This window comes from Elusimicrobiaceae bacterium (assembly GCA_017520185.1).
In the GTDB taxonomy this organism is placed as follows: domain Bacteria; phylum Elusimicrobiota; class Elusimicrobia; order Elusimicrobiales; family Elusimicrobiaceae; genus Avelusimicrobium.
In genome coordinates this window covers 1-46,000 of sequence record JAFXGO010000023.1, presented here as the reverse complement: position 1 = coordinate 46,000, position 46,000 = coordinate 1, and the positions used below count along the sequence as shown (strand labels likewise).

At 42.4% G+C, this 46,000-nt stretch carries 41 protein-coding genes and 4 pseudogenes; 27 read left to right on the top strand and 18 right to left on the bottom strand.

Going from position 1 to position 46,000, the window contains the following annotated elements:
• Both IKL48_03325 and IKL48_03320 read right to left on the bottom strand, forming a co-directional pair.
• Positions 1-680, bottom strand: a 680-nt coding sequence (locus tag IKL48_03325) for a hypothetical protein (protein ID MBR3603701.1), incomplete at its 3' end; no start/stop codon positions are given.
• Between the two features lie 67 nt (positions 681-747).
• A complete protein-coding gene (locus tag IKL48_03320; GenBank protein MBR3603700.1) occupies positions 748-1,320 on the bottom strand; it encodes a sugar O-acetyltransferase in 573 nt (190 codons plus the stop codon).
• Positions 1,321-1,478: 158 nt separating this feature from the next.
• Here IKL48_03320 and IKL48_03315 point away from each other — a divergent pair, with 158 nt between their 5' ends.
• The 7 genes from IKL48_03315 to IKL48_03285 all read left to right on the top strand — a co-directional run bounded on the left by IKL48_03315 (position 1,479) and on the right by IKL48_03285 (position 11,204).
• Positions 1,479-2,768 (top strand): efflux RND transporter periplasmic adaptor subunit, encoded by a 1,290-nt coding sequence (locus IKL48_03315; protein MBR3603699.1) that lies wholly within the window; start codon positions 1,479-1,481, stop codon positions 2,766-2,768.
• Between the two features lie 15 nt (positions 2,769-2,783).
• Positions 2,784-5,933 (top strand): multidrug efflux RND transporter permease subunit, encoded by a 3,150-nt coding sequence (locus IKL48_03310; protein MBR3603698.1) that lies wholly within the window; start codon positions 2,784-2,786, stop codon positions 5,931-5,933.
• Positions 5,923-7,404 carry an efflux transporter outer membrane subunit gene (locus IKL48_03305; GenBank protein MBR3603697.1) on the top strand — a complete coding sequence of 494 codons (1,482 nt, stop codon included), beginning with the start codon at positions 5,923-5,925 and terminating at the stop codon, positions 7,402-7,404. Before IKL48_03310 ends, IKL48_03305 begins: the two co-directional genes overlap by 11 nt.
• 138 nt (positions 7,405-7,542) lie before the next feature.
• Complete coding sequence (locus tag IKL48_03300) at positions 7,543-7,977, top strand: pilin (protein ID MBR3603696.1); 435 nt, start codon at positions 7,543-7,545, stop codon at positions 7,975-7,977.
• Between the two features lie 98 nt (positions 7,978-8,075).
• A complete protein-coding gene (gene purB / locus IKL48_03295) occupies positions 8,076-9,467 on the top strand; it encodes an adenylosuccinate lyase (GenBank protein ID MBR3603695.1) in 1,392 nt (463 codons plus the stop codon).
• Positions 9,464-10,480, top strand: coding sequence for an adenylosuccinate synthetase (locus IKL48_03290; protein ID MBR3603694.1), 1,017 nt, complete (start codon positions 9,464-9,466; stop codon positions 10,478-10,480). Before purB ends, IKL48_03290 begins: the two co-directional genes overlap by 4 nt.
• 124 nt (positions 10,481-10,604) lie before the next feature.
• On the top strand, positions 10,605-11,204 hold the full coding sequence (locus tag IKL48_03285; protein ID MBR3603693.1) for an HAD family phosphatase: 600 nt from the start codon (positions 10,605-10,607) through the stop codon (positions 11,202-11,204).
• A gap of 44 nt (positions 11,205-11,248) precedes the next feature.
• Here the strand turns inward: IKL48_03285 and IKL48_03280 are convergent, their stop codons facing one another.
• Together IKL48_03280 and IKL48_03275 are read right to left on the bottom strand one after the other, a co-directional pair.
• Positions 11,249-12,544 carry an HlyC/CorC family transporter gene (locus IKL48_03280; GenBank protein ID MBR3603692.1) on the bottom strand — a complete coding sequence of 432 codons (1,296 nt, stop codon included), beginning with the start codon at positions 12,542-12,544 and terminating at the stop codon, positions 11,249-11,251.
• Positions 12,545-12,607: 63 nt separating this feature from the next.
• On the bottom strand, positions 12,608-13,327 hold the full coding sequence (locus tag IKL48_03275) for a hypothetical protein (protein ID MBR3603691.1): 720 nt from the start codon (positions 13,325-13,327) through the stop codon (positions 12,608-12,610).
• Positions 13,328-13,453: 126 nt separating this feature from the next.
• Here IKL48_03275 and IKL48_03270 point away from each other — a divergent pair.
• Positions 13,454-13,579 (top strand): annotated as a pseudogene (locus tag IKL48_03270) (prepilin-type N-terminal cleavage/methylation domain-containing protein).
• A gap of 406 nt (positions 13,580-13,985) precedes the next feature.
• Here the strand turns inward: IKL48_03270 and IKL48_03265 are convergent.
• Positions 13,986-15,194: a phosphopentomutase gene (locus tag IKL48_03265; protein MBR3603690.1), complete on the bottom strand. Its 1,209-nt coding sequence runs from the start codon at positions 15,192-15,194 to the stop codon at positions 13,986-13,988.
• A gap of 227 nt (positions 15,195-15,421) precedes the next feature.
• Here IKL48_03265 and IKL48_03260 point away from each other — a divergent pair, with 227 nt between their 5' ends.
• Positions 15,422-15,976 (top strand): hypothetical protein, encoded by a 555-nt coding sequence (locus IKL48_03260; GenBank protein MBR3603689.1) that lies wholly within the window; start codon positions 15,422-15,424, stop codon positions 15,974-15,976.
• 27 nt (positions 15,977-16,003) lie between these two features.
• Positions 16,004-18,241 (top strand): EAL domain-containing protein, encoded by a 2,238-nt coding sequence (locus IKL48_03255; protein MBR3603688.1) that lies wholly within the window; start codon positions 16,004-16,006, stop codon positions 18,239-18,241.
• A 25-nt stretch (positions 18,242-18,266) separates the two neighbouring features.
• Here the strand turns inward: IKL48_03255 and IKL48_03250 are convergent, their stop codons facing one another.
• Positions 18,267-18,776, bottom strand: a complete 510-nt coding sequence (locus IKL48_03250) for a nitroreductase family protein (GenBank protein ID MBR3603687.1) — start codon at positions 18,774-18,776, stop codon at positions 18,267-18,269.
• Between the two features lies 1 nt (position 18,777).
• Positions 18,778-19,998, bottom strand: coding sequence for an L-serine ammonia-lyase (locus IKL48_03245; protein MBR3603686.1), 1,221 nt, complete (start codon positions 19,996-19,998; stop codon positions 18,778-18,780).
• A 39-nt stretch (positions 19,999-20,037) separates the two neighbouring features.
• Here IKL48_03245 and IKL48_03240 point away from each other — a divergent pair, with 39 nt between their 5' ends.
• The 3 genes and pseudogenes from IKL48_03240 (at position 20,038) to IKL48_03230 (ending at position 21,534) form a co-directional block, all read left to right on the top strand.
• Positions 20,038-20,604, top strand: a complete 567-nt coding sequence (locus IKL48_03240; GenBank protein ID MBR3603685.1) for a manganese efflux pump MntP family protein — start codon at positions 20,038-20,040, stop codon at positions 20,602-20,604.
• Positions 20,605-20,637: 33 nt separating this feature from the next.
• Positions 20,638-21,195 (top strand): manganese efflux pump, encoded by a 558-nt coding sequence (locus tag IKL48_03235; protein ID MBR3603684.1) that lies wholly within the window; start codon positions 20,638-20,640, stop codon positions 21,193-21,195.
• A gap of 231 nt (positions 21,196-21,426) precedes the next feature.
• Positions 21,427-21,534, top strand: a pseudogene (locus IKL48_03230) (prepilin-type N-terminal cleavage/methylation domain-containing protein).
• Positions 21,535-21,951: 417 nt separating this feature from the next.
• Here the strand turns inward: IKL48_03230 and IKL48_03225 are convergent.
• Positions 21,952-22,434, bottom strand: coding sequence for a hypothetical protein (locus tag IKL48_03225; protein MBR3603683.1), 483 nt, complete (start codon positions 22,432-22,434; stop codon positions 21,952-21,954).
• 90 nt (positions 22,435-22,524) lie between these two features.
• The gene (locus tag IKL48_03220; GenBank protein ID MBR3603682.1) at positions 22,525-23,187 is read right to left on the bottom strand and encodes a hypothetical protein; all 663 of its coding nucleotides are present in this window, start codon (positions 23,185-23,187) and stop codon (positions 22,525-22,527) included.
• 104 nt (positions 23,188-23,291) lie between these two features.
• On the opposite strand from IKL48_03220, the gene IKL48_03215 reads away from it, so the two are divergent.
• The 11 genes and pseudogenes from IKL48_03215 (at position 23,292) to IKL48_03165 (ending at position 33,705) form a co-directional block, all read left to right on the top strand.
• Positions 23,292-24,341: a DUF1646 family protein gene (locus tag IKL48_03215; protein MBR3603681.1), complete on the top strand. Its 1,050-nt coding sequence runs from the start codon at positions 23,292-23,294 to the stop codon at positions 24,339-24,341.
• Between the two features lie 183 nt (positions 24,342-24,524).
• Complete coding sequence (gene nuoE / locus IKL48_03210) at positions 24,525-25,007, top strand: NADH-quinone oxidoreductase subunit NuoE (protein ID MBR3603680.1); 483 nt, start codon at positions 24,525-24,527, stop codon at positions 25,005-25,007.
• Positions 25,000-26,883, top strand: coding sequence for an NADH-quinone oxidoreductase subunit NuoF (locus tag IKL48_03205; protein MBR3603679.1), 1,884 nt, complete (start codon positions 25,000-25,002; stop codon positions 26,881-26,883). Before nuoE ends, IKL48_03205 begins: the two co-directional genes overlap by 8 nt.
• 2 nt (positions 26,884-26,885) lie before the next feature.
• Positions 26,886-28,625 carry a [FeFe] hydrogenase, group A gene (locus IKL48_03200; GenBank protein ID MBR3603678.1) on the top strand — a complete coding sequence of 580 codons (1,740 nt, stop codon included), beginning with the start codon at positions 26,886-26,888 and terminating at the stop codon, positions 28,623-28,625.
• Between the two features lie 119 nt (positions 28,626-28,744).
• Positions 28,745-29,335 carry a penicillin-binding protein activator LpoB gene (lpoB, locus tag IKL48_03195; GenBank protein ID MBR3603677.1) on the top strand — a complete coding sequence of 197 codons (591 nt, stop codon included), beginning with the start codon at positions 28,745-28,747 and terminating at the stop codon, positions 29,333-29,335.
• 5 nt (positions 29,336-29,340) lie between these two features.
• Positions 29,341-30,648: a hypothetical protein gene (locus IKL48_03190; GenBank protein MBR3603676.1), complete on the top strand. Its 1,308-nt coding sequence runs from the start codon at positions 29,341-29,343 to the stop codon at positions 30,646-30,648.
• 9 nt (positions 30,649-30,657) lie between these two features.
• Positions 30,658-31,596, top strand: coding sequence for a hypothetical protein (locus tag IKL48_03185; protein MBR3603675.1), 939 nt, complete (start codon positions 30,658-30,660; stop codon positions 31,594-31,596).
• Between the two features lie 11 nt (positions 31,597-31,607).
• On the top strand, positions 31,608-32,339 hold the full coding sequence (locus IKL48_03180) for an FKBP-type peptidyl-prolyl cis-trans isomerase (protein ID MBR3603674.1): 732 nt from the start codon (positions 31,608-31,610) through the stop codon (positions 32,337-32,339).
• Between the two features lie 4 nt (positions 32,340-32,343).
• Positions 32,344-32,886: a hypothetical protein gene (locus IKL48_03175; GenBank protein ID MBR3603673.1), complete on the top strand. Its 543-nt coding sequence runs from the start codon at positions 32,344-32,346 to the stop codon at positions 32,884-32,886.
• A 57-nt stretch (positions 32,887-32,943) separates the two neighbouring features.
• Positions 32,944-33,474 carry a hypothetical protein gene (locus IKL48_03170; protein ID MBR3603672.1) on the top strand — a complete coding sequence of 177 codons (531 nt, stop codon included), beginning with the start codon at positions 32,944-32,946 and terminating at the stop codon, positions 33,472-33,474.
• Between the two features lie 171 nt (positions 33,475-33,645).
• A pseudogene (locus IKL48_03165) lies at positions 33,646-33,705 on the top strand (prepilin-type N-terminal cleavage/methylation domain-containing protein).
• A gap of 163 nt (positions 33,706-33,868) precedes the next feature.
• On the opposite strand, the gene IKL48_03160 reads toward IKL48_03165, so the two are convergent.
• From IKL48_03160 to IKL48_03145, 4 genes are read right to left on the bottom strand one after another with little or no spacing between them, the layout of a single operon-like run.
• Entirely contained in the window at positions 33,869-34,897 is a 1,029-nt protein-coding gene (locus IKL48_03160) for an AI-2E family transporter (protein MBR3603671.1), read from the bottom strand.
• The gene (locus IKL48_03155; protein MBR3603670.1) at positions 34,894-35,397 is read right to left on the bottom strand and encodes a hypothetical protein; all 504 of its coding nucleotides are present in this window, start codon (positions 35,395-35,397) and stop codon (positions 34,894-34,896) included. Before IKL48_03155 ends, IKL48_03160 begins: the two co-directional genes overlap by 4 nt.
• On the bottom strand, positions 35,394-36,167 hold the full coding sequence (locus tag IKL48_03150; GenBank protein MBR3603669.1) for a HAMP domain-containing histidine kinase: 774 nt from the start codon (positions 36,165-36,167) through the stop codon (positions 35,394-35,396). The genes IKL48_03155 and IKL48_03150 overlap by 4 nt, the downstream gene beginning before the upstream one ends.
• Before the next feature lie 11 nt (positions 36,168-36,178).
• Positions 36,179-37,060 (bottom strand): hypothetical protein, encoded by an 882-nt coding sequence (locus IKL48_03145; protein MBR3603668.1) that lies wholly within the window; start codon positions 37,058-37,060, stop codon positions 36,179-36,181.
• A gap of 81 nt (positions 37,061-37,141) precedes the next feature.
• Here IKL48_03145 and IKL48_03140 point away from each other — a divergent pair, with 81 nt between their 5' ends.
• Both IKL48_03140 and IKL48_03135 read left to right on the top strand, forming a co-directional pair.
• The gene (locus IKL48_03140) at positions 37,142-38,311 is read left to right on the top strand and encodes a metallophosphoesterase (protein MBR3603667.1); all 1,170 of its coding nucleotides are present in this window, start codon (positions 37,142-37,144) and stop codon (positions 38,309-38,311) included.
• Between the two features lie 133 nt (positions 38,312-38,444).
• A pseudogene (locus tag IKL48_03135) lies at positions 38,445-38,570 on the top strand (prepilin-type N-terminal cleavage/methylation domain-containing protein).
• 419 nt (positions 38,571-38,989) lie between these two features.
• Here IKL48_03135 and rlmB read toward each other — a convergent pair.
• The 3 genes from rlmB to ispH are packed head-to-tail and all read right to left on the bottom strand — an operon-like array spanning position 38,990 to position 42,556.
• Positions 38,990-39,739, bottom strand: coding sequence for a 23S rRNA (guanosine(2251)-2'-O)-methyltransferase RlmB (gene rlmB / locus IKL48_03130; GenBank protein MBR3603666.1), 750 nt, complete (start codon positions 39,737-39,739; stop codon positions 38,990-38,992).
• A 12-nt stretch (positions 39,740-39,751) separates the two neighbouring features.
• Positions 39,752-40,852, bottom strand: coding sequence for an ATP-dependent 6-phosphofructokinase (locus IKL48_03125; protein ID MBR3603665.1), 1,101 nt, complete (start codon positions 40,850-40,852; stop codon positions 39,752-39,754).
• A gap of 15 nt (positions 40,853-40,867) precedes the next feature.
• Complete coding sequence (gene ispH / locus IKL48_03120; protein MBR3603664.1) at positions 40,868-42,556, bottom strand: 4-hydroxy-3-methylbut-2-enyl diphosphate reductase; 1,689 nt, start codon at positions 42,554-42,556, stop codon at positions 40,868-40,870.
• A gap of 59 nt (positions 42,557-42,615) precedes the next feature.
• Here ispH and IKL48_03115 point away from each other — a divergent pair, with 59 nt between their 5' ends.
• Positions 42,616-42,825 (top strand): hypothetical protein, encoded by a 210-nt coding sequence (locus IKL48_03115; protein MBR3603663.1) that lies wholly within the window; start codon positions 42,616-42,618, stop codon positions 42,823-42,825.
• 71 nt (positions 42,826-42,896) lie between these two features.
• Here IKL48_03115 and IKL48_03110 read toward each other — a convergent pair whose 3' ends face one another.
• Together IKL48_03110 and IKL48_03105 are read right to left on the bottom strand one after the other, a co-directional pair.
• Entirely contained in the window at positions 42,897-43,412 is a 516-nt protein-coding gene (locus IKL48_03110) for a ferritin (GenBank protein MBR3603662.1), read from the bottom strand.
• A gap of 110 nt (positions 43,413-43,522) precedes the next feature.
• The gene (locus tag IKL48_03105; protein MBR3603661.1) at positions 43,523-44,815 is read right to left on the bottom strand and encodes a hypothetical protein; all 1,293 of its coding nucleotides are present in this window, start codon (positions 44,813-44,815) and stop codon (positions 43,523-43,525) included.
• Positions 44,816-46,000: the final 1,185 nt, after the last annotated feature.

The following is a 46,000-nucleotide window of genomic DNA, read 5'->3' as shown; positions in this document are numbered from 1 at the left end:
TTCATCTTTTGAAAAGCAGTGTCGTTTAACATATGATAATTTTCTTTGGTAGCCGGCGCATGTAAAGAGATGATATCCGCTTTTTCGTATAACTTGTCCAGAGAAACATATTTTAAACCAAAGATACGGCGTATTTCATCGTTAGGATATGGGTCATAGGCCAAAATTTCCATCCCAAACCCTTTGGCTAGTTTGGCCATATGCCGTCCGATAGATCCTGTGCCAATGATACCTATGGTGTGTCCGTATAAATCAAAGCCAATATATTCATTCATGCGTACGAAGTTGTTTTTCATATCCGTACGGGCTTGCAGAATATGCCGGTTTAATGCCAGTAATGCTCCAAAAGCAAATTCTGCTACGGTAGATTCGCCATATTTAGGTACATGAACTACGGCTATTCCTCGTTTTTGACAATAATCCAAATCTATATGGTCATATCCCGTAGAACGGGTGGCAATAAGTTTTAAATGCGGATATCGATCCAAAGAAAGGTTATTCATGCGTAATGCTGTATGCACAAAAACAGAAATAACCTCAGCATCTTTGATTTGTTCATATTGCTCGGGAGAAATGTTTTCCATGCTTTCTTCCAAGAGAACCACATTCCCGTTGCAAATCTGATTTTGGCTTAAATAGTGTCTTGTGATACGGTCAACATCAAAAAATACAATTTTCATATTCTGCCCCCTTTTGTGTTTTTATAGTATAAGAAGGGCAGAATTAAAGAGCAACCGTTAAAAGAGGTTAGTTCTTTTTGGAGAAATCATAAAACTGACGTTTAACTTTGGCCGGATTCCCCACCGCTACAGAAAAGGCCGGTATGTCTCTGGTCACTACGGCTCCGGCACCGATAACAGCCCCGTCTCCGATGGTAATGCCCGGCAAAATAATGGCCCCGCCTCCGATCCAAACATTTTTGCCGATTTTAATTGGTGCGGCAAACTCTTTTCTTTCTCGTCTGGCATTGGGTTCTAAAGGATGTGTGGCAGTGTAAATCTGTACGCCGGGTCCTAATATGCTTTTTTCACCTATTTCTACGCAAGCGCAATCTAAAATCGTACAGTTAAAATTAATAAATACATCATCTCCAAAATAAATTTGCGTTCCGTAATCACAAAAGAAAGGCGGTTCTACAGATAAATTTTTGCCCACTTTACCAAAAAGTTTTTGGCATAATTCTTGGCGTTTTGCTTGATCAGAAGGGTCCGTAGCATTGTATTGCCACAACAAGCGTCTGGCCGTATAACGGGCTTGTGTCAGCTCCTCATCGGCGGCATTGTAAAAAAGCCCTGCTAACATATTTTCTTTTTCGCTCATGGAGTTATTGTAGCAATTTTTTTATAATCCAAAAAAATGATAGATAAATATTTCATAAAGGGGTAAATTTTATACAATTCTAAGTATATATCTGTGTGATTGAAAAACAAGCAGATAATTTTCTCTCCAATTATGAGGGATAAAAAGAGGAAGGAAGCATGAAAAAACAAATTCGTATCGCTACTATATTTGTGATGTGCACCGTTTTGTGCGCATTAGTGGCTTGTAAAAAACAAGCTGCTCCGGCACAAGATGCCGCCACACCTGTGACGGCCGTCCAAGTTTTAAAGACGGATCTGCCTTGGAATATTGAATATCCGGCCCAAATTGCCGGCTCTTTGGAAATCCAAGTGCGTGCTCAGGTGGGAGGTATTTTAAAGGCTCGCTTATTTGATGAAGGCGCTTATGTAAAACAAGGTACTCAACTTTTTCAAATTGATCCGAAAGAATATGAAGTGGCTTTGCAAAGAGCCGAAGGGGCATTGGCCCAAGCACAAAGCGAAGAAAATCGCACCAAGCGCGATTACGAACGCATGAAAGTTTTACGCGCTGACAATGCCATCAGCCGCAAAGACTTTGACGACTCTTTATCTGCTTATGAAGCGGCTCAAGCGGCTGTAAAAGTGGCTAAGGCCGGTGTGAATGAAGCCAAAATTAATTTGGAATATACCAAAGTGTTGGCTCCTATTTCCGGTATTACGGGTAAAGAGGCCCAATCTGTAGGAAGTTTGGTCTCTCCTGCCGGTAATGGTTTATTGACTACAATGGTGCAAATTCACCCCTTATGGGCCAATTTCTCTATGCCCAGCTCTCAATTTTATAAACTAGCCAGCGGATATTTGGCCGGTACGATTACATTAGATGAAAAAGGAGAAACCCCTTTATATGTAGAGGCTATTACATCTGACGGTCGTGTTTATCCGGAAAAAGGAAAAATTATTTTCTTTGACAGTACCGAAAACGTCAAAACCGCCTCTTTGGCTATCAAGGCAGAATTTCCTAACCCCAAAAATCAACGCATGTTAATGCCCGGTCAATTTGTACGTGTGCGCTTGATTGGTGCTACGTATAAAGATGCCGTACTGATTCCCTCCTCTGCTGTGCTTAGCACTCCTACCGGTAATTTGGTGTATGTGATAGATGAAAACAATATATTAAAGGCACAACCCATTACGGCTCAAATGCAAGATGATTTATATATTGTCAGCGAAGGTCTGAAAGGGGGAGAAACCATTGTTTCTGCCGGTCTTATCAAAATGCGTCCTGAAATGAAAGTGGCTCCCAAAGTGCAAGAATTTACTTTGCCGACCGTAGTCGAAACGGTGGTTCCCAGTACGGCAACGGCTGTTGATGTGAACTCTTTTGACAAAGCATTGGGTAAAGCGGTGGAAGGTGATGAACAAGATGTGGAAGAATCTTCTGCCTCCCAAACCGTTGCGGTAAAATAAAAACGGGAGGAATTTATGTTTTCCAAATTTTTTATTAACCGCCCTATCTTTTCAACAGTTATTTCTTTGCTGATTTTGCTGGCGGGTATTGTCTCTATCACCATGCTTCCTATAGAGCAATATCCGGATTTGACACCGCCCTCCATTCAGGTTTCGGCTCAATATCCCGGTGCCAGCCCCGAAGTAATTGCCGATACGGTGGCTGCTCCGTTGGAACAACAAATCAACGGGGTGGAAGACATGTTGTACATGAACTCTACGTCTTCTGCCAATGGGGATATGAATTTGTTGGTGTACTTTAAAGTAGGTACAGACCCTGATCAAGCCATGATTAACGTCAATAACCGCGTACAATCGGCCACTTCCACTTTGCCGGAAGACGTGCGCCGCTACGGGGTGACGGTGGACAAAAAATCTTCTGCTATTTTACAGTTAATCACCATGTACTCACCTTCCGGAGTGTACGATACTACGTATATCGGCAACTATGCTTTGATTAACGTAGTAGATGATTTGAAGCGTATTGAAGGGGTGGGTGATGCTCAAGTCATGACGGCCAATGACTATGCTATTCGTATTTGGCTCAAACCGGATATGATGAGCCAATTGGGCTTGTCTGTATCTGATGTAATGGCGGCAGTGCAAGCGCAAAATGCACAACGCGCGGCAGGCAAAATAGGTCAACCTCCGTTAAAAACGATGGTGGACCGCATGTACACTATGGTTGCTCCGGGACGTTTAAAAACAGCCGAAGAATTTGAAGAAATTATTTTGCGTGCCAATCCGGACGGTACTTCCTTGCGCTTAAAAGATGTGGCTCGGGTAGAACTCGGCAGCCAGACGTATGAATTTACGGGTTTTTTCAACGAACAACCGGCAGTACCTATCGGGGTTTATCTTTCTCCGGGTGCAAATGCTGTAGCCACTGCTGATGCTGTTAAAAAACGCATGGACGAATTGGCTGCCAATTTCCCCGGTGGTATTGAGTATAAAGTTGCTTATGATACCACGTTGTTTGTAAATGCCTCTGTGGAAGAAGTAATTCATACCTTAATTGAAGCAATGGTGCTCGTGTTTTTGGTGGTTTATTTATTCTTGCACGATTGGCGCGCTACGTTGATTCCGTGTTTAGCAGTACCCGTATCCATTGTGGGTGCTTTTGCCGGAATGTTGCTTTTGGGTTTTTCTATCAACACTTTGACACTGTTCGGGTTGGTGTTGGCCATCGGTATTGTGGTAGATGATGCTATTGTGGTAATTGAAAACGTAGAACGTATCATGCATGATGAACATCTGCCCGTTAAAGAAGCTACCATTAAAGCAATGGACGAAGTGACCGGACCGGTTGTAGCCATTGTGCTGGTGTTATGTTCTGTATTTGTGCCGGTGGCTTTTATGGGCGGATTTACCGGTGTTATGTATCAGCAGTTTGCTATTACGATTGCTGTTTCCGTAGTCATTTCCGGCTTGGTGGCTTTAACGTTGACACCTGCTTTGTGTGCTTTGCTCTTAAAAGACATGAAACACAAAACCAGTGGGTTTTTCTTCCGTTTCGATCAATGGTTTGACAAAGTGACGGAAAAATATACCGGTTGGGCAGGCTTTTTCTTGCGCCGTATCCCGGTGGCACTGCTTTGTGTGCTTCTTTTCTGGGGTGCTACGTTTGGATTGTTTAAAATTGTACCGGGCAGTTTGTTGCCGGATGAAGATCAAGGTATGCTTATGATGGCTACCATGCTAGACCCTGCTTCTTCTCTGCCGCAAGCGGAAAATATTGCCCAACAAGTGCAAAAAATTATCAAAGAGCAACCGGCCGTATCTGACGAAATGACCTTTGCCGGCTTTGATATGCTCAGCAGTACGCAAAAGACGAGTTCTGTGGCTTCTTTTATTTCTTTGAAACCTTGGAAAGAACGCAAAACGGAGGCTTTGTCTTCCTTTGGCACGTTAGCAGCTATTGCCAAAGCCGCCGCTGCCGCTATTCCGGGTGCGATTGTGATGCCATTTAATCCTCCTCCGATTATGGGTATGAGTACAACGGGTGGATTGGAAGGATACATACAAAATCGTGCCGGTGCCGATAGCCAAACATTATCCTCTAAGGTAAACGAATTTGTGGCCGCTGCTCAGAAACGTAAAGAGTTTTCCAGTGTTAGCACTACATTCTCGGCGGCCACCCCGCAATATGACTTGAAAGTGGACGAAATCAAAGCCATATCGATGAATGTTTCTTTGGCGGAACTTTATGGTACGATAGCCGGCACTTTTGGTACGGCTTACGTGAACGACTTTACCAAATTCAGCCGAAGTTTTAAAGTGATGATGCAGGCGGAAGGAGACTACCGCGCAAGACCGGAGCAATTAGGGGAAATTTTTGTCCGTTCCAATGACGGAAACATGATTCCCTTAGCTTCTTTTGTGACATTAACACCTATTTTGGGGCCCGAAACGGTGGAACGTTTTAATGCGTTCCCTGCCGCTAAAGTAATGGCTTCTCCGGCTGGCGGATATAGTACGGGTCAAGCCATTGCCGCTTTGCAAGAAGTGGCTAAAGAAGTGTTGGGTGAAGAATATACTTTAGCGTGGACCGGTACTACTTATCAAGAAACCATTAGCGGCAGTTCTTCTACAACGGCATTGCTTTTGGGTATGTTAGTGGTATTTTTAATCTTAGCGGCCCAATACGAAAAATGGGGCCTTCCTTTTGCGGTGTTGTTGGCAGTTCCATTTGGTATATTCGGGGCCTTGTTAGGCACGTATTGTCGCGGTTTGGATAATGATATTTATTTCCAAATTGCCTTAGTGGCTTTGGTTGGTTTGGCGGCCAAAAACGCCATTTTAATTGTAGAGTTTGCCGTAATGATTAAAGAACAAGGGGGCAGTGCATTTGACGCGGCTTTGCAGGCTATTAAACTGCGTTTTCGTCCGATTGTTATGACCTCTTTGGCCTTTATTTTGGGTTGTGTGCCATTGGCTATCAGTTCCGGTGCCGGTGCCGCCAGCCGTCACTCTATCGGTACGGCAGTGGTGTTTGGTATGTTGGCCGCCACTATTATTGCTCCGATGTTTGTGCCGATGTTCTTTTATCTGATTTCCGGCGGGCTGAAAGAAAAGAAAAATCAGAATCCTCAAGGGGAAAAAGAGGAGGTAAGCCATGAAATTTAATAAATTTCTGTATGTCGTATTTGCTGCGGCATTACTATCTGGTTGTATGATGGGGCCTAATTATAAGCGACCGGATTTGGAATTGCCGCAAGAAAATACTGCCGATGATTTTAGCGTGTTTGAAAAACATCAATGGTGGACGATGTTTGAAGATGATACGTTAAATGCTTTAGAGACGGAAGCCTTGATCTATAATAAAGATTTACAGCAAGCTATGGCTCGCGTAGATGCGGCGCGTGCATCCGTTGGTGTAGCCGTAGCCGACCAGTTGCCTACAATCGGATTACAGGGCGGTAGTGGCAGAGCCGGAAATGATTATTCCTCCGGACAAACATTAAGCACTGGTACAATCGTGGCTTCTTTTGAGTTGGATTTGTGGGGCAAATATCGCCGCTTGAGCGAAGCGGCTCGTGCTGAGCTTTTGTCCACTATGGCGGCTAAAGATACGGTGCTTTTGTCTTTAACGGCACAAGTGGCTTCTGCTTACTTTACGCTTCGTATGTTAGACGCTCAATTAGAAATTGCGAATCGTACTTTAGAAACGCGCCAAGAAAGTGTGCGCATTTATACCAGCCGCTATAATGCCGGTTATATTACAGAGGTGGATTTGCGCCGTGTGGAAGCGGATATGTACTCAGTGCAAGCGACAGCCAAAGAGTTGGAATTGAATATTGCCCAAACCGAAACCGCTTTAGCGGTGTTGGTGGGGCGTTCTCCGCGTGCCATTGTGGAGGAAACGATTTCTCGTGATGGTCATTTAAGAGATATTGTGGTACTTCCAAATGTACCTACCAACTTGCCGTCAAATCTTTTAGCCAAACGGCCCGATGTGCGTAGTGCCGAAGGCCAGCTGATTGCGGCAAATGCCCGTATCGGGGCGGCTCGTGCGGCGTATTTTCCGGATATTTCTTTAACGGCGGCAGCCGGTTTTGCCAGCAATCAATTAAATCAGCTTTTCCGCAATCCGTCCGGTATGTGGGCCTTTGCCGGACAGGTGGGACAGCCTATTTTTGCCGGTGGTGCTTTGGTTTCTCAAAGTAAAGCAGCTAAAGCCCGCTATGAGGAAATGTTAGCCTCATATGAAAAAACGGTACAAACGGCTTTTAAAGAAACGCTGGATGCCTTAAATTCCAATCGTATTAACCGTGAAATGTTTGAAATCCGCAAAAAACAAACAGAGGCTTTACGTCGTGGGTATGAGTTGACCAAAAAGCAAGAAGATGCCGGCCTTATCGGCACGATGGAACTGTTGGACGTGGAGCGTAATTTGTTGCAGGCGGAAATGGCTTTGGCTTCAGCACGCCAAAGTGAACTGTTGGCTCTGATTAGTGTAGCAAAGGCATTGGGCGGCGGTTGGGACGAACGTTGTGGTTTTGGTCCGTTTGAATCTTTGGTACGTGCTGAACAACAAACAACCATAGAAGAAAATCAAACACTACCCGAAACGCAAAGCGAACCGACAGAAAAATAATAGATTGTTTTTTAAACACCCCGCCTATCAGCGGGGTGTTTTTTTGTAGTAAATTTTATAATCTCAAATCATGGCAGCAATAGTTGGCAGATTTTTTTTAATTTGTATAATATAATAAATAAAATAATGGAGTTAAAAATGAAAAAAGGTTTTACGCTGATTGAGTTGTTAGTTGTGGTGCTGATTATCGGTATCTTGTCTGCGGTGGCATTGCCGCAATATCAAAAGACGGTGCTTAAAAGCCGCACCGCTGAAGCATGGACCAATTTGCAGTCTTTGAGAACGGCTGCTAAAGTGTATTGTCTGGAAACCAATGAAACATATATAGACAGAAATGCTTTGTCTATCGAGGTAGAAGATTCTGAATATTTTCAATATTATATGTCAGAATGCTCTAACGTTGATAGTGTGATAGTCGCTTCTTATAAAAAATCTCCTAGTTTTTCTTTGGGTTTTGGTTCTTCTGGGGCCAGATCTTGCAAAGGAGAAGGATGTGCTGATATAGGGTTTTCTACGGCCGGTTCCGGTAGAGGAAATTGTTTCTGTTCCGGTGATTGTTATTATATGAATTAGTTTTTGTTTCTGACTATAAAAGCCATGTGAAGAACATGGCTTTTTTAATGTGTTTTTATTCGTATAATAGAGTGCGTAATTTGCTAGAATAAGAGCGTATGAAAGAAGATATTTTAAACCCTTTAGACGGACGATATAAAAACAATTTGGCAGATTTACGTTCCGCTTGCGCAGAAACTGCTTTTGCGGCTGCTCGCGTACGTGCTGAAAGCGCATGGCTTTTGGTGCTAGAAAGTTTAAAACTGCCTGAATTTAAGCCGTTTTGTGCCAAAGAAAGATCCTTTTTGGAAAAGATATATTCTTTATCTTCAGATGATTTGGAAATTTTAGAAAAAATAGAGCGTCAGGGGCATAACGGTCGCCCGGCCACCAATCATGATGTTAAAGCGGTAGAATATTTTATGGCAGATAAACTGACCGCTAACGGTTTTAAAGCACATACGCATTGGATTCATTTTGCCTTAACAAGTGAAGATATTAACAGTTTGGCTTATGGGCAGATTTTGTCTGACACAGTGGAAAAAGTGCTTTTGCCTGCGCTTGAAACATTGCGCAAAGAGTTGGCTCAGCGCAGCAAAAAATATGCAGGCAGTGTTATGTTGGCCCGTACACATGGACAACCTGCCGTACCGACCACATACGGGAAAGAATTAAAAGTATTTGAAATCCGCTTAGCGCGTCAAATAGCACAACTTAAAAAACAGCAAATATCTTGCAAAGCCGGTGGTGCCATCGGCAGTTATAATGCCCATTTGGCCGCTTATCCAAAGGTTAATTGGCCCAAAGCCACTCAATCTTTGGTGACATATTTAAACAAAGGGCGCAAAATTAAACTTTTTTTAAGTCCTGTTTCTACGCAGATAGACAATCGCGATTCGTATGCCGAACTATTTGATAATTTACGTCGCATCAACACGATTTTGTTGGATTTGAGTCAAGATATGTGGCGTTATATTTCAGACGGTTTGGTAAAACAAAAAGTCATTGCCGGAGAGGTGGGGTCTTCCACCATGCCGCAGAAAGTAAATCCGATTGATTTTGAAAATGCCGAAGGGAATTTGGGGTTGGCTAATGCTTTGCTTACGTTCTTTAGCCAAAAATTGCCTGTTTCTCGTTTGCAACGGGATTTGTCTGACTCTACGGTTTTGCGCAATATGGCGGTGGCTTTCGGATATTGTTTGTTGGCCTATCGTTCATTGCTTAAAGGGCTGAAAAAAACGGATTTTGATAAGAATGTCGCTAAGATGCATTTGTTGGCGCATCCTGAAATATTGGCGGAAGCCTATCAGACTATTTTGCGTTCTGCTTGTGTGAGCGGTGCTTATGAAAAGTTAAAGTCAATCACACGTAATCAGCATATTACGATGGAAGGATTGCGCCAATTTGTAAAAGATTTAGACATAGAAGATACAGTAAAACAAAAAATGCTTGCGCTTGACGTGCTAAACTATATCGGTTTAGCCAGCAAGCAAGCGGGAGGAGAAAAATGATTGATATCGTATGCGGCGGACAAGCCGGTGACGAAGGAAAAGGTAAGATTTCTGCCTATTTGTCTTATAAAGGCGATTATGACTATTGTGTGCGTGTAGGCGGACCCAATGCCGGTCATACAGTGGTGGCGGACGGTAAGTCCTACACGTTAAAAAATATTCCGTCCGGATTTTTAAATCCGCAAACCAAACTCGTTTTGGGGGCCGGTGCCTATACCAAAACGGAATGGCTTTTAAAAGAGGTGGAACTGACGGGTACGCGTGATCGCTTAATTATTGATCCGTATGCCGTCTTGATTACGGACGAAGAAACCGCCGCTGAAAAAGCCGCCAGTCACTTTATGGAGCATATCGGCAGTGTGGGAACGGGGCTTGGTCAAGCAGTGAAGCATCGCATTGAACGGCGTGATGTCAAATTTGCCAAAGATGACCCTCTTTTGAAAGATTTTATTCAAGATGTGCCCGAACTGTTAAATGGGGCTTTGGATAAAGGGCAAAAGATTTTGCTGGAAGGTACACAAGGGATGAAACTTTCTTTGTTGCACGGGGAATATCCGTTCGTCACTTCGCGCGATACTACAGCCTCCACTTTTTTGGGTGAAGCCGGTTTGGGGCCAAAAAGTGTGCGTGATGTATATGTAGTGTTTAAACCCTATATTACTCGCGTAGGACCGGGACCGCTTGAAAAAGAAATGACCAACGAAGAAGACTTGGAAGTGTATCATACCAAAGGTCATGAAGTGGGCTCTGTGAGCAAACGTTTGCGCCGTGTGGGTGCTTTTGAAAAGCGTTCTGCTTCTCGCGCCATTATGATAAACAATGCTACCAAAATCGCTATTACGCATATTGATATGTTTGAAGGGAATGAACATATCAAGAGTTATGAAGATTTTACCGATGAGGCAAAAGCCTTTTTGGAAAGCATGAAAGCCCTCTCGGCTGAAGTTTATCCTCATCCGGAATTGGCTTTAGTCTCTACCGGACCGGATATGGAAGATACGTTGATCTTATAAAGTGTTTTTTGTGTGTTAAAAGACAGCGCAAGACAAAATGGTTTTGCGCTGTTTTTAATGCAAAAAAATCTTTTCTTTTTTCTTGATTAAAGATACAATAAAAGAAACGACTCAGGGGGAACAAGTGAAGACAATCGTCTTTGATTTGGGCGGAGTGTTTGTGGATTGGAATCCACGCCATTTGTATCGAAAGGTTTTTCCTTCTACAGAAGAAATGGAATGGTTTTTGACTCATGTTTGTACCAGCGCGTGGAATGCTCGTCAAGATGCAGGGCGCAGTTTTGCCGAAGGGACGGAACTGTTGAAAAAAGACTATCCTGCTTATGCGCAACAAATTGATGCCTACTTTGCCCGTTGGAATGAAATGTTCGGCCCCGATATTGCCGGTACAAAAGAGATCTTTTGGGAATTGAAGGCCAAAGGATTTAAAGTGTACGCACTGACCAACTGGTCTAAAGAAACTTTTCCTAAAGCCAAAGAAATGTTTGAAGTTTTTACGCAGTTTGACGGAGTGTTAGTGTCCGGAGAGGAGGGGGTGAATAAACCTGACCCTCGCATTTATCAGCGCTTTTTAGACAAGTTTTCCTTAAGAGCCGAAAAATGTATTTTTATTGATGATAATGCTGCCAATGTAGCAGCGGCGCATACGGTAGGTATGGACGGGATTCAATTTCACCATGCCGAGCAGTTAAGAGAAGAACTGCAAAAAAGAGCTATCTTATAAACTGCCTAATTTTTAATAACCCCCTGTTTGTGCAGGGGGTTTTGTTATTTGATTGTCACTAAAACTTCCATCAATTTATGCCGTCTAAACTTTCGTGCGGCCATTTGTATTTGGTCTGCGCAGACTACTTCGCTGGTGGTAAGGCTATGGCCTGCATGTCGCTGGGCCCATTGCTCTACCGTTTCAGCGGGCGGAGTGTCCGGCGGAATAGGCAAAGTGAGTTGCTTAAACACGTCGCTCATTTTGGCGGTGGCACTAGCTACTAATCCATCTCCAAACGGGCGGATATAGGCTAAGAAAAAGTCATACTCGTCTTCAATTTCTCCCACCATTTCTTCAAAAATATCTTCTAGAGTTAAAATACCGGTAATACGGTCATCATCGGTCACCAAACAGATGTGTTGTTTGGCTTTCATCAGTTGTTCTAATGCAGAAGATATAATAGTATCTTCGTCCAGGCGCAATATCGGGCGCAAAATAGAGCGGGTGGTGGGTACGGTGCCTTGAGCGGCGGTTTTGGTGGCATTAAAAATATCTTTAAAATTAAGGTATCCGATAATGCTTTGAGGATTGTCTTTTTGTTCACAAACGGGGAAGCGCGTATGCATATCTAAATGCGCTTTAACAAAAGTATCAGCAATGCTGTCTGCTGCATAGAGCATGTAGACTTGCTCCAAAGGCACTTGAATTTCTTTAATGCTGCGCGTGCAAAACATGGCAGTAGAAAGCACTATTTTTTCTTCCGCCTTGCCAAACAAACGGGAAGAAGAAGCAATAGATACCGCTGCGCGCAAATCGGCCATAGCGGCTTTTTGAGCGGCTTTGGGGTCTGTATTTTTGCGAACGGTTTTTTTGGTTAACAAACCTACAATCGCTTCCATTACGCGCACGATAGGGTAAAGCATAAGGTACAGATGGCGCATGTAAGGAGAAAACGTAAGCACCACCCACTCTTTGTTTTTAAGGGCAAAAGTTTTGGGGGTCAGTTCTCCAAATACAATGGTGAAAAAACTAAGAGGAAGTACTACCAAAATAACGGCTAAAGCATGGGAGATTTTAACAGGCAAATGAAATGTTTTCTGCAGATATGGGGCAAACCATTCATCAGCACCGGCACCACCTACGGCTGCGGCAATGGCCCCTACCAGCGTAATGCCGATTTGTATGGTGGCCAAACTGCCCTCCATGTGATCTTTCATATACAGTGCACTTTCGGCACCGCGTTTTTTCTCTTGAGAGAGAATGGAAAGTTTGGTGCGGGAAGCGGAGGCTAACGCCATTTCATAGGCGGCCAGCAAGGCATTAAAACATAACATTAATAAAATGACAAAAATACTCATACGGCTAGTGTAGCAAATAGATAAGAGATGTTTCAAAAAACCCCGCCGTATGGCGGGGTTAAATTATTGCCAATAAGTGATGGCTTTAGCAGCTTCTTTTTGGTCGGCTTGCTTGAGCAGTTGATGGTGGAGACAATTTTCGTTTTCTTGCATGGTTTTTACAAGAATGGTTTCTCCGGCCAGGCACTCATTTTTAAAGTTAATAATCAGTTTTTGAAGTTTTTTCCCTTGTGGGGGATTTTCTAAGGCCCAAGCGGCATAGTGGGTGTTGTTGACGTGTCCGTTTAAATCCAAATCTTCTTGACGGGTGGTAATTTGAACCTCAGGCAAAAGCAGGGATCCTTCCGGAGCCGTGCGTTTGAAGTTTTCTTCCTGCACCAAAAATTTTGGCTCTGCCGGATTTAAGGCCAGAAGTTCGGCAGGAGTTTTGGTAATGCGGCGTTTGTCTATGTCCATCAAAAGCCACCAGCTGGCACCGCGTGCGAGGGGGATGCCGTCTTGGGTTAAAAATTCAAATTCTCTGCGGCTTAAAATTTTCTCAGAAAAAGCATGCCACGTACGTATTTTGACGGGTTGGCGTTTAACAGAGGTTTGTAAAAATTCGATTTGCATATGTGTCAACACCCAACCTAAACGATTTTGTTGGATATTTTCCCAACCGAAATCAAAACTCTGTGCGTCTAAAGCAGCCGCTTCTTGAAAGTAGCGCAAAAAACTGACGGGATTAATATTTCCGTTTATGTCTAATTCGTCGTACCTGACTTCAAAAGTTTTTTCTAACATAACCCCTCCTTTTTTATATTTTATCAAATAAGATTTTTGCGACGGAGAAAATTTGCTTGACACATTATTTTTTTGCTACCATTTTTTTGCAGGGAAATTTTGTTTTTAAAAAAGGAAAAATAAAATATGAAAAAATCATTTAAAAATAACAGCGGTTTTACGCTGATTGAGTTGTTAGTTGTAGTGCTAATTATCGGTATCTTATCTGCGGTGGCATTGCCGCAATATCAAAAGACGGTGCTTAAAAGCCGCACTGCCGAAGCATGGGCCAACTTAAGTGCCATGAATAAAGCGATAGAGGTCTATTGTTTGGAAAATCCGGATGCTACTCATGATACTGGTCTTGATAAAGAGTTGCTTTCGGTTGAGGTGCCAAACTCTAATAATTTTACCTACGATATATGGTCAGTTTACTGTTCTCAACCAAATAATCGTCAGGCATATGCTACTTATTCAAAAGGCGGAAAATCCTTTACATTAGGTATCAATGCAGAAGGGCAACGCCAATGTCAGGGAAATAATTGTAAAGACATTGGTTTTGTAGAATATACCAGTACAAATACAGATTGTGTTTGCGGAATAAATCCGGGTGCCAACGGATGCTACTTTGTAAATTAAATTTTATATGAAAAACCCCGCTCGAAAGAGCGGGGTTTTTTTACTCATTTAAAAAACTTCTTCCCGTTTGTAGCGGTGGCAGACCCAAATGCTCGGCAATGGTTTGGCCTAAGTCTGCATATGTTTCCCGCTCGCCGATAAAGCACGGCATGACACGCGGGCCGAACATCAGCACAGGCACATTTTCACGTGTGTGGTCGGTGCCTTTGTAGGTAGGGTCACACCCATGATCTGCGGTAATAAATACCAAATCATTTTCTTTGAGTAGCGGTGCCAAATCTGCCAGGCGTTTATCAAAATATTCCAATCCTTGTGCATATCCTTCCACATCACGTCGGTGGCCCCAAGTCATGTCGAAATCCACAAAGTTGGTAAAAACAATACTGTTATCGGGTGCGTTTTTTACTTCCTCTAAGGTCACGTCCCACAATTGCTCTAAGCCGGAGGCTTTGACGGCTTTGGTAATGCCCTGCTGGGCAAAAATATCGGCAATTTTCCCAACGGAAATTACATTCCCGCCGTTTTCTTTCATTACGTCCAATAAAGTTTTGGCAGGAGGAGTGACAGAATAATCATGGCGGTTTTTGGTGCGCTTAAATTCGCCTTTTTTCTCTCCTTCAAAAGGCCGCGCGATGACGCGAGCAATATTGTAAGGTTTTAAATGTTTAAAAGCAATTTCGCACACTTGGTAAAGCCTTTCTAAGCCGAAATGTTTTTCGTGCGCGGCAATTTGAAACACACTGTCGGCTGAGGTATAACAAATAGGTTTGCCTGTTTGGATATGCTCTTGGCCAAATTCTTCAATCACTTCGGTGCCGGATGCAGCTTTGTTGGCTAAGATGCCGTCTAAACCTGCTTCTTGGCAAATTTTTTCTATCAATTCTGGTGGGAAAGACGGATACTGCGGTTTAAAATATCCCCAGTCAAAGGTGACGGGTACGCCGGCCATTTCCCAATGGCCCGAAGAAGTATCTTTGCCTTTGCTGACCTCTTTCATAAATCCATATTTGGCGGGCATTAAGATGGACGGGATATCTTGTTCTCCCGTTTGTATACGGCGCCCCGTAGAGGCTTGCGCTGCGCGTAATAAGCCCAAGTATGAAAGATTAGGAATATTAAGATGGCCGCGTGCAGAGGCGATATGCCCTAATGTGTCTGCCCCTTCGTCATTAAACCGAGCAGCATCTTTGGCTCCCCCGATACCAAAAGAATCCATCATCAAAATAATTGCCCGTCCTTTTTTAGCCATAAAAGGCCTCCTTTTAGCAAACTTGTTTCTCTACTTTATCAAATTAAAACAATTTCGTCACTTACAAAATATAGTACAAATTTCCGCGAGATAAAGAAAAACAAGGCAACTATAATAATCATAGAAAGAAAATAAGAACGGAAATGATGTGAAAAAAGAATAATTCTTTTCGTACGCGCGCGTTTCATGCTAAACTATATACAATAGAGATTATTAAAGAGGAAAATATGAATAAAGCATATGAAACTATGAGGGGGTTTTGGCTGGATGTCAAAAATCTCCAACACAAAAATGAAGTTCCGCAATTAGGGGAAAAAAAGATTTGTATCGCCGGTGTAGAAATGGCGGCCAAAGATACAAAAGGCGGTATTAAAAATTTAATTATAGCGGCATCTTCTTTAGGAAATGCCAGCGTATATTTTGAAAATAACAGCGCCAGCGGTTTGGGCGGATTTACCGGCGGGGCAGCCAGTGGACCCGTACGGGAAAAAACATTGCATTTAATGCAGGCTGCTGCGGCAAATGCCTTGAGGTTAGAAAAAGTAGATGTGTTGCAGGCGCAATCCGATCCGGAGCATATTACTTTGTTTGCCGTATCTGCAGAAGGACAAATATATGCAAAAGATTTGTTAGAAAAAGAGGCCCGAAATCCGGAAAATCCGTTATATCCTTTTTTTGCGTATACTCAGCAAGTATTGGCTGCTTTCAGACAGGAGCAGGCCCAAGCAGAGCAAAGCAATGCTGCTCAACAGACACAAACTAAAGAAGAAAAGAAACAATAAAATATTTCATTTAGTTCAGGTACACACGTGAAATACAGAATCACAGGATTTAAACGTTCTTTCGGCATTATCCTAACGGCTGCCCTTGCGGTGGCGGTGGGTTCTGTGGTGTACTGGCAACAAGTCACCAATCGTTTGGCTTTAGATGCCAGACAATCAATAGTGGTGGTCAGCCGCGAACTTGCGGAAAATTTTGAGCGTTTGTTGGGGGCGGAACTGCAAGTATTGACGGCTCTTTCCGTTTCTTTGGAACAGCCGGGTGCTTTGCAGAACAAAGCGGAACTTGTCACCTATTTAAACCGTCAAAACAGAAGAAACTCTTTTGAAATGACAGGGGTGCAATTTCCCAACGGAGAAGCAATCTTTTCCAACGGGCAAATTCAGCAAAATTTTTTATCTAAAGATGAAGTGGCTAGCGCTTATGAGCATAGTCACTATGTGTCTATCCAGCGCAAAGATCCATTTTCTAAGAAAAATATTTTAGTGCTGGCTATTCCGCTGCGTGTCAATGGGGAAAAGTTGGGCTTGGTGTTTGCCACACAGCCTACCCATTTTTATGAGCAGGCTTTGGCGGACACGTCTATGCATGGGGAGGGGCTTTCTTTTATTCTCACCAAAGCAGGAGATGTGGTAATTTCTTATCCTGAAGCAGCTTTTCAAAATATTTTTCGTTTTGGCCAGCAGGCAGTTTTTGACAAAGGGTTATCTGCTGATAAGATGAAAAATGATTTTAATGCCGGTCAAGAAGGGTTAACCGGATATTCCGTAAATGGTTTGCATCGCTTTGCTTCTTACAGGCCACTGGCGTATAACGGTTGGTATGGTCTTTCCGTTTTGCCCACGCAGTCAATGGCAGAAAAGGCGCAAGAGTTGATGCTGATGTCTTTGTTGTTGTGTTTGTCTATTATTGCGGTGTTGGTGGTACTGCTGATTTTTATCTTGCGCATGCAATATCAAAGCAGTAAGGCTTTGTATAAGTTGGGTTTTGTAGATCCGCTGACGCAAAGTGATAATCTAAATGCTTTTCGCTTAAAATTTACCAAAGCGGCGCAAGATTTCCATGACCAAAATATACCTGTGGCTTTTGCTTTGGTCAATGTAAACCGCTTCAAAGCCGTCAATGATATTTATGGTTTTGAACAGGGGGATCAAATCCTAAAGCAAGTGGCAGAAGCCTTACAGTCCGGTTTGGAAAAAGGGGAACTTTTCTGTCGTAGCGGGGCAGATGTGTTTATATTATTGGTTGCGTGCCCTGACCGTGATGAATTGGGCCGTCGGCTGGATGCTTTGTTGGACCGCGCCGGCAGATTTTGCAGAGCGGGCGGAGAATGTTTGCCCTTGTCTTTAACTTGCGGTGTGTACGTATTGGACGAAGATGTGCCTTTTTACATTATGTTGGATAGAGCCAATTTGGCATGGGCTTCAGCTAAGCAACATGCCGGCAGGACCTGTGCTTTTTATGACGAGGCCTACCGCCGAGAAATTGTAAACGAAAAACGTATTGAAAGCAGTATGGAACAAGCCATGCTCAATGGAGAATTTCATATTTACTTACAACCCAAATGTGATTTTAAAACGGGCATTACGCGCAGTGCAGAGGCATTGGTGCGTTGGGAGCACCCTGAAAAAGGTTTGATTCCGCCGGATAGTTTTATTCCCGTTTTTGAAAGAAACGGCTTTGTGTTGAAGTTGGATTTGTTTATTTTAGAGGAGAGTTTGCGCCTGTTAAAACGCTGGAAGGAAGAAGAAAAACCGGTGGTGCCTATCGGGGTTAACTTTTCCAGATTGCATTTGGAAGACCCTTCCTTTATTGACACATTGTCCAATATGGCCGACAAATATGGGGTGGCTCATTCTCTGTTGGAAATTGAGTTGACGGAGAGTGTAGTGTTTGGCAATGTAGAACGCATGAAGCAAGTGATAGACGGGTTGCATGAAAAAGGATTTTTCGTGGCGATGGACGATTTTGGCTCGGGTTATTCTTCGTTAAATGTGCTTAAAAATTTATATTTTGATTGTATTAAATTAGATAAAGAATTTTTAGCACGCGGCGAAGGAAACCCCCGTATGCGCCAAATTATTTCAGGTGCTGTAAAAATGATTAAAGATTTGGGCAGCAGCATTGTGGCTGAAGGGGTGGAAACCAAAGAACAGGCCGAGTTTTTAAGCCGTATTGGTTGCGATATGGCACAGGGATATTTGTTCTCTCGTCCGTTGCCTGTGACTGAATTTGAAAAACGTTTGCAAGAAGAAACTCAAAAATAAAAACCCGCTTAAAGCGGGTTTTTATTTACCATTTTTCGTAGTGAATTTTCTTTTCGTCAAAGCGGTCCACAGGCTCTTTTTCTTCATCTGGATATCCCAGCGCAATTACATTGAAAGGTTTGACGTTCGTAGGGAGTTGAAGAACATCAGCAATGGCTTGCATGCGGTCTTCATTCGGGTATACTCCCAGCCAAACAGAACCGATGCCCATATCTGTAGCAGCGAGTAAAATATTTTGCGTGGCAGCCCCGCAATCGCCCATCCAATATCCGGCAGCCCACTCGCGGGAAGTGTCTGCACAGACAACGATGGCGCAATCAGCGGTGGAGAGCATTTGAGCATGCGGATGAACTTCTTTAAGCGCATTTAAAACAATACGGTCCTTAATTACTACAAACTCCCACTCTTGACAATTGCGTGCCGTAGGGGCCAGCATGGCAGCTTTGAGTAAAGTTTTTATTTGTTCGGCAGAAATTGTTTTATCTTGAAATTTTCGGATAGATCTTCTTTTTTCAATCGCTTGTAAAGTATACATTTTATTCTCCTTTTTTCAAAAATTTATGTCTGAAAAAATGAGCTAATCCGCCTTGAGCCGTTTCGCGATAGGCCGCGTGCATGTCTTTGCCGGTTTGCATCATAGTGGCCAGCACATCGTCGTAAGACACGCGGTTGTATCCGTCTGACATTAAGGCGTAAGTGGCGCAATCTAACGCACGAGAAGCCGCCAAAGCATTTCTTTCAATACAAGGGATTTGCACCAATCCGTCCACCGGATCACAGGTAAGGCCCAAATGATGTTCCAATCCCATTTCAGCAGCATATTCAATGCGTTTATTATCGCCACCTTCCAACTGACAGGTAGCCGCTGCCGCCATCGCACACGCAACGCCAATTTCGCCTTGACAGCCTACTTCGGCTCCGGAGATAGAAGCATTGGTTTTGGCCATATTGCCAAATAAACTAGCGGTGGCCAAAGCGCGGATAATGGTGCTGTCTTCAAATTCACAAATTTCTTGTATCAGTCTGCAGACAGCCGGCAAAACGCCGCAAGAACCGCAGGTGGGCGCCGTCACCACGATGCCGCCGGAGGCATTTTCTTCTGCACATGCTAAAGCGTAAGAAAACAAATTATTCATGCGGCGCAGATAACGGGGGGAATTTTCCGCTTTATATAAATAACGTTGGGCTTTACGTTCTAAATTCAAAGAACCCGGCAAAACACCGCGTTTAGACAGGCCTCTTTTCATGGTTTCTTTCATGGTGTTCCAAACTTCGGTCAAATAATCCCAGATTTCAGGCCCCTCACATTCTTCCACATATTCCCAAAGAAGCATTCTCTTATCGGAAGTGTATTGAATGATTTCCGTCATGGATTTGTGCGGATAGACATTGTTTAAGTGTTTGCCAAAGTTTTCTTCATCGCGGATAGCCCCGCCACCTACACTATATACGGTGTGTGTGCCTATCACATGACCGGCTTGATCCAAAGCCTCTAATTTAAGTGCGTTAGGATGTTTAGGTAAAGAAGTGTTGGGCTCAAAAATAATATCAATCGGTTTAGGATAGAATGCCTCCCGAATTGTAAAATCAGTTAAATGCCCTTTGCCGGTGGCTGCCAAAGAGCCATATAATGTGACACGGAAAGAGCAAGCCGCCGGATAACGGCTGTTGAAAGCATCGGCCGCCTTTCGGGGGCCCATGGTGTGGCTGCTGGAAGGTCCGCAGCCTATTTTGTAAAGTTCTTTTAGTGTTTCCATAAAAAATTTCCTTATTAAAAATGGTATCATAATTTACATATGAACGTACTGTCTAGTTTTATAGTAGCGCTTAGTTTGTCTATGGATAACTTTGCTGTTGCCATTGCCTCAGGGTGTGCTTGTGGCAGAAATTTGCGTTTTAAACACATTTTAGGAGTTAGCCTTTGTTTTGTGTTGGCACACGCACTGATGCTCAGTGTGGGGTGGTTCGGCGGAAAAGAATTGGGCCGGGTGATAGACTCGGTGGATCATTGGTTTGCTTTTATTGTTTTGCTTTTGATTGGGTTAAAAATGGTAAAGGAGGCTTTTGAAAAAAAAGAAGAAACTTCTTTGTGCCAACTGATTTCTTTGAAAATGATTTTTGTGCTTGCTTTAGCCACCAGTTTAGATGCGTTGTTGGTAGGAATGGCACTCTCTTTGACGCAGGCTCCATATCTTTTGACATTGGTGTTTATGATGGGGTCTGTGCTTGTCACCAGTTATATAGGATTTTATTTAGGAAATTATTTAGGCAAACGTTTTGGTACTTGGATGGAAGTGTCTGGCGGAGTGTCATTAAGCGCGGTGGGTGTATGGGTACTACTCAGCGGGCTGGGAATTTGCTAATATAAAAACAAGACTAGCAGGAAAGGAGAATATATGGGATTGATAGCGTTAATCATTATTTTTATTTGTCTGTGTACGGATAATATGGTGACAGCTAATATGACGGCTACGAAAATGGAGTTGAAAACCAAAAGTGTTTTTTCCATCAAATCAGCGGTTTTCTTTTCCGGATTTAATGCCATCTTTTTTACGATAGGCTATATCTTTAGCATTTTGTTTTTCCGCGGTTATTTTGTAAATGTAGCCAACTGGATTGCTTTTGCCTTCTTGTTATTGTTGGGCATCAAGCATATGTTGGAAATGTTAGAAAAGTCCCCCAGTTTCAAAGAAGAAGAAGCCGATGATACCAAAAAATTGGTGAAGGTGGCTGCTTTAAGTGCCTCTCAATTTTTCTTGATTGGTTATGCGTTGGAATTATTTGGGAAAAGTTGGTTCCCTCAAGTTTTATTTTTGCTGGTCATTTCTTTCTTGATGACGGTTTTAGGTTTTCATATGGGCACCAAATCCTCTAAAACGATTGTAGGCAAAAAAGTAGAATTTGTGGCCGGATTAGTGTTGGTGATTATGGCTATCCGTATGATTATTTTGTAAGTTTGGTAAAATTTTGCAGTTGTTCGGATTTCCTACACCGCGTAGAACGTAAAGTTTTACGCGGTGTTTCTTTTCGGTGCGGCTTTTTTGAATACCTGTCTTTGGGTGGGAAAACGGCAAAAAAAAGGAAATTTTTTGGTTGTTTTTTCTTCGGGGGAAAAAGAAAAGATTTGACAGTTTGTTTTTTGCTAAAATTTTTTAGATAGGAAATTAATAAAAAAGGAGATAAAAATGAAGAAAGGTTTTACTTTGATTGAGTTGTTAGTTGTGGTCCTAATCATTGGTATCTTGTCTGCGGTGGCATTGCCGCAATATCAAAAGACGGTACTTAAGAGCCGCACTGCCGAAGCATGGGCCAATTTAAGTGCATTAAACAAAGCCGCTGTTGTGTATTGTATGGAAAATCCCACATCAAATATTAGTTGGTGGTCAACGGCTAGTGGCGGAAATGTTCCGGCAGGTTTTTCCATAGAAGTAGAGAGTTCCAAGTATTTTCGTTATGGAGGAGAAGTTAATTGTACGCAAGATCCGTATAAGATAGATCTGACGGGTTATTATTATGACGGTAATAAAATCTTCGAATTGGGCATAAAAAATGGTCGGCGTGTTTGTGGAGGAAGTGGCTGTCAAGATATAGGGGCTAAAACTGCGTCTCCGACAGATGGTATGAGTGGTGTTTGTGGAATAGGTGGAAATTGGTACTATCTAGATTAGTTTAAAATAAAAACCCCCGCTTAGAGAGCGGGGGTTTTTATTTTAATTTTCCACCACCGCTTCCCAATCTACTACTTCTGCCACTGCTTGGTTTTTAGATGCCTTTTTGGCCGCTTTGGCCTCTTGTTTCATTTCTTTTTTATGTTCTTTGGCGGCGCGTTTTGCTTTTTTATGTTCGGCTTTGATTGCCTCTTTATTTGCTTTGCCTTGAGCCTTATCCTGTTTGATTTGTTCTTTGGCCTTTTCTTTAATTTCTTTCATTTCTGTTTTGACGGCTTGCTTATCGGCCTTGTAATAGCCTTTTAAGTCTTTGGAAGCCTCTTTGGTGACGGCTTTGTCGGCTTTTAAAAAAGCCTTATCGGCTTGTTTCTGTGCCGCTACTTGCGCTTTGGCATTTTTTACTTTGGTCTTGGTGCAGGCATTAATGCATTTTATATCGCCGTTAGCGCATTGGCACATCTGAGTGGCATAAGAAGCACCACTTACAAGCAATAAGGCTGTAGCCGTAAGAATGATTTTTTTCATACATACCCCCTTTTCATATTTACTGCTTCTTTATTCTAAAACAAAAAAACCGCACTTAAAAGTGCGGTTTTTGTATTAGAAAGAAGTTGTTTATTTGGCTAAGGCTTTCCAAGCGGCTAATTCGTTTTTAGCGGCTTTTTCGGCATTTTTAGCGTTTTCTTTCGCTTGTTCTTTTTTGGCTTTCAAGGCTTCTTTGGCAGCTTCTACTTTGGCTTGAGCAGCGGCTTTTTCTTCGTCGTTGTTAGCGGCTTTGAGTTCGGCTTTGGCGGCTTCTACCTTAGCTTTAGCGGCATTTACTTTTTCTTCGGCATTGGCTTTGGCGACAGCAATTTTGCTTTCCGTTTCGGCTTTTTTGGCTTTCAAAGAGGCTTTATAGTTTTCGGCATCTTCTTTGGCTTTAGCTTTTTTGGCTTCGAGTTCGGCTTTGGCTTGGGCTTTTTTAGCTTCGGCATCTTTTTTAGCTTGTTCTTTTTTGGCTTTGGCTTGAGCTTTCAATTCGGCTTTTTTGTTTTCCAAAGAGGCTTTGACATCTTCTTCAGTAACGGTGTTCTTTTTAGCTTCGGCTTGTTTGGCTTTTAATGCTTCTTTAGCAGCTTGTACTTTTTGAGCGGTAGCTTTACGGGCGGCCGTCACTTTGGTTTGCACACAGCTGACGTAGCAGGCGGAATCGCCGGCTTGGCAGGTGCAGGTTTCGGCGGCAAAAGCCACAGAGGCTACTGCCAACACACACAAGGTAATAAATACTTTCTTCATGTATAGCTCCTTAATCATTATGCTTGGTACATCATTTATATTCTACAAAAATAGATAGAATTTTTTACAACGTATTAAAAAAAATATTTAGTAAAATGATGGTCATGGAAGTATCATTGATTACCAAAATTTTATTATCAATAGTCGTATTAAATCTATTAATATGGCCGCTGGTATCCAAGTGGGTGGAAAACCACTTGGAGATGTTTCTTTTGTTGGTGGGGATAGCCGCAGTAAGCATTGCCGGTGGCTGGAGTAAGGATTTTGTTTATCAAACGTTCAATGCCCCTGTAAACGTGGCGTTTATTGTATTGGTAGTAAGTGTTATTTTTAATCATTATTCTCGTTATATTTTTAGAGTATTGTTTATTTTGTTTCGGTATTTGGAGCCGCGCTATAGTTTTGCCGTATTGGTTTTTTTGTTGGGAATGATGTCAAGCATTTGTAGTGTGACGGTGGCGGCATTGGTGTTGGCTGAAGTTTTGCAAGTGGTAAATTTGGAGAGAGATCAAACAGTCAAAGTGACTGTTTATGCTTGTTATGCCATTGGGTTGGGGGCTATTTTGCTGCCGTTGGCCGAACCTTTGGGATTGGTGATTTATAATGAGTTGGCGGCCGGCCCGCATCAGGCTGATTTTTTCTTTGTGCTTCGTCACTTTTTCTGGTGGATAGTGCCGGGTATTGTTTTGTGTGCTTTGGCCGCCGGTTATACGGTGCGTAATACCAACACTCAAGTGCAGCTTCATATCCGCGAGGATAAAGAAGACCCCAAATCCATCTTGCGCCGCACGTGGAATATTTATCTGTTTGTGGCGGCATTGCATTTAATCAGTACGGGGTTGCGGCCGTTTGCACAAAGCACGATTGCTCTTTTAAACGGAAAAATTTTGTTTTGGGCCAATGCTGTTTCTGTTATTATTGACAATGCCACATTGGCCGCTATTGAAGTGACTCCCAATGTTTCTACAGAAAACTTGATGTATATGGTTATCGGCTTAGCAGCCTTTGGCAGTATGCTTGTGCAGGGCAATTTGCCCAATATCGTGGCTGCGGAAAAATTAAACATCAAAAGCCGCGAATGGGCGCGCGTGGCAGTGCCTGTCGGTTTGGTGTTGATGACAGGCTATTTTGTCGCTTTATGCATTAGTTTGTAATTCTGCTTAAAAATCCAAAAACTTACGTTGACAGTTGGGTTTGTGCTTACTATAATGAAAAGATAAGCAGTCCTATTTGTTTTATTTTAAATAGTAATGTCTTATCCGTGCCGAATAGGTGCGGTGGTCGTTTTGTCGGGAAGAAAATCCCTTTCTTCCGGATTTTTAAAAACAGGAGAACCCATGACAGAAAGATTCGCCCCCGTGGATAAAATACTTAAAGAGCATGGCAATGACCCTGCCAAGCTCATTCCCATACTGCAAAAGGTACAAGAATTGTATCGCTACTTACCTGAAGACGTAATGCGTCATATTGCCAATAAATTGGAAATTTCCCCCGCCAAAGTGTTTGGTGTGGCTACATTCTTTGCGCATTTTGCCATTACGCCGAAAGGAAAACATATTATTAAAGTGTGCAACGGTACCGCTTGCCACGTAAAAGGATCTTCTTTCGTTATTAATACAGTAAAAGACAAATTAAAATTGAAAGACGGTCAAGATACCACCGAAGACGGATTATTCACCTTAGAATGCGTTTCCTGTTTGGGCGCGTGCGGTTTGGCACCGGTTATGGTAATTGACGAAACCGTACATGGGCAGATTACGCCGGCCCAAGCCTGCCAATTAATTGACGAAATTGCCGCTGCGGAGGCCAAAAATGCCTAAAAAAACGATTGAACAAATTGCTAAAGAATATAATGATGCTTATCAGAACGTGACGGGCCGTATTACTATTTGTGGCGGTACGGGTTGTATTGCCGGCGGTTCTATGAAGGTATATGATGCTTTTCAGAAAGAATTGGAAGCGCGCAAAATCGGTTATTGTTTAAACATTACCAAAGGCTGCCATGAAAATTATATCAGCATGAGCGGTTGTCGCGGTTTTTGTGCGGCGGGTCCTTTGGTGAGCGTAAATGATATTTTTTATACGCATGTAAAACCGGAAGATGTGCCTGAAATTGTGGAAAAAACGATTGTAAAAGGCGAAGTGGTGGACCGCTTGCTTTATACCGATCCCAACTCCAAGCAACATTGTAAAACAACGGCAGAAATCCCTTTCTATTCCAAACAAGAACGTATCTTGTTGCATGATTGTGGCCGTATCAATCCGGAAGATATTAACGAATATATCGCTCATGGCGGTTATGCTCAAGCCAAAAGAGCCTATACCCAAATGACGGATGAAGAAGTTTGTAAAGAAATTATGGAATCCGGCTTGCGCGGACGTGGCGGTGGCGGTTTTCCGACTGGTAAAAAATGGGATTTAACCCGCATTGAGCCCGGCCCGAAAAAATATGTCATTTGTAATGCTGACGAAGGCGACCCGGGTGCTTTTATGGACCGCAGTGTCATGGAAGGCAACCCCAATGCCGTTATTGAAGGTATGATGATCGCCGCGCGTGCCATTGGTGCCGATGAAGGTTATATCTATGTACGTATGGAATATCCTTTAGCCGTACAGCGCATGCGCACTGCTATTGCTCAGGCCGAAGAATTAGGCTTGTTGGGTGAAAATATTTTTGGTTCCGGTTTTAATTTCAAAATTAACGTTATGGAAGGTGCCGGTGCTTTCGTCTGTGGTGAAGAAACGGCTTTAATTGCTTCTGTTGAAGGAAAACGCGGTATGCCCAATGTCAAACCGCCCTTCCCCAGCCAAAAAGGTTTGTTTGATAAACCGACGGTTATTAACAACGTAGAAACTTTAGCCACTGTAGCCAAAATTATGGAAATGGGTGCTAAAGAATTTAAGAAAATCGGTACTTTGACCAGTCCTGGCACCAAAACTTTTGCTGTGACGGGCCACATTGCTAACACCGGTTTAGTGGAAGTGCCGATGGGTACGACCTTGCGCCAAGTCATTGATGAAGTGGCCGGAGGTACGACTGAAGATGACGGCACCGTCAATCACAAAGCCTTCAAAGCTGCTCAAATCGGCGGTCCTTCCGGTGGTTGTTTGACCAAAGAACATTTGGACTTGCCTTTGGACTTTGATTCTTTGCGTTCTGCCGGCGCTATGGTAGGTTCCGGCGGTTTAGTGGTCATGAACGACAAGACCTGTATGGTTAACGTGGCTCGTTTCTTCTTAGAGTTTACTCAACGCGAATCTTGCGGTAAATGTGTTCCCTGTCGTGAAGGTACGGAGCAGATGTTGAGCATGCTTAATGATATTGTAGAAGGGCGCGCAACCATGAAAACATTGGAAAACTTGGAAGATTTGGCTAAAGCGGTACAAAAAGCCTCTCTCTGCGCTTTAGGAAAAACCGCTCCCAATCCGGTGCTTTCTACTTTGAAACACTTTAGAGAAGAATATCTAGCCCACGTTGTAGAAAAACGTTGCCCGGCGGGTGTATGTAAAGCGTTGGCACGTTTTGAAATTGTGGCCGATAAGTGTAAAGGCTGCGGTATGTGCAAACGCGCTTGCCCGGTGCAAGCTATTTCCGGTGCGGTAGGAAAACCGCATGTAATTGATGTCAATAAATGTATCAAGTGTGGCGGATGTAAGAGCACTTGTAAATTTGGCGCCGTGGTGACAGGAGCGTAATTATGCAAGAAGAAAAGAAAGAACAAGGTTTTGTGACTATTGAAGGAAAAAGAGTTGCTATTCAAGGCGAAAAGAATTTGTTGGAGTTGGTGCGTAAGGCTGGCTTTAACATCGTCACCTTCTGTTATCACCCCGAATTGGCCGTCTACGGTGCGTGCCGTTTGTGCTTGGTAGAAATTGAAGGAATGGGTATTTTGGCCTCTTGTACCGTTGCCCCTAAAGACGGTATGAAAGTGCGCGTCAACAGTGACGAAATCCGCAAATTGCGCCGCATTAACTTGGAGCTTTTGCTTTCTTCGGGCAATCACGACTGTACGCTTTGTTCCAAATCCAATAACTGCAAATTGCAGAAATTGGCCAAAGATATGGACGTGACGGAAATTCGTTTTAAATCTAAAAAGTTAGATAGCCACAAAGATGCCACTTCTGCCGCTTTGGTGCGCGACCACAGTAAATGTATTTTGTGCGGAAACTGTGTGCGTATTTGTAATGAAGTACAAGGCATTGGCGCTATTGACTTTGCTTTCCGCGGATTTAAATCTAAAATTGCGACCGCTTTTAACAAAGAATTGGGCGAAAGCCACGAATGTGTGGCCTGCGGTCAATGTGCTCGCGTATGTCCGACGGGTGCTTTGATGCCGAATTCTTCTGAAATTTCAGAAGTTTTTAAAGCCATTAATAACCCCAATAAAAAAGTAGCGGTGCATATTGCTCCGGCCGTGCGCGTAGGTTTGGGCGAAATTTTTGGTTTGAAACCGGGTGAACCGGTGGATGGCAAAATTGCTGCCGCTTTGCGCATGTTAGGCTTTGATTATGTCTATGATACGGCTTTTGCTGCAGATTTGACGATTCTGGAAGAAGCTACGGAATTTTTGGGTCGCGTTAAAAAAGGCACCAATTTACCACAACTCACCAGCTGCTGCCCGGCGTGGGTCAATTACGTGGAAAAGTTTGCTCCGGAATTTATTCCCAACTTGTCTACGGCTCGCTCTCCGATGCAGATGATGGGCCCTGTCTTGAAAGCCGATTTTGAACAACGCGGTGGCAAACGCGAAGACTTGGTGGTAGTGGCAGTGATGCCCTGCTCTGCCAAAAAGAGCGAAGCCAAACGCGGTGAATTCTATGTCAACGGTAATCCGGATACGGACTATGTGGTCACTACAGTCGGTTTGGCCCGTATGATTAAAGAGGCCGGTATTGATTTTGCCAACTTGGAAAACGAATGGTTTGATATGCCGTTTGGTACCAAGACCGGTGCCGGTGTTATCTTTGGTGCTTCCGGCGGTGTAATGGAAGCGGCTTTGCGCTATGCTTTGGCTGAATTGGACCCTGAAAATGCCCGCAGTGTAAAATTTAACAGCTTGCGTGGTTTTGACGTGTTTAAAGAAAAAACCATCAAAATCGGTGATTTGGAAATCAAAGTAGCGGTAGTCAGCGGTCTTAAAAATGCCCGCAAACTTTTAGATGAAATCAAAGAAGGTAAAAAACATTATGATTTCATTGAAGTTATGTCTTGTCAGGGCGGTTGTGTGGCCGGTGCCGGTCAACCTCAGTTTGAAGGTTGGTCTTTGCGCAAAACGCGTGCTCAAGGCTTGTATCAAGAAGATACGGAGTTGGCCTATAAATCTCAAGACAATAGCGGCGTGCAAGCCTTGTACGGACGCATTTTGGATAAGATAGGCGGCCCTGTGGCGCATGAGCTCTTGCATACGCACTACAAGTCTAAAAAATATCAAGATTAGATTATTTATATCTTGTCAAAAACCCCCGCTTAAAAAGTGGGGGTTTTTCTTAACATTTCTTTTGCTACAATGTAAGTAGAACCTGGTAAAAACTAGGAATCAAAATAGGAGAGGAAGAAATGAAAAAACTGTTAATAAGTCTTTTGGTTTTGCCATTTATATTTGCTTGTGCCACCAAAGTAGAGCGGGTGGACAGCCGGTTGATTAAAGATGTCAGTGGCCGTTGGAATGATGCGGATTCTCAAATGGTGGCTTCAGAGATGATTCAAGATTGCTTGAACTCCGGTTGGTATAGCAAAGCCACAACTCGCTTGGGCAAAGAACCTGTGGTCATTGTGGGCAGCGTAGCCAATGACAGTATGGAACATATCAACACTGCTACTTTTATAGAAGAAATGCAGCGCGCTTTGATTAACTCCGGCAAGGTGGAATTTGTTGCCAGCCGTGAAGAACGCGGAGAATTGCGGGAGGAACGTTTGGAGCAAGATGAATTTGCCAGCGAAGAAACTCGCAAAGCATTTGGTCGTGAAATTGGAGCCGACTATATGCTTTCCGGTGTAATTAATTCCATTGTGGACTCACAGAGCAATAAAGCTGTTGTTTTTTATCAAGTGAATTTGAAACTGATTGATATTGAAAGCAATAAGATTGTTTGGAACGGTCAAAAGCAAATTAAAAAATACGTGACTCGTAGCAAAACCAGCTGGTAAATTTTATGAAGGCGCGCCACCTTACACTTCTGACAGTTCTCTTGTGCTGCTCAGCGTGCAGCGCGCCTTCTTTACGCCATAAAAAGGAAATTAATAAATTGTTAGCGGCGGGGCAATTCCCTGCGGCTATTCAAAAAATTGAATCTGCCAAAAATAAGGAATATAAACAAAAAGATGCGTTGTTGTATTATTTAGATAGCGGAACTGTATTGCATGAAGCGCAAGAATATGCTGCAAGTGATATACAAATGGCCCAAGCGCAAGATAAGATAGATGAACTTTTTACAAAAAGTGCCACAGGTTATGCGGGGCAATATTTAATCAACGATTTAACAATTCCTTACTATCCTTCCTCTTTTGAAAGAGAATTTACCTACTATTATCGCGCCATGAATTTTTTGAAACGAGGAGAGTTAAACGGTGCTTTGGTAGAAGCGAACAAGGCCGTTTATTATTTAGATGGTCAGCGCGGTAGAAAAGATTTTCAGGAAAATGCTTTTTTGCAATATTTTGCCAGCTTGATTTTTGAATCGGCCGGCAAAAGAGATGATGCCCGCATTTCGCGCATGCGCGCGCTTCAGGCCTACGGTTTGACGGACGGAAAAAGAGGCCTGAGGCAGGATCCGATTTTTGGCTCTTATGTGAAAAATTGGGGGGAAATTATTCTTATCCATTCCAATGGTCTAATTCCTTTAAAGAAAAGCCAAACTTTTCAGGTCGGTTGGGGGGAAGTGTTGCTTTGGTCCAGACATTCAACCGAAAGTTCAACAGAACTCAGCCCCGAAGTAAGAAATGCTATCATGACGGGTCTTTTGGGCAATAGTATCACTGTATCTTATCCGGTGTTGGAGGACCAGCCTTATTATATTAAAAATTCAGATGTTATCACCCAGAGTGGAGAAATATATCCTACTTTGGTTATGGCAGATGTGGCTGAAATGGTACGGAAAGAACTTAAGAACAAAGAAAACTCTACTTTATTGCGCATGGCTATTAGAGCTGCCGCTAAACGTACTGCCGCCGTACAAGCGCGCCATGCCATGTATCAGGCCTCCTCAGATGAAAGCGTCGGGCAACTGGCGGAAATGTTTGTTAATTTTTTAGGCGCCATTACAGAAAGGGCTGATACCAGACAATGGTTTACATTGCCTGCGCAAATACGTATGACTCGTTTTTATGTGCCTCCCGGCAGGCAGGATTTTCGCCTGCGCTTTAAAGATGGATTTGGTAATATAGTAGGAGAGCATCGATTTGAAGATGTAGAAGTAAAACCAAATGCCCGTGTATATTTGCATTATCGCACGGCTAAGTGAGGGGAAAAAATGAAAAAATGGTTAGTTTTGTGTTGGGCTTTGTCCTTAGGGGCATGTGCCGGTGTTAATAAAAATACCGTCAGTTATCAGATGAGCAAATACGATCAGCATGCGTACTATGTGGTAGCCGGTGAAGGCCCCACGAAAGAAAGTGCCTCCGTTGCCGCACTAAATAATATGCGTCAAAGTTTTGTTCAGAATGTGCCGGAAGTATCTGTGGTAGCACAATTAGATGATATTATGGCTAATGCGCAAGTGGAGAAAGTTTGGCGGGATAAAAGCCAAAAAGAACCCAAAAATTATTTTGCCTTAGCAGTTTTAAAACGCCAAACGGCAGAACTTATTTTGCAAGTGCCGGCAAATGCTTTAGATGCACAGCTGGGAGCTTTGGCTGCCAAATTGCAAGCAACGGAAGATAAATTTGTGGGTTTGAAGGCCGCTTTTGCTATGGAGCCATTGATTTTAAAACGTAATACAGTGCAAGATTTATATGTTTTTGTCAGTCAGGACCACACCGGCTATGAAAGCGAACGTTTTAACACTTATAAAAAACTCTATAGTGATCGCTTGGCAGCCGTAAAAGTGGCTGTCATTGTACGTGGTGAAGAAAATGACCTTTTAATTTCCAAATTAATAGACTCTGTCAACCAAATGGGATTGAGTGCCGTAAGCCCTAATGATACATCAGCCTTATTGTCTGTGGAAGCCGATGCCAAAGTGGACGGCTATGGCTCAGAACGCTTGAAAGGATTGGAATGGGCTACTACCAGTGCCGCCGTACATTTGCGTGATTTGCAAGCCGGCACCACGTTTGCCAGTTTTACCTTGCATGATCGTGCCGGTACGGGCCGCAGAGAAGACTCTGTCAGAAAAAGTATGGAAAGTTTAGGCAGTAGAGCCTCTTCAGAAATCATAAAACGTTTAACCAATTATTTAAAAACAAAATAACAGGAGAAAATATGAAAAAACTATTAACACTCTTATTTGTCTTTTCTTTATTCGTTTCTGCTTCTGCGCAAGAAACCGTTGCCGCTTCAGAGCAAGTGCCGGCAGAAACGGCCGTACAAGAAACTGCCGAACCGGTGCAAGATCCTGCCGAGCGCAATAAAATGTTGTACTCTTTAGGTTTTTTGTTGGGAGATAATTTGAAACGTCAGTTGATTTTGGATAATGAAGACGATTATAAAGCTCTTTCTCAAGGTATGAGAGACAGTTTGCTTAATAAAGAATCCCAAACCAAATTGGACGATTATAAGGCCCAGATTATTGAAAAGTACCAAAAAGATGCTGAAATTATTAGCCAAAGACATCTACAGGAACAAAAAGAATATTTGGAGAACTTTTCCAAAGAAAAGGGCGTAAAAGTATTAGATAACGGTGCCATGATTAAACTGGCTAAAAAAGGAAAGGGCCGTACTCCTAAAACAGATAGCAAAGTGACCGTACATTATGAGGGGAAATTGGTCGATGGTACTAAATTTGACAGTTCTTACGACCGTAATGAAACTTTTACGACCAAATTAACAGACGTGGTGCCCTGCTGGACCAAAGCCTTGCAGCAAATGCGTCCTTCCTCTAAAGCCACAGTGGTTTGCCCTGCCGAAACAGCATACGGCAACCGTCCGGTAGGGGTAATCCCGGCCGGTTCTACTTTAATATTTACAGTAGAACTTGTGGGCATTGAAGACTAATTTTATGAGCAAAACAAGCCGGTTCTTTTTAACGATTATCATAGTGGGTCTGGCTTTTATAGCAGGCGTGAGAGTGTATCGCATGTACGAAAGTTATGTGGCGCAACAAATCGAAGAAGAACCGGCTACTTATACTTTTCACAATGTGCCGATAGATTATACTCCCGCTGCGCCGCAAATGCCTGTTTTTGCCAAACTGCCGGATATAAAAGAGGAAGAAATTTTTTTAGAAGATGCTCCTTTAGGTCCGGAAGCTATCAAACAACAAGCCCAAGAAACATTGATTTCCGTATTAAATGATTATAAACAAAATCCAAAAATACAGGCTTTTTATGCAGATTTGCGCAAAGCAACCGGAGAGGAAATTACTTTGGCGCAACTGAGTGGGGCGGAATTGCCGCGTTTATTGCAGCAGTATCCACAGTTGCAGCAGGTTTTGGCTAAACATGCTCAAGATCCGGAATTTGCCAAAATTTTACAGGAAATTTTTGCCAATCCGCAGTTTATACAGAGTGTGGCTGTGCTGCAAAATGCGCCCAATAAATAAAAAATTTTTGTTAAAAAGTTAAAATTTGCTATTCTATAAAAGAAATGGAGGAATTTTGTGATAAGAATTTTATTAAAATCAGCCGTACTTTTACTCATTGTGTTGAGTGTTTATTTTATTGTCCATCCGTCGGCCTGTTCTAATTTGATTTCCGGTCGTGAAACGGGTGGCCCCAGTGTGGAAAAGGATTCTTCCTCTTTCTCCGAAAACAGCCAAGTTATTGTCCCTGCTAATGCAGATTCAGTACAGCAAGAAACGCCGAAAGTGGAAGGTATAGTGGATACCAATACTTTAACGGAAGAAGCCAACCAAATGGGCTATACGCAAGAAGATATAGACTATGCCATCGCCAGCCGTTATGTGGAGTTGGAGCGTGAATATGCCCGTACGAAACCGTTGGGGAAAGACTCCTCTCGGGAAATTTCCTTCGTGGTGATGGATGATTTTGAAATGTCTCCTGCCGAATGGGAAAGTTTTATCAGCCGCGCAACGGCCTCTGACCTGTTTAATAGAGTCCGCCGCGAAATGCCGGATTTCTCGGAACTTTCTGTAGACGAACAAGGCCCGGAAACGGTATCTGTGCAATAGAAATATATTTTTTAAAACCCCTCGCCGACAGGTGAGGGGTTTTTGTTTTAGAGAAATTTTAAAAAGTCTTGACCTAATTTTTTTGTTAAATTTTTCTTATAAGAAACATTAACAAAAAAGGAGATTTTAGATGAAAAATTTATCTAAAAAAGAAATACAAGCGGTTTTACACTGATAGAACTGTTGGTGGTAGTGTTAATTATCGGTATTTTGTCAGCGGTGGCTTTGCCGCCCGAAAGACGTATGTGCAATGGGGATTGTGCTGATTGGGGGTTTGTTAACAGCGAAAGCGGGACAACATGTCTTGTGGGTGGGGGTATGTCTAGTTCCTGTTATTAGATGGAATAAAAATATCCGGACAACAAAAACCCCGCTTTTGAAGCGGGGTTAAATTTTATTGTGGAAGTCTGCCTGCTAGTAGTTCTGCCACCGGCCGAGTGTGCTTCATTTTGCTTAACACAATTTTAATGGAAGCAGTAATGGGAACAGATAAGAAGGCTCCCGGTACACCCCATACCAAACTCCAAAAGATTAAAGAAGCAATCACCACTACGGGGTGCAAGTCCATACCGTCTCCCATCATGTGCGGCTCAATTAAATTGCCGATCGTAAATTGAGTGGCAGTCATTAAACCCAACACTACAAAAAAGTTCGTTCCCGCACCGTATTGCAAAAACAACACCGGAGCCGGCAAAAGCACTGCAATAATAGAGCCGACACTAGGAATAAAATTGAGCAAGAAAGTTAACAAGCCAAATAAGAAGGCCATTTTAACTTTAAAAAGCACTAAAATAAACCAAACAATTAATGCTGTCACCAAAGAGGTGGTAAGTTTGACGGAAAGATATTTGGAAATGTTGGATAGCATTTCTTGTACGGTTTTGTTGGGGGAGGCCGCCAGCAACTTTTTCTCTCCCAATAACAAGAAAATAATAAACAGAATAATCAAAGTAGAGTTGGAAAAGAGGGAGAACAACTGCCCACCGAAATTTTTAAACCAGGCAAATAACGGCAAATCTTTTAAATAGGCCATAATAGAGGTGCGGTCCAAATCTATGCCGCGTTCGGAGAGTTTGGTAAGCACATCAGATACGGAGCCGAGCAAATTATCACGATACATCTCCGCCTCTTTAAGAAAGTTTCCCACAGAGTTGACCGTAAAATAAATAATGCCCGAAAAACACAAAACAAAAAAGAGAATAGCCACCGTTAGCGCAGCCCAAGCCGGAAAATTAAACCGCCGATGCAACAAAGAAGCCGCTTGTCCTAAAATCGTGTAAGCAAAAATGGCAATGACCAATGGAATCATTAAGGCGCGGGTATAGATAAGTCCGGCTGTAATGATACCGGCAGCAATAATTGTTAAACAAATAAGGTTCATTCGCTGATAATAAAGGCTTGTCTTTTCGGTTTTGTCCATCATTTGGCCTCCCCCGTTTTTTTGGATACTTCTCTGGATAAGAATAAAATTTTTCCGGTTAAGTTGTTTAAATCATCACAACAAGATGTTAATAACCAAACCGGTAATTTTTCTAATGTATATTTTTTATAAAATCGGTTGAAGTTATTGTAAGCGGTGGAAAAATCATCAGCAGATCTTGAGAGGGTTTTGGCACGCAAAGAAAAACTTTTCGCCGCCAATACAAGAGAATAGTCTGCTTTTAACGTGCAAGTACGCAACAAAGGCCTGTTTTCTTGCCAAAAATTTAACTGTTGGTCAAACTCTTTTCTCAGAGAAGTACAAAAAGAAGAAAATTCCGCAGAAAAAGCGGTATCTCTTACTTGGATATTCTTATGGTCTTGGCTTAAGATTTGCTCTAAACGACGCGTAAAATCACGCAGAGAAGAAGTCTCTTTCAAGACCAAATTACGAAAAGAATCCGTCTGTTGAGAAATATTGTCCAATAAATCTGTTGATGTCATACAATGGGTAAACTAACCGTAAAGATGGTGCCTAAGCCTCTGTCTGAGATGACACTGATGCTTCCGCCATGTAAATCCAGTATTTTTTTCACCATCGGAAGACCCAAACCCCAACCATCAATTTGGCCGGTAAAATAATCATCTACTTGGTAAAAACGCTCAAAAATTTTATTGACGTCCTGAGGTCTTACGCCTGTTCCATAATCGCGTACGGAAATGGATACACTATCTCCATGATGAGCACATTGAACCTTGATGATCTTTTCTGCCTTTGTATTGAATTTAATGGCATTAGTTATCAATTCTTCCAATAGAAATGCCATCAATTCTTCATCGCTTTTGATCTCTAAATTAGACGGACAGTCTATTTCAATAAAAGTTCCCCGTTTGGCAATGGCGGAAGTGGAGGGAACGGTGGAAGAATCTTCCTCATGGGAAATGGCATCATTAGCACAAACTTTTAACAAATTTTTTAAATTAATTTGTTTTTTTGCCAAATCTTTGGGTTGTAAGTTTTCCACTTTGTTAAAAAACATAAGTTTATCCACCAAAGCACACAGTTTGATGCCTTGTTTGTTGATTTCCTCTAAGGCTTTGGTGGTAAAAGGGGAAAATTTTTCTTTGGAGGATTGAGATAAAATAGCCTCCGAATATCCATTAATAATGGAAAGCGGCGTTCTGAGTTTATGCGACACCAGAGAGAGCATTTTGGCTGCATCTTGAGTGTGAGTGATCTGATTGCTAGTATCCATCTTTTCGTTTTCAGGCATATTTTTCCCCGTTAAAAAGCAACATTTAAGTTGATAAAGAATATATCTCTCTTGTCTTTGTTATCGCTATTGCGCAAGTGGTTATACGCGGCATCTACTTTGGCGCGCTGTCCTACGCGGAAACTGTTTCCTAATAAAAAGGAATGTTGAGAGGTGGCGGTATGAAATTCTGCAAAATGATAACCTAAATAAAGGGTGGATTGTTCCTCCGCCCAAATACGAGTCATGCGTGCTGAAAGGGTGTATTTGCCCAATTCGCGATTCACGTCATAAGACTGCGCATAAGCCAAATCATTTTGATCTAATACCCCATAGAAAGCCGTCACATCGCTAATACCGTTAGGATAGTGAAAAGCTGTAGCTGCTACGTGAAATGTAAATGCGCTAAAAAAGTTTTGACGAATCCCCAGTGTATAAGCCATTTGGGTATAGTCAGTTTCATCGGGAACGGCATTCTCCACCAAAATACCATTTTGTCTGGCATAGGAAACCCCGATATAGCCTTGCGTATAAAGTTCGTCAATTTCATTTTGTTGTAAATTCATGACCAATTGTGCGTTGATGCCGTAAGCATAGGGGTCTTTTTCGGCGGCAAAAGAAAACTCATTTTTAAAATAATAAAAGGGCGTTAAATTGAGTTTTACCAAATCCAAATCCAACTGTACGGGCAAAGAAACGGAATAAGTATTTTCTTTCAATACACTTTCTTGTTTGTCTTCCACGTATTTGCCTCTTACTCCGATGACGGTGTTAACTCCCAACGGTACAGAAGCACCTAAAACGGCCTGATTATGGTCGGAAGAATAGACGTACGCGGCGGTAGCATCTACGTTATAAGCATGTGCGCCTAAAGCGCCCAAAAATAAAATAAAAAGAAGAATAGTTTTTCTCATACTTCATAATTTAGCAAATTTAGGGCTTTCTGACAGGCTTTTTTGGGGGAAGAGTGGATATATTTTGCTAAAATATATCATATGAAAAACTTATTGATTATCTTTTTTCTTTTTTTAAGTATTGTTGCTCAGGCGGCTCAAGTGGTGCGCGGCCCTTATCTTGAGAATCCTACCCAAACCACCATGATTTTGCGTTGGCAAACCGATGAACAAACGCCTGCTTGGTTGGAATATGGTCCGTCTCCGCGTTGCAACCAAATTATGAAAATCAGCCCGGAGGATACGCAACACAAAGCCGTTCTTTACGGTCTGGTGCCTAATCAGGATTTTTGCTATCGCTTATATGTTTATAATGCTGCCAAAGACGGTTTGCAAGCCCCGATAGAGGGGTCTTTCCGTACGTTATACAGTCCCGAGAGGAAAGAGGTTAAGTTTTTGGCTTTTGGAAATACAGCAGGGGAAAATGCCTCAGCCAAAGCCTTATTAGCCAGCCAAATGGCACAAAAAGAGGCCGATTTCGTTATTCACACAGGTGATTTGACGGCCAGCGGTCTTGACGAAGATGCCAATGCGGAATTTTTTACACCTTATCAAGAAGTTTTGGCCAAAACCCCCTTGTTTATTGCGCTTGGAGCCAATGAGTATGGGGCCGAGCGGGAAAAAAGAGAAAGTAAATCTTTTGTGCGTACCAATTATTCTCATTTTCATGATATGAGTTGGTCCAATGCCACCCCTAAATATTACTTTTTTGATACAGCCAACGCCCGTTTTATATTTTTAGATACCAATGCTGCGTATGGGGCGGTTTGGGCACCGAATATAGACGAAAAGTCCGCCCAGTATAAATGGCTTCAGAGTGCGTTGGGCGGAGCTGCCGAAAAATGGAAAATAGTGGTGCTTAATGCTCCTATGTACTCCACCGGAGCCAAAGGCCCTGCCAATGAGGTGGCGGCGCGCTTTGTGCCTTTGTTTGAGAAGTATGGCGTAGATTTGGTGTTGCAAGGGGCAGAAGCCAATTATGAGCGCACTTTCCCTATGCTTGAAGATGAGCCTAATCAACGCGGGGTCACCTATATTACCTTGGGCGGTGGCGGTGCTACACCCACCAAGCGCATGAGCAGCCATCGTTCTACGGCGCGTTTTGTGGCGGGATATCATTTTGCGGAAGTAAAAATTGTAGACCGCAAATTGACGATACACGTATTTAATGATCAGGGTAAACAAATAGACCAAGTGGAATTATTCTTATAAACATTTTAAAAACGGCCAAAAGGCCGTTTTTTTATTGAGCATTTTTTCATCGGAAATTAAAAATACTTGGCGTTTTAGTTTTTTTTTGTTAAATTTAAAGAGCAGGGAATTTAAATCAAAAAGGACTTACACTATGAAAAAATCATTTAAAAATAGCAGCGGTTTTACGCTGATTGAATTGTTGGTAGTGGTGTTAATTATCGGTATTTTGTCTGCGGTGGCTTTGCCGCAATATCAAAAAACGGTGCTTAAAAGCCGTACTGCTGAAGCATGGAGCAATATGAGTGCTTTACTGAAAGCAGGACAAGTATATTGTTTAGAAAATCCGTCAGCCACATATATAACACCGAGCGCCCTTTCCGTTGATGTAGAAGATTCTAAATATTTTACTTATGGAATTACCGGAGATTGTACTTCGGAAGGGCCGTTTATTGTGGCGGGGGCGCGCTATAATCCTGATTCTGTCACTTTGCACATGAATTCTTTGGGATATCGCATTTGTAAAGCTGCTTCAACAAGGTATTCTTTGTGTAGAGATATTGGTTTTAGTGCTTGGGGTTCCGGTGATCAATGTGTCAGCGGAACGGGTGATACCTGCTATTACATGAACTAAAACCCATTTTAAATAAAACACCCCGCCAAAAAGCGGGGTGTTTTATTTGTAAAGTTTGAATGACTTTATTTTTTCAGTTGCACTTTGGCCATCATATCATACATGATAATGCTGGCTGCGGCAGAAGCATTTAAACTTTCTACGCCACCTTTTTGCGGAATGGAAATAATTTGATCACAGTTTTCGGCAGTCTTTTCGCGGATACCCGTTCCTTCAGAGCCGATGACCAATACCGCCGGAGAGGCATAATCGGTTTGGGTGATGGATTGTCCGTCCATATCCGCCCCGTAAATCCAAAAGCCCTCCTCTTTTAAATCCAGCAAGGCGTTGGATAAATTGGCCACTTCTACGATATTTACATTTTCCACCGCGCCGCAGGCCACTTTATATACGGCAGGAGTTAAACCCACCGTTCTGCGTTGAGGCAAGATGATGGTAGAAAATCCCAAACAAGCGGCACTGCGGATAATGGCACCCAAATTTTGAGGGTCGGTCATTTCGTCAATAGCCAGCCACAAATCTTTTTTATTTCCGTCGGCTTCATACATGGCAGTGGATAATTTCATCAAGCGTACGGGTTGTGCTTTGGCCAACACACCTTGATGGTTGGCCCCTTTGGTCAGGCGGTCCATCACTTTTAAATCCATGCGGTCAATTTTAACATTGTTGCGTTTGGCCAGACGAATAATTTCTTCTACGGCACGATGGCCGGCTTTATTATCGGAAACGTATAATTGCACCACGTTTCTTTTTTTACTTTTCAAGGCTTCCATTACGGCATGTATACCGTAGAGAATATCTAAATTTTCACTCATTTTTCACTCCTGTTAGCCAATTTGGGCAGAACCAAAACTCATACCTATTTTCAGGGCGGCTTTTACTTCTTCTCCGTTGGGATCGACTAATTTTAATTTACTGATAGCATCGGCTATTTTTACTTCCGTAATGCCAAAGTTGCGGAAAGCGGTCATATAGCCAAATTTTTCTTCCATGACCATATCAAAGGCTTTCGCTCCGTACAAAGTAGAGAGCCAGCGGTCAAAAGCGGTGGGAGTGCCTCCGCGTTGCATATGGCCCAACACACACGCACGAGACTCTATTTGGGTGCGGTTTTCAATCATATCGCTGAGTTTATAAGCAATACCGCCCAAGCGAATCGGGTCTGTGCTGGCAGCCACCGTACGGGTGATGGCTTGCTCTCCTTTTTCATTTTTAGCGCCTTCTGCCGCTACAATAATGCTAAAGTTTTTACCTTGACTTTTGCGGTTGAGCAGATACTCTACGATGACATCATCATTGTATGGAATTTCCGGAATCAATATAATATCACCGCCGCCGGCAATAGCAGAACGTAAAGCGATCCAGCCTGCATAACGGCCCATCGTTTCAATAATCATCACGCGGTGATGGCTTTGAGCGGTGGTGTGAATGCGGTCAATGGCTTCTGTGGCTACGGTCAAGGCAGAATCGAAACCAAAGGTTTGGTCAGTAGCGGAAAGGTCATTATCAATGGTTTTGGGTACGGCAACAATCGGCAGGCCCAAATCTACAAATTTTTGAGACATGGTCAGAGTGCCGTCTCCACCAATGGTAATTAAGGCATCTAATTGGTTGGCTTTGAAATTGTGTATTGCAACGGAGGATAAATCATTCGGTTTTTCGGCAGAGCCAAAAGGAGGGAGGGTGTATTTAAAGGGGTTAGCAATATTGCTGGTGCCTAAAATGGTACCTCCCAAAGTTAAAATGCCGGATACCGTTTCAGACGTGATGCGGATAAATTCATTGAGTACCAATCCGTCAAATCCGTTTTTAAAACCTAATACTTCCACCCCTTGACGAAGGGCATTTTTGCAAACGGCACGCACGACCGCATTTAATCCGGGGCAGTCCCCGCCGGCTGTTAAAATACCAATTTTTTTAATGCTCATAATCCCTCCCAACCTTTAAATGAAACGAGAAAGCCACACTAATATACACAATACGAAAAATTGGGCATCAATAAGAGTTTCCTCTTTAGTGCCTCGAGATACGGTGTGACTATAATAATAAATTACAATAAAGATGGTATATAAATTACCTACCAATAACATGGCTACCAAAGCCGGTTTCCACGTAATGGTTAACAGTACGGCTAGTACGGTTGTTAATGCGCCCAAAAGGCCCATGACGGCCAGTTTGGTTTTTCCTATGCCGAAGGCTTTATAAAAACTCTCTTTACCAATCATCAGATCTTTGTTGGCAGAGGTAAAACCCAACGTCACAGAACGCATAAATACCAACAGTACGGCATAGAAAATAGCCAAGTAAGAAGATTTTCTTAATAGTAAATCGTTGGCAAAGGCCGGTAAAAAAGCACAAGCATATCCCCAACCCAAAGAGGTAAAGAAGTCCTTCGTTCCTGAAATGGATAAAATCTTGGACTTTAAGAAATGCCGGGAGGGGTATAAAAGACCGGCTATTAAAATTGGCAAAGTGAGCATAAGGGCCTTTAGGCTCATCATGGCTGCTAAACATAATGCCACGACGGCTGCACCGTACCACAATGTCCAATTTAGTTTGGAAAAACTATGCGGTTTTTCATCATAGGCTCTGTTAACGGCCGTTAAACTATAAACGAAGAAACCGGCAAACAACACTTCTTTCCATTGAAAGTGTAATCCTTCCAATTTCATACAAACATAGGTCAAAGCCGAAGCGGCAAAAGCCGTATAAATGGAAGCGGATACCCATTTGGCCCAAAGTTTTTGAATAAAATGGGTAAACGATACCCCGCGTTTTTTACGGGTTTGGCGTACCCAATTGGCCACGCGGTCAATAACCCAGTTGGGAGTGGATGCACCGGCGGTAATAAAAATACGTTTGGCAGGTAATACCTGCTCCGGTGTCAGTTCGGCTTCCGTTTCAATGTGCAGCACTTTGGGTGCTAATTCGCGGCATAAGAGGGCCAAGCGTGCGGTATTGGCACTGTGTTTGCCTCCTACGACGATTACCAAATCAGCATTTTTGGCCATTTGCATGGTTTCGCTTTGGCGCAATTTGGTAGGGTGACAAATGGTATTGGAAATTTGGCAAATATCGGCTTTGTTTTTAATAATTTCAGCCGTTGCAAAAAAGACACTTTCTTTTTGCGTAGTTTGAGAAACGATATTTACTTTATCAAAGTGTGGTAAATTTTGGGCTTCTTCCGGTCCGGACACCACAATTCCTTTGCCTTGTGTACAGCCTAAAAGGCCGATCACTTCTGCATGTCCGCCGTCTCCTACAATGACGGTATGATAACCCTCTTGGGCATATTTAGAAATGACATCATGGGCATGTTTAACCAATGGGCAAGTGGCATCCACTACTTTCATGCCGCTGGCCATCACTTCTGCGCGAAAGGCAGGGGTAATGCCGTGTGCGCGAATTACCAGAACGCCTGATTTGTCTTGAGCATCTTCAGGTTTATCTACGGAAGAAATTTGTTTGGCGGCCAACATATCCGTCACTTGTTTGTTGTGAATAAGGGGGCCTAAAGTATAGATAGGTTTTTTGCCGGAGGCTTCCAACTCCAGCACCTTATCGATAGCTCCCTTAACACCCGGACAAAAGCCGGCCGATTTAGCAACAATAACACCTTGTTCTTTATCCATATTTATATTATAGAAAATAAAGAAGTTCTATGACTCTATTAGAAAAAGATTAGAAAGTATTGACTCGTTTTTTGAACAACCCCTATTCGGATGTGTATGCCGAATATTCCAAAGGCGCAAAAGAGTTTAAATGGTCTTTGAATTATTATGGTCAGCGCATATGTAGAGGAGGAGATGTTTGTAAGGAATTAGGATTTAAAAATACGGCAACGGGTCAAACTTGTCTCACCTGCGGACTTGGCAGTGAAACTTGCTATTATATGGATTAGGTTTACATATCCTAATAATTTCATCAAAAAGCCCCGCCGAAAGCGGGGCTTTTTAGATACGTGCGGATCTCTTATTTTTTGCCGCCCCCGTTTCTAAAGTGTGCGATATCGTTTTGGATATCTTCTAAATCTTGTTCGTGTTCAATTTCTTCTTCCAAGATATGACGGATTAAATGACCGGTAATCATATCTTTCCCTTTTACAAAATCCAATAATTTTTTATAGACGGCAATGGCGCATCGCTCTCCTTTAAGATTTTGGTCAAGCAGGGCATCTACACCCGGATCCTTGGGTACTAAATATCCGCAGGAGCTAAGCTCAAACCATCTTTTCGGATCAATAACAGGAGTGCCTCCTAACTGGATAATGCGCTCTGCTAAGCGGTTGGCGTGGTCCAATTCTTCATTGGCATGTTCAATAAGTTCTGCCTGCACTTTTTCACGTGGTAAACCTACCACTACTTTGGCCCCAATCCAATATTGATAATAAGCCAGCCATTCATCGCAGTAGGCTTTATTTAATAAATGTAAAACTTCTTCTACATCAAGCCCTGACTTCTCTACTAATTCTCTGCCTTTCCATCCCATAATTACTACCCCCTTTTATTTTAAACAGAAAATCTGTCTTTGTTCTTTTAGTATATCAAGGCCTATTTCACAAACAAGGGGGGAAAAAGGGTTAGATTGTAAAGAGATAATTAGAATTGTCCGCCTAAGACAAATGAGAGTACGTTGCTGTGGTCGCTTAAATTATGTGTATAGTTAAGCCCTAAAGGGAAGGGAAAACGCCAAAATTTATAAGATAGGGTGGCCCCCGTACCGCTATGGTTTTGGTACGCATGAGCGGTATGTATATAGGCCAGCTCATAAAAAGGCGTAAAAGCCAAAAGCCCCGTTTGATTGCGCAGTAAATAATACATAAATGCGGCTGTAAGTCCCGCTCCGCGACTTCCGCGTATAAGGCGGCGGTATTTTCCTTGTTTGCCAAGTAAATCTGTGGATAAAATTTGGTCTGAAAAAGAGGAGTCGTAGGCGTTTTTCCCTTTTACTTGAATAGAAAAAATATGGCGGCTTTTAAATTCTGCTTGCCATAAAAAGTTAGCAGAAACCTGGCTGATATCCTCATCTGCTCCGCTCCAACGACCGCCTTTGGCAAAAGAAACATCTGCAGCATAGGCATATCGTGGGTAAGGCAAATCCTTCAGCATTTTTTGTTTGTCGGAAAGGCCAAATCCAAACAAAGCCCCCATGCCGGAAGATGTTCGAACGTGGTGGCGGTAGGCAAGGCCTGCGGTAATTTGATTATGATTGCCGGCATCTAATGGTTGAGAATAAGAAGTGTGCCTTAACTCCGGCGCAATAAAAATACTCCAATTTTCTATTTGGCGAGCATATAATAAACGCAGGCTGTAATCGCGCATATTGAGTTGGCCAATGGGGGAGCCAAATTCTCCCTCGTCATCACTTACGTTCATTACTCCGTAAGTGCTGGACCAATGATGCGGGTAAAAGCGAAGTTCTGTATCTAGTTTGGTAAAAGAGAGATTAAAAAAATGGTCTGACAGTGCCAAACCGCCCGAGAGTGTATATCCGTCATCGCTAAACCCTGCAGAAGCGAAGGCCGTTTCCCCTTGTTTAAAGAAATTACCCTCAAACAAAGATAAAAAAAGCACGTTTTTGTCTCCCGAAGAAAAAAACCCCAATGGGAAAAAGTAATAGCCGTCCTCCGCTTGGATATGAATATCTATTTCTTTTTTATTTTGTCGTGTAGAAAAATCCAACTTTTTAAACAGTCGCATATCGTGCAATTTGTTTTGTGCATATTCGTAGGATAGAGGGGAAAAAACATCTCCGCTTTTTAAAGGGAATTTGTTTTTGACGACGTGAGGATTCATGCGTGTAGTTTGCACTGAAACTTGCCCCACCGTCAATTCTTCGGCCTGAGCAAAGAGCGAGAAACATAAAAAAAGGAGAAGTAAAAAAATTTTCATAAAGATAGAATAATATTTTTAGTTTCCAAAAATAAAGAGAAAATATAATTAATAACCCTCGCTTTCACGAGGGGTTGCAAATTTATACACAGCGTATGGTTGTAGCAGCGAAATGCTTATTCTTTTGCTTCGGTGGATTTTAAGAGATTAGTAATTTCCGTAAATCCTTTTTCTTTGGTTAATTCTAATATTGTTTTGTTGGGATATATATATTTTTTGCCTTTGAAACTTCACATCGCTTCCTGCTTGTATAAGTGCTGCTACCAATTGCATATTGTTATTGTTTATAGCCCACATTAAAGGAGAAACATCTTGTACGGTTTATTCATATGTATTTTTATAATTTTCATTTGCATCGGATTCTAGTAAAAGGCCGAGTAAAACAAAATCTTGAAAGATTGCTGCACATATCAAAGCAGAGTGGGCGTGTTGTTCAATTCCTTTTTCTCCATTTATAAGCGGTTGGTTAACATCAGCATCAGTATACTCAAGCAACCATTTTACTTTTTCTATATTGTGCTGTTCATATGCTTTATAAAGATCTATTACCGTTCTTTTCGCCTTTTTTCATACACATGAGCATTCAAATATCTAAAAAGTGTTTTTTAGATAAGCAGAAATTCCGACGGAAGACGTATAAACGAAAGCAAATGGAAGGATTTCTTTGGCCCTTTTTGCGTATGCTGTTTTACATACATTAAGTTTACATTTTTGGGCGCTTGTAAAAATTGTTCTTCTTGCGGGGTCATGTTTAGTTGCAAGCTTGTTAAAAGTTATTTTTGTTATAAAAATTTTTACTAATAATCGTAAGTGCACCATTTCCTTACCTAGCCCAATCAGCATAAAAAGAGAATATTTACCAAAAAGCATGAAAATCAGCTAAATTTTTCATGCTCAAAGTGGCGCATAAAAAATCCCCGTCGGGAGTTAATCCTAACGGGGATTTATGCTATAAACTCAAAACTAAAATACGGTGCTTTTAGTTTCTCTAGCACTATGCTGATGTTTCAAACAGCTAGAACGAAAAGTAGTTTTTTTGTTAAGATAAGACTATGAAACAAGAAACCCAAGCGCTGTGTCCTGTTTGTCTAAAAACAATTCCCGCTATTAAAGTACAACGGGGAAGTGAAGTCTGGTTGGAAAAAACATGCCCCGAGCATGGCTCTTTTTCGGTGCAGGTTGCTA

Excerpts from the sequence above, each read along its gene's own strand:
- IKL48_03320 (MBR3603700.1), bottom strand. The coding sequence starts at position 1,320 with ATGAGCGAAAAAGAAAATATGTTAGCAGGGCTTTTTTACAATGCCGCC.
- IKL48_03315 (MBR3603699.1), top strand. The coding sequence starts at position 1,479 with ATGAAAAAACAAATTCGTATCGCTACTATATTTGTGATGTGCACCGTT.
- IKL48_03310 (MBR3603698.1), top strand. The coding sequence starts at position 2,784 with ATGTTTTCCAAATTTTTTATTAACCGCCCTATCTTTTCAACAGTTATT.
- IKL48_03305 (MBR3603697.1), top strand. The coding sequence starts at position 5,923 with ATGAAATTTAATAAATTTCTGTATGTCGTATTTGCTGCGGCATTACTA.
- IKL48_03300 (MBR3603696.1), top strand. The coding sequence starts at position 7,543 with ATGAAAAAAGGTTTTACGCTGATTGAGTTGTTAGTTGTGGTGCTGATT.
- purB (MBR3603695.1), top strand. The coding sequence starts at position 8,076 with ATGAAAGAAGATATTTTAAACCCTTTAGACGGACGATATAAAAACAAT.
- IKL48_03290 (MBR3603694.1), top strand. The coding sequence starts at position 9,464 with ATGATTGATATCGTATGCGGCGGACAAGCCGGTGACGAAGGAAAAGGT.
- IKL48_03280 (MBR3603692.1), bottom strand. The coding sequence starts at position 12,544 with ATGAGTATTTTTGTCATTTTATTAATGTTATGTTTTAATGCCTTGCTG.
- IKL48_03275 (MBR3603691.1), bottom strand. The coding sequence starts at position 13,327 with ATGTTAGAAAAAACTTTTGAAGTCAGGTACGACGAATTAGACATAAAC.
- IKL48_03265 (MBR3603690.1), bottom strand. The coding sequence starts at position 15,194 with ATGGCTAAAAAAGGACGGGCAATTATTTTGATGATGGATTCTTTTGGT.
- IKL48_03260 (MBR3603689.1), top strand. The coding sequence starts at position 15,422 with ATGAATAAAGCATATGAAACTATGAGGGGGTTTTGGCTGGATGTCAAA.
- IKL48_03250 (MBR3603687.1), bottom strand. The coding sequence starts at position 18,776 with ATGTATACTTTACAAGCGATTGAAAAAAGAAGATCTATCCGAAAATTT.
- IKL48_03245 (MBR3603686.1), bottom strand. The coding sequence starts at position 19,998 with ATGGAAACACTAAAAGAACTTTACAAAATAGGCTGCGGACCTTCCAGC.
- IKL48_03240 (MBR3603685.1), top strand. The coding sequence starts at position 20,038 with ATGAACGTACTGTCTAGTTTTATAGTAGCGCTTAGTTTGTCTATGGAT.
- IKL48_03235 (MBR3603684.1), top strand. The coding sequence starts at position 20,638 with ATGGGATTGATAGCGTTAATCATTATTTTTATTTGTCTGTGTACGGAT.
- IKL48_03225 (MBR3603683.1), bottom strand. The coding sequence starts at position 22,434 with ATGAAAAAAATCATTCTTACGGCTACAGCCTTATTGCTTGTAAGTGGT.
- IKL48_03220 (MBR3603682.1), bottom strand. The coding sequence starts at position 23,187 with ATGAAGAAAGTATTTATTACCTTGTGTGTGTTGGCAGTAGCCTCTGTG.
- IKL48_03215 (MBR3603681.1), top strand. The coding sequence starts at position 23,292 with ATGGAAGTATCATTGATTACCAAAATTTTATTATCAATAGTCGTATTA.
- nuoE (MBR3603680.1), top strand. The coding sequence starts at position 24,525 with ATGACAGAAAGATTCGCCCCCGTGGATAAAATACTTAAAGAGCATGGC.
- IKL48_03205 (MBR3603679.1), top strand. The coding sequence starts at position 25,000 with ATGCCTAAAAAAACGATTGAACAAATTGCTAAAGAATATAATGATGCT.
- IKL48_03200 (MBR3603678.1), top strand. The coding sequence starts at position 26,886 with ATGCAAGAAGAAAAGAAAGAACAAGGTTTTGTGACTATTGAAGGAAAA.
- lpoB (MBR3603677.1), top strand. The coding sequence starts at position 28,745 with ATGAAAAAACTGTTAATAAGTCTTTTGGTTTTGCCATTTATATTTGCT.
- IKL48_03190 (MBR3603676.1), top strand. The coding sequence starts at position 29,341 with ATGAAGGCGCGCCACCTTACACTTCTGACAGTTCTCTTGTGCTGCTCA.
- IKL48_03185 (MBR3603675.1), top strand. The coding sequence starts at position 30,658 with ATGAAAAAATGGTTAGTTTTGTGTTGGGCTTTGTCCTTAGGGGCATGT.
- IKL48_03180 (MBR3603674.1), top strand. The coding sequence starts at position 31,608 with ATGAAAAAACTATTAACACTCTTATTTGTCTTTTCTTTATTCGTTTCT.
- IKL48_03175 (MBR3603673.1), top strand. The coding sequence starts at position 32,344 with ATGAGCAAAACAAGCCGGTTCTTTTTAACGATTATCATAGTGGGTCTG.
- IKL48_03160 (MBR3603671.1), bottom strand. The coding sequence starts at position 34,897 with ATGATGGACAAAACCGAAAAGACAAGCCTTTATTATCAGCGAATGAAC.
- IKL48_03155 (MBR3603670.1), bottom strand. The coding sequence starts at position 35,397 with ATGACATCAACAGATTTATTGGACAATATTTCTCAACAGACGGATTCT.
- IKL48_03150 (MBR3603669.1), bottom strand. The coding sequence starts at position 36,167 with ATGCCTGAAAACGAAAAGATGGATACTAGCAATCAGATCACTCACACT.
- IKL48_03145 (MBR3603668.1), bottom strand. The coding sequence starts at position 37,060 with ATGAGAAAAACTATTCTTCTTTTTATTTTATTTTTGGGCGCTTTAGGC.
- IKL48_03140 (MBR3603667.1), top strand. The coding sequence starts at position 37,142 with ATGAAAAACTTATTGATTATCTTTTTTCTTTTTTTAAGTATTGTTGCT.
- rlmB (MBR3603666.1), bottom strand. The coding sequence starts at position 39,739 with ATGAGTGAAAATTTAGATATTCTCTACGGTATACATGCCGTAATGGAA.
- IKL48_03125 (MBR3603665.1), bottom strand. The coding sequence starts at position 40,852 with ATGAGCATTAAAAAAATTGGTATTTTAACAGCCGGCGGGGACTGCCCC.
- ispH (MBR3603664.1), bottom strand. The coding sequence starts at position 42,556 with ATGGATAAAGAACAAGGTGTTATTGTTGCTAAATCGGCCGGCTTTTGT.
- IKL48_03110 (MBR3603662.1), bottom strand. The coding sequence starts at position 43,412 with ATGGGATGGAAAGGCAGAGAATTAGTAGAGAAGTCAGGGCTTGATGTA.
- IKL48_03105 (MBR3603661.1), bottom strand. The coding sequence starts at position 44,815 with ATGAAAATTTTTTTACTTCTCCTTTTTTTATGTTTCTCGCTCTTTGCT.